The sequence below is a fragment of the Hominisplanchenecus faecis genome (assembly GCF_020687205.1).
GTDB lineage: Bacteria > Bacillota > Clostridia > Lachnospirales > Lachnospiraceae > Hominisplanchenecus > Hominisplanchenecus faecis.
In genome coordinates this window covers 1-57,671 of sequence record NZ_JAJEQE010000011.1, presented here as the reverse complement: position 1 = coordinate 57,671, position 57,671 = coordinate 1, and the positions used below count along the sequence as shown (strand labels likewise).

55 protein-coding genes and 1 pseudogene (1 of these 56 running past the window's edge) are annotated in these 57,671 nt (G+C 45.4%); 2 read left to right on the top strand and 54 right to left on the bottom strand.

Annotation, left to right across the window (positions count from 1 at the left end):
* Positions 1-10 carry the 3' portion of a GTP pyrophosphokinase gene (locus LKD42_RS05205; protein ID WP_022119423.1) on the top strand. It extends 593 nt beyond the left edge of the window, so the window shows 10 of its 603 coding nt (coding positions 594-603); the start codon falls outside the window, past its left edge; its stop codon occupies positions 8-10.
* A 195-nt stretch (positions 11-205) separates the two neighbouring features.
* On the opposite strand, the gene LKD42_RS05200 is transcribed toward LKD42_RS05205, so the two are convergent.
* From LKD42_RS05200 to LKD42_RS05085, 24 genes and pseudogenes are all read right to left on the bottom strand, one after another.
* Entirely contained in the window at positions 206-538 is a 333-nt protein-coding gene (locus LKD42_RS05200) for a cupin domain-containing protein (RefSeq protein ID WP_147631817.1), read from the bottom strand.
* A gap of 114 nt (positions 539-652) precedes the next feature.
* A complete protein-coding gene (locus tag LKD42_RS05195) occupies positions 653-1,186 on the bottom strand; it encodes a nitroreductase family protein (RefSeq protein ID WP_248835011.1) in 534 nt (177 codons plus the stop codon).
* A 5-nt stretch (positions 1,187-1,191) separates the two neighbouring features.
* Positions 1,192-2,049, bottom strand: a complete 858-nt coding sequence (locus tag LKD42_RS05190; protein WP_022119426.1) for a bifunctional 5,10-methylenetetrahydrofolate dehydrogenase/5,10-methenyltetrahydrofolate cyclohydrolase — start codon at positions 2,047-2,049, stop codon at positions 1,192-1,194.
* Between the two features lie 16 nt (positions 2,050-2,065).
* A complete protein-coding gene (locus LKD42_RS15345; protein ID WP_147631816.1) occupies positions 2,066-2,695 on the bottom strand; it encodes a cyclodeaminase/cyclohydrolase family protein in 630 nt (209 codons plus the stop codon).
* 45 nt (positions 2,696-2,740) lie between these two features.
* Positions 2,741-3,346 (bottom strand): annotated as a pseudogene (locus tag LKD42_RS15340) (DUF3786 domain-containing protein); the annotation flags it as partial.
* Positions 3,347-3,404: 58 nt separating this feature from the next.
* Entirely contained in the window at positions 3,405-5,327 is a 1,923-nt protein-coding gene (gene acsV / locus LKD42_RS05175) for a corrinoid activation/regeneration protein AcsV (RefSeq protein WP_248835010.1), read from the bottom strand.
* A gap of 3 nt (positions 5,328-5,330) precedes the next feature.
* Positions 5,331-6,116: a carbon monoxide dehydrogenase/acetyl-CoA synthase methytransferase subunit gene (gene acsE / locus LKD42_RS05170; protein ID WP_022119429.1), complete on the bottom strand. Its 786-nt coding sequence runs from the start codon at positions 6,114-6,116 to the stop codon at positions 5,331-5,333.
* A gap of 32 nt (positions 6,117-6,148) precedes the next feature.
* Positions 6,149-7,492: an acetyl-CoA decarbonylase/synthase complex subunit gamma gene (gene acsC / locus LKD42_RS05165; protein ID WP_248835009.1), complete on the bottom strand. Its 1,344-nt coding sequence runs from the start codon at positions 7,490-7,492 to the stop codon at positions 6,149-6,151.
* Between the two features lie 27 nt (positions 7,493-7,519).
* Positions 7,520-8,461 (bottom strand): acetyl-CoA decarbonylase/synthase complex subunit delta, encoded by a 942-nt coding sequence (gene acsD / locus LKD42_RS05160; protein ID WP_147631698.1) that lies wholly within the window; start codon positions 8,459-8,461, stop codon positions 7,520-7,522.
* A gap of 317 nt (positions 8,462-8,778) precedes the next feature.
* The gene (gene acsB / locus LKD42_RS05155) at positions 8,779-10,902 is read right to left on the bottom strand and encodes an acetyl-CoA decarbonylase/synthase complex subunit alpha/beta (RefSeq protein ID WP_248835008.1); all 2,124 of its coding nucleotides are present in this window, start codon (positions 10,900-10,902) and stop codon (positions 8,779-8,781) included.
* Position 10,903: 1 nt separating this feature from the next.
* Positions 10,904-11,686, bottom strand: a complete 783-nt coding sequence (locus LKD42_RS05150) for an ATP-binding protein (protein ID WP_173865772.1) — start codon at positions 11,684-11,686, stop codon at positions 10,904-10,906.
* A 68-nt stretch (positions 11,687-11,754) separates the two neighbouring features.
* On the bottom strand, positions 11,755-13,647 hold the full coding sequence (cooS, locus tag LKD42_RS05145) for an anaerobic carbon-monoxide dehydrogenase catalytic subunit (RefSeq protein ID WP_248835007.1): 1,893 nt from the start codon (positions 13,645-13,647) through the stop codon (positions 11,755-11,757).
* A gap of 117 nt (positions 13,648-13,764) precedes the next feature.
* Positions 13,765-14,535, bottom strand: coding sequence for an ATP-binding protein (locus LKD42_RS05140; RefSeq protein WP_248835006.1), 771 nt, complete (start codon positions 14,533-14,535; stop codon positions 13,765-13,767).
* A 27-nt stretch (positions 14,536-14,562) separates the two neighbouring features.
* Positions 14,563-15,495 (bottom strand): methylenetetrahydrofolate reductase, encoded by a 933-nt coding sequence (locus tag LKD42_RS05135; protein ID WP_147631693.1) that lies wholly within the window; start codon positions 15,493-15,495, stop codon positions 14,563-14,565.
* A gap of 41 nt (positions 15,496-15,536) precedes the next feature.
* Positions 15,537-15,728, bottom strand: coding sequence for a CooT family nickel-binding protein (locus tag LKD42_RS05130; protein ID WP_248835005.1), 192 nt, complete (start codon positions 15,726-15,728; stop codon positions 15,537-15,539).
* 14 nt (positions 15,729-15,742) lie between these two features.
* The gene (locus LKD42_RS05125) at positions 15,743-16,072 is read right to left on the bottom strand and encodes a DUF8180 domain-containing protein (protein ID WP_248835004.1); all 330 of its coding nucleotides are present in this window, start codon (positions 16,070-16,072) and stop codon (positions 15,743-15,745) included.
* A gap of 152 nt (positions 16,073-16,224) precedes the next feature.
* Entirely contained in the window at positions 16,225-16,614 is a 390-nt protein-coding gene (locus LKD42_RS05120; protein WP_248835003.1) for a hypothetical protein, read from the bottom strand.
* A 95-nt stretch (positions 16,615-16,709) separates the two neighbouring features.
* Entirely contained in the window at positions 16,710-17,504 is a 795-nt protein-coding gene (locus LKD42_RS05115; RefSeq protein WP_248835002.1) for an ABC transporter ATP-binding protein, read from the bottom strand.
* Complete coding sequence (locus LKD42_RS05110) at positions 17,497-18,420, bottom strand: ABC transporter permease (RefSeq protein WP_248835001.1); 924 nt, start codon at positions 18,418-18,420, stop codon at positions 17,497-17,499. Before LKD42_RS05110 ends, LKD42_RS05115 begins: the two co-directional genes overlap by 8 nt.
* 104 nt (positions 18,421-18,524) lie before the next feature.
* Positions 18,525-19,586: an ABC transporter substrate-binding protein gene (locus tag LKD42_RS05105; RefSeq protein ID WP_248835000.1), complete on the bottom strand. Its 1,062-nt coding sequence runs from the start codon at positions 19,584-19,586 to the stop codon at positions 18,525-18,527.
* 140 nt (positions 19,587-19,726) lie between these two features.
* Complete coding sequence (locus LKD42_RS05100) at positions 19,727-20,737, bottom strand: NAD(P)H-dependent glycerol-3-phosphate dehydrogenase (RefSeq protein WP_147631690.1); 1,011 nt, start codon at positions 20,735-20,737, stop codon at positions 19,727-19,729.
* Positions 20,738-20,773: 36 nt separating this feature from the next.
* Positions 20,774-21,424: a glycerol-3-phosphate 1-O-acyltransferase PlsY gene (gene plsY / locus LKD42_RS05095; protein ID WP_248834999.1), complete on the bottom strand. Its 651-nt coding sequence runs from the start codon at positions 21,422-21,424 to the stop codon at positions 20,774-20,776.
* Positions 21,425-21,427: 3 nt separating this feature from the next.
* Positions 21,428-22,756 (bottom strand): ribosome biogenesis GTPase Der, encoded by a 1,329-nt coding sequence (gene der, locus LKD42_RS05090; protein ID WP_147631688.1) that lies wholly within the window; start codon positions 22,754-22,756, stop codon positions 21,428-21,430.
* Positions 22,749-24,113, bottom strand: coding sequence for a DUF512 domain-containing protein (locus tag LKD42_RS05085; RefSeq protein ID WP_248834998.1), 1,365 nt, complete (start codon positions 24,111-24,113; stop codon positions 22,749-22,751). Before LKD42_RS05085 ends, der begins: the two co-directional genes overlap by 8 nt.
* Before the next feature lie 300 nt (positions 24,114-24,413).
* Here LKD42_RS05085 and LKD42_RS05080 point away from each other — a divergent pair, with 300 nt between their 5' ends.
* On the top strand, positions 24,414-25,589 hold the full coding sequence (locus LKD42_RS05080; protein WP_147631686.1) for a ribose-phosphate pyrophosphokinase: 1,176 nt from the start codon (positions 24,414-24,416) through the stop codon (positions 25,587-25,589).
* A gap of 136 nt (positions 25,590-25,725) precedes the next feature.
* Here LKD42_RS05080 and LKD42_RS05075 read toward each other — a convergent pair whose 3' ends face one another.
* The 30 genes from LKD42_RS05075 to LKD42_RS04930 form a co-directional block, all read right to left on the bottom strand.
* Entirely contained in the window at positions 25,726-30,000 is a 4,275-nt protein-coding gene (locus tag LKD42_RS05075) for a glycosyl hydrolase family 95 catalytic domain-containing protein (protein WP_248834997.1), read from the bottom strand.
* A gap of 196 nt (positions 30,001-30,196) precedes the next feature.
* A complete protein-coding gene (locus tag LKD42_RS05070) occupies positions 30,197-32,527 on the bottom strand; it encodes an ABC transporter permease (RefSeq protein WP_248834996.1) in 2,331 nt (776 codons plus the stop codon).
* Positions 32,528-32,539: 12 nt separating this feature from the next.
* Positions 32,540-33,238: an ABC transporter ATP-binding protein gene (locus LKD42_RS05065; RefSeq protein ID WP_173866489.1), complete on the bottom strand. Its 699-nt coding sequence runs from the start codon at positions 33,236-33,238 to the stop codon at positions 32,540-32,542.
* Positions 33,239-33,429: 191 nt separating this feature from the next.
* A complete protein-coding gene (locus tag LKD42_RS05060) occupies positions 33,430-34,404 on the bottom strand; it encodes a TIM barrel protein (RefSeq protein ID WP_147631682.1) in 975 nt (324 codons plus the stop codon).
* A 4-nt stretch (positions 34,405-34,408) separates the two neighbouring features.
* Positions 34,409-35,239 (bottom strand): peptidoglycan editing factor PgeF, encoded by an 831-nt coding sequence (gene pgeF, locus LKD42_RS05055; protein ID WP_248834995.1) that lies wholly within the window; start codon positions 35,237-35,239, stop codon positions 34,409-34,411.
* A 90-nt stretch (positions 35,240-35,329) separates the two neighbouring features.
* The gene (locus tag LKD42_RS05050) at positions 35,330-35,719 is read right to left on the bottom strand and encodes a YraN family protein (RefSeq protein ID WP_147631680.1); all 390 of its coding nucleotides are present in this window, start codon (positions 35,717-35,719) and stop codon (positions 35,330-35,332) included.
* Positions 35,720-35,798: 79 nt separating this feature from the next.
* A complete protein-coding gene (locus tag LKD42_RS05045; protein ID WP_248834994.1) occupies positions 35,799-36,566 on the bottom strand; it encodes a ribonuclease HII in 768 nt (255 codons plus the stop codon).
* 211 nt (positions 36,567-36,777) lie between these two features.
* Positions 36,778-37,311, bottom strand: a complete 534-nt coding sequence (lepB, locus tag LKD42_RS05040; protein WP_248834993.1) for a signal peptidase I — start codon at positions 37,309-37,311, stop codon at positions 36,778-36,780.
* A gap of 14 nt (positions 37,312-37,325) precedes the next feature.
* Complete coding sequence (gene lepB, locus LKD42_RS05035) at positions 37,326-37,841, bottom strand: signal peptidase I (RefSeq protein ID WP_022119353.1); 516 nt, start codon at positions 37,839-37,841, stop codon at positions 37,326-37,328.
* A gap of 23 nt (positions 37,842-37,864) precedes the next feature.
* The gene (gene ylqF / locus LKD42_RS05030; protein ID WP_248834992.1) at positions 37,865-38,728 is read right to left on the bottom strand and encodes a ribosome biogenesis GTPase YlqF; all 864 of its coding nucleotides are present in this window, start codon (positions 38,726-38,728) and stop codon (positions 37,865-37,867) included.
* A gap of 13 nt (positions 38,729-38,741) precedes the next feature.
* Positions 38,742-39,308 (bottom strand): signal peptidase I, encoded by a 567-nt coding sequence (gene lepB, locus LKD42_RS05025; protein WP_226911807.1) that lies wholly within the window; start codon positions 39,306-39,308, stop codon positions 38,742-38,744.
* A 243-nt stretch (positions 39,309-39,551) separates the two neighbouring features.
* Positions 39,552-39,899: a 50S ribosomal protein L19 gene (gene rplS, locus LKD42_RS05020; protein WP_022119350.1), complete on the bottom strand. Its 348-nt coding sequence runs from the start codon at positions 39,897-39,899 to the stop codon at positions 39,552-39,554.
* An 87-nt stretch (positions 39,900-39,986) separates the two neighbouring features.
* Positions 39,987-40,745 carry a tRNA (guanosine(37)-N1)-methyltransferase TrmD gene (gene trmD / locus LKD42_RS05015; protein WP_173895834.1) on the bottom strand — a complete coding sequence of 253 codons (759 nt, stop codon included), beginning with the start codon at positions 40,743-40,745 and terminating at the stop codon, positions 39,987-39,989.
* Between the two features lies 1 nt (position 40,746).
* Positions 40,747-41,253, bottom strand: a complete 507-nt coding sequence (rimM, locus tag LKD42_RS05010) for a ribosome maturation factor RimM (protein WP_248834991.1) — start codon at positions 41,251-41,253, stop codon at positions 40,747-40,749.
* A gap of 81 nt (positions 41,254-41,334) precedes the next feature.
* Positions 41,335-41,562 (bottom strand): KH domain-containing protein, encoded by a 228-nt coding sequence (locus tag LKD42_RS05005; protein ID WP_022119347.1) that lies wholly within the window; start codon positions 41,560-41,562, stop codon positions 41,335-41,337.
* Between the two features lie 11 nt (positions 41,563-41,573).
* Entirely contained in the window at positions 41,574-41,819 is a 246-nt protein-coding gene (rpsP, locus tag LKD42_RS05000) for a 30S ribosomal protein S16 (RefSeq protein WP_147631289.1), read from the bottom strand.
* Between the two features lie 81 nt (positions 41,820-41,900).
* The gene (ffh, locus tag LKD42_RS04995) at positions 41,901-43,247 is read right to left on the bottom strand and encodes a signal recognition particle protein (protein ID WP_022119345.1); all 1,347 of its coding nucleotides are present in this window, start codon (positions 43,245-43,247) and stop codon (positions 41,901-41,903) included.
* Positions 43,248-43,271: 24 nt separating this feature from the next.
* Positions 43,272-43,610: a YlxM family DNA-binding protein gene (gene ylxM, locus LKD42_RS04990; RefSeq protein ID WP_147631288.1), complete on the bottom strand. Its 339-nt coding sequence runs from the start codon at positions 43,608-43,610 to the stop codon at positions 43,272-43,274.
* A 68-nt stretch (positions 43,611-43,678) separates the two neighbouring features.
* The gene (locus LKD42_RS04985; RefSeq protein WP_248834990.1) at positions 43,679-44,692 is read right to left on the bottom strand and encodes a lysylphosphatidylglycerol synthase domain-containing protein; all 1,014 of its coding nucleotides are present in this window, start codon (positions 44,690-44,692) and stop codon (positions 43,679-43,681) included.
* A gap of 40 nt (positions 44,693-44,732) precedes the next feature.
* Entirely contained in the window at positions 44,733-46,577 is a 1,845-nt protein-coding gene (locus LKD42_RS04980; RefSeq protein WP_248834989.1) for a hypothetical protein, read from the bottom strand.
* A gap of 1 nt (position 46,578) precedes the next feature.
* The gene (locus tag LKD42_RS04975; RefSeq protein ID WP_147631332.1) at positions 46,579-47,535 is read right to left on the bottom strand and encodes a glycosyltransferase family 2 protein; all 957 of its coding nucleotides are present in this window, start codon (positions 47,533-47,535) and stop codon (positions 46,579-46,581) included.
* Positions 47,536-47,558: 23 nt separating this feature from the next.
* The gene (locus LKD42_RS04970) at positions 47,559-48,734 is read right to left on the bottom strand and encodes a nucleotide sugar dehydrogenase (protein ID WP_248834988.1); all 1,176 of its coding nucleotides are present in this window, start codon (positions 48,732-48,734) and stop codon (positions 47,559-47,561) included.
* A gap of 15 nt (positions 48,735-48,749) precedes the next feature.
* Positions 48,750-49,961 carry a threonine ammonia-lyase gene (ilvA, locus tag LKD42_RS04965; RefSeq protein WP_173897341.1) on the bottom strand — a complete coding sequence of 404 codons (1,212 nt, stop codon included), beginning with the start codon at positions 49,959-49,961 and terminating at the stop codon, positions 48,750-48,752.
* 4 nt (positions 49,962-49,965) lie between these two features.
* The gene (gene ftsY / locus LKD42_RS04960; protein WP_248834987.1) at positions 49,966-50,910 is read right to left on the bottom strand and encodes a signal recognition particle-docking protein FtsY; all 945 of its coding nucleotides are present in this window, start codon (positions 50,908-50,910) and stop codon (positions 49,966-49,968) included.
* A 13-nt stretch (positions 50,911-50,923) separates the two neighbouring features.
* Positions 50,924-54,484, bottom strand: a complete 3,561-nt coding sequence (gene smc, locus LKD42_RS04955) for a chromosome segregation protein SMC (protein WP_248834986.1) — start codon at positions 54,482-54,484, stop codon at positions 50,924-50,926.
* Between the two features lie 3 nt (positions 54,485-54,487).
* Positions 54,488-55,186 (bottom strand): ribonuclease III, encoded by a 699-nt coding sequence (rnc, locus tag LKD42_RS04950; protein WP_022119334.1) that lies wholly within the window; start codon positions 55,184-55,186, stop codon positions 54,488-54,490.
* An 87-nt stretch (positions 55,187-55,273) separates the two neighbouring features.
* Positions 55,274-55,504 carry an acyl carrier protein gene (acpP, locus tag LKD42_RS04945; RefSeq protein WP_022119333.1) on the bottom strand — a complete coding sequence of 77 codons (231 nt, stop codon included), beginning with the start codon at positions 55,502-55,504 and terminating at the stop codon, positions 55,274-55,276.
* A gap of 15 nt (positions 55,505-55,519) precedes the next feature.
* A complete protein-coding gene (gene plsX / locus LKD42_RS04940; RefSeq protein WP_022119332.1) occupies positions 55,520-56,539 on the bottom strand; it encodes a phosphate acyltransferase PlsX in 1,020 nt (339 codons plus the stop codon).
* Between the two features lie 142 nt (positions 56,540-56,681).
* Positions 56,682-56,864, bottom strand: a complete 183-nt coding sequence (gene rpmF / locus LKD42_RS04935; protein WP_022119331.1) for a 50S ribosomal protein L32 — start codon at positions 56,862-56,864, stop codon at positions 56,682-56,684.
* Between the two features lie 3 nt (positions 56,865-56,867).
* Entirely contained in the window at positions 56,868-57,395 is a 528-nt protein-coding gene (locus LKD42_RS04930) for a YceD family protein (protein WP_022119330.1), read from the bottom strand.
* Positions 57,396-57,671: the final 276 nt, after the last annotated feature.

Sequence of the window (57,671 nt, the reverse complement as noted above, 5' to 3'; positions counted from 1 at the left end):
ACTTTCCTGAATTTATCAGCAGATCGGAATTTTTCCATTCAAGAATGTTTCTGATGTACGTCGTATGCTGCATTTCCTCCGTTTCTATAACAAAAAACAGACAGCGAAATCGAACCCGAAATCACTGTCTGTTTTTTCATTTTTACATCTCAGCGAAGCGGACAAGAATCACATAATAAATCTTATCTACATTCGCCTTTGTTTTTTAATCAAGAATGATCAGTGCCATAAATACCAGATCGGTATCTCCGGTATTGGTCAGTGCATGACCGTGGTTATCCGGTGTGTAAGTCACATCTCCTGCCTTAACCGGGCGTACGGTTCCATTATCATCATAATCACCCTGACCTGCTAAGATGAAATAAGTTTCACTCTCATTGTGATGTTCATGATAGCCAAGAGAACATCCCGGTTCAATCGTTACTTTTGCATATAATCTGCATTTTCCGTTGAGTTCTTTTTCACCGAGGATACGGTCAATGATTACATGTCCTTTTCCACCACACATTTTTTCAACTACTTCTCTCTTTGTTGTCATCATTACGCCAACTCCTTTTAAAAATGATAAAATTGATTTTATAATAACGATTCAGACATACACTTATAACCGAACCATTATCTTCTGCTGGCACCTGACCAACAACCCGATCGGTTAAAAGAATTTTGCAATCTCTTCTACTGATTTTCTTGTCGGTCTGTCCGGATCTGCATCGCTGTATCCCACACTGATCACACTGACAATGGACTCTTCTTTTGGGATGTCAAATGCTTCACGCAATTTATCTGCATCACGCAGTCCCATAACCAGCGTAGATAAGCCCTGATCTGCCGCCTCCAGCAGAAGATTCATATCGTGCAGACCGCAGTCATAATAGCCCCAGCCGTTTCCAAGCTCGTTATCTGCAGTGCCGTCTTTCTGAAAACCGGCACGGTTTAAAATAACGGCAGATATCAGGAAAACCGGAGCATTCTGCGTTTTTTTGCGATTGCCTTCAGCCAGGGCATCCAGTACTGCCTGTCTTTTTTCTTCGGAAACCGCCACATAATAACGGATCTCCTGAGCATTTTTCCAGGTCGGTGCAAGGATTGCTGCCTCGATCATAGCTTTTACTTTTTCTTCTTCTACCGGAGTCGTCAGATACTGACGGATACTTTTTCGTTTCTGCATGACTTCCCGAAGTTCCATTTGTCTTACCTCCTTGCAGCTGCTTTCTCTGCTGCATCCACTACATGTCCGATCAGGACAGATGTGGTAACACTTCCGACACCGCCCGGTACCGGTGTGATCGCATCTACGATCGGCTCTACTTTATCGTAAGCTACGTCACCGCAGAGTTTGCCTTCTGCATTGACATTGATGCCGACATCGATGATCACCTGTCCAGCTCTTACATAGCTGTCATCTACCACGCCCGCACGACCTGCTGCAACGATCACGATATCTGCCTCTTTTACAACTGACGGCATATCAACGGTTCTGGTATGGCATACGGTAACGGTTGCATTTTTTTTGATCAGCATCATAGCTGCCGGCTTCCCTACTACCAGAGAACGGCCTACTACAACTGCTTTTTTACCTGTGCAGTCGATTCCGTAATGATCCAGGATCTCCATGCAGGCCTGCGGTGTACAAGGAGGATATCCCAGATCTTTGCCTGTAAACACACCAGCCATGGAACCGTTGGTCATACAGTCAACGTCTTTTGCCGGATCTAATGCCTGTTCGATCTCGTCCTGATTTAAATGTTTTGGAAGCGGACGGAATAACAGAACACCATGAATACTGTCATCTTTGTTTACTTCATCGATCACTGCCAGAACCTGCTCCTGTGTCGCATCTGCCGGCAGCAGATATTTTTTATATTCCACACCCAGTTTTTCGCAGCGTTTTGTTGCTCCTCTTTCATAAGAAAGGTCGCTTTCATTTTCGCCTACACGTACAATTCCAAGTGTCGGTGTAACACCATTTGCTTTTAATGCTTCTGCTTTTGCGATAATACGCTCGTTTAAAGCTGCAACAACTTCTTTTCCTAATAACTGTTTTGCCATAATGCTTATCCTCCGCCTATTTCAGTCTTCCAAGAACACTTGCAAAGATCTCATCTGCCATCGGCGGGTATTTTGCCAGCATAGCATCTGCTTTTGCGTTCAGTTCTTCTGCATATTCTCTGTTTTTCATGGATTTTGTGTTGATATACACATTCAGGGAAGCTCCTTCCAGTGCTGCTTTACAGAATACGGCACCTACGCCTGCATCACTGATCGCAAGGGCTGAACCTTTTGCCGCAAATTCTTTGATCAGTTCAATCGCTTCACAGCATTTCTCCATGATCTCCATCGGTACGGAGCAGGCATCTTTCAGCACAATCTCCATAACGCGTGCTTTCTCCGCCTTCTCTTCTTCTGTCTCTCTTGGCATGCCATACGCCTTGGAGAGCGGCTCAAATACTTCCGCATCTTTCTCTACCAGAGTCAGCAGTTCTTTCTGAAGAACATCGCATTTTGCTTTTAACTCCTGCATTTCTTCTTCTACATCCGCATATTTTTTCTTTCCGACTGTCAGGCTTCCGACCATATTTCCAAGAGCTGTGCCGATTGCACCAACCAGTGCAGATGCACCGCCGCCGCCCGGAACCGGTGCTTTGGAAGCCAGAACTTCTACAAATTCATTACATGGTACCGTTGAAAATCCCATTGTAAAATCCTCCTTCATTTTCTTTAATGTCCCGATCGCAATATCCCCGACAACTGCCAGGTCTTCTGCTTCAAAGGACAGCGGGAAATTGTCTGAAAACAGAATTTGGGAGGATGGTGGAAATTCCTCATCTCCTGCCCACAGCAAAAACTGTACGCGATGCCCGTTGATAAATTCAAACTCGTATCCGGCATCACCGTGTCCGCAATTTACTGCCCCCAGTGCTTCCATTTTGTTTTTAAATTCCTGCAATTTATTTCCATAAGAAAAAGCAAGCCGCATCATACATCTTCCGTTAAACTGACGGTAATAAACTTCTCCATGCGGCACTTCCCGATAAGTCAGAAACTTTCCGGTGCCTTCTGAGTACACACCCCTTGTTAAAAATCGGATTGCCATGATCTTTGGCGGAACGCCATCCTCCATGGCTCCATATCCTTCATCAAATGGATTTGCCTTTCGGATGGTACATTCCGGCCATTTTACAAGAAATGCTTTCTGCATCATTCGCACTTCAAATTCCTGTGTCTCTTCATGCCAGGGTACTCCCACCCTGGCTGCGGCCTCTTTTGGATCGATTGCTGCAAATTCCTCCAGATAATGTTCAAAAGGAATTCTTTCTTTATTATCTTTTTCGTATCTTACCTGCATAAAATTCTCCTTTTGATGCCGCATTTATCTTCCGTCTCACATACGTTCGACTTGAATTTTACCGATTCGGAAACAGGGATGCATCTGTATGCGGCAGGAAACATGCCCCTACAAATTCATCCATATACTGCGGAATCGTACTGAGTTCAATATATGTCATATTAGCGGCAAGTTCATATACTTTTCGCTCGGATTCGGTAGAACAGAGCATCGCATACGCACCTGCCAGTGATGTATTTCCTACATAATGATACATTTCAACCGGAATATCCGGGAACATTCCGATATTGATCGCATTTGCCATGTTGATACCGCTTCCGATACCACCTGCAACATAGACATTCTCGATCATAGAAATATCAAAGTCACAGTAAGAAAGCATGGTGCGGATTGCAGAGAAAATAGCTCCTTTCGCACGGATAAAGCTGTCGATATCCACTTCTGTGATTTCTACATCTTTGCTCGATCCTGCTTCTTCGCCTTCAAATGCCAGCACATAGCTGCCCATTCCGTCTGCATCGCGTTTCACGCGGCGGCCTTCTCTGACAAATTTTCCTTTTGGATTGATGATCTTGCAGCGGAACAGCTCACTGATAATATCAATGATACCGGAACCGCAGATACCAACCGGTTTTGTGCCTTCATTGCCAACGATCGTCAGCTTCGGCTCCATCGTTTCTGCATCTATCGTACATGCCTCGATCGCACCGTCGGTCGCTCGCATACCGCAGCTGATATCTCCGCCCTCAAAGGCTGGTCCTGCAGAACATGCACAGCTGAACATAAAGTCTGAATTGCCAAATACAATCTCACCGTTGGTACCAAGGTCGATAAACAGAGAGAATGGCTCCTGATTCCACAGCATCGTTACAAATGCTCCGGCTGTGATATCTCCGCCGACATAACTGCCGATATTCGGTGCAAGAATGATATGTGCATCCGGATTTACTTTGATACCAATATCTCCTGCAAAAATCGAATTGGTCTTAAAGAAGGTCGGAATGTACGGTTCCATGCGAACCGGATCCGCATTAACTCCAATCAGAAGATGGTTCATCGTGGTGTTCGCTGCGACCGACATACGGTAAATGTTCATCGGGCTGATCTTTGCCTGACGGCACATCGTCTGTACCAATGGATTAATCGTCTCTTCAATGATCGCTTTCTGAAGTTTGTCCTGACCGCCCGGTTTGCGGGATTCGATAATACGGTTGATAACATCCGCACCGTAGCGGATCTGACCGTTACCGCTTGATCCTTTTGCAAGGATCTTTCCATCTGTCATATCTATGATGATCGCAGATACGGTTGTGGTACCAATATCGATTGCAAGTCCTGCAATGACCGGTGCTTCGTCCGCACCGCAGATGTCATAGACAAAAATGTCTTTTTCTGTTTTTCGGATCACAACGTTTACATCAAAATTGTGTTCACGCAGTACCTGTGCCATTTTATGGATCACAGAATATGGAAGCTTCACACGCTGCATTCCGGTAATTTCACGGATGGCTCTTGTCAGACGTTCGTTATCCGGCATAGTGTCATCCAGAGTTGGTACATCCATTTTAACATGAATGCTTTCAAGATTATTTTTGAGTTCGATACCTGCTTCTGTAATCGATTGCTTAATATTATCAAAGATTTTTAATTCATCCGGTGATGACAGATCCGCAACCTTCATACGGCTACGATATGCGGAAGCAATATCTGGCACCATTACAGCAACATCCGCATTTATTTTGCTGCAGCATGCCAGACGCCATCCCTGTGCATATTCTTCATCACTGATGTGTCTCGTCTGTTTGGAATCCAATTCTCCCTCTACGAGTTTTACTCTGCATTTTCCGCAAGATGCATTTCCTGAACAAGGTGCATCGATAGCTACATTTGTTTTTCTCGCTACCTCAAGAAGGCTCTCACCGAAAGCAGCGAAGACTGTGACATCTTCGCTGTTTTCAAACTTAAAAGTAACCTTATACATTTATTAGATCTCCAGATAGGAGTCAGCATACAGAGTATTGCCTTTGAATACATCACAGGATTTGATGGTTTCCATCAGACGCAGGTCGTTCGGGTTAACGATTGCAGAAGTCAGACCCTGCATCATAGCCATTGCAACCAGGGCGGAATCCATGATCGGACGGATTGCTTTTGGCATACCGTTGGAGTTATTGGACAGACCACCTGTAGAATTCAGTCCCATATCAGAGAACATTTTGATACATTCCAGAACCTGCATCTGTTTGTCCTGCATACCTTTTACTACCAGGAAGAGCGGATCGAACCACAGATCTTCTGCTTCCATACCATGTTCCAGACCTCTTTCCAGAAGCATCTGGCAGTAACCCATACGCTCATCGTTGTCTTTTGCAATACCTTCGCCGTTACACAGTGCAATAACGATTGCATCGTTTGCAGCTGCAAGGTCGATGTTTTCGATTCTTCCTGCAGCATCTGCAGAGTTTACGATCGGTTTTCCTTTAGAACGGTTGTATACAGCGATACCGGCTTCGATGGCTGCTTTATTGGATGTATCCAGTGCCAGAGGTACGTTGTCAAATTCACCCTGCAGCAATTCAACTGCCCATTTCATCAGATCCGGGCCATATCCTTCTGCCGGTCCGATGTTTACGTCCAGATATGTAGCTCCTGCATCCAGCTGCTGTTTTGCTCTTTTTAAGATCGGTTCCGGATCTCTTTCCAGAAACGCTTTATTTACTGCTGGAGCTGTTGTTGAAAGTCTTTCTCCGATTGTAACGAATTTTCCCATTATTTTGTTCTCCTTTTGCTTGTATATTTAGTTTATGCAAAGTCTTTCATGAACTTAACAAGCTGAACTGCTTCGTTTGGAGCAATGATGATCTCCCAGCCCGGCATTTTTGCTTCCAGCTCGCCCTTCAGGACAGCTACTTTACCAGGGATGATCAGTTTTCTGCTCTTAATCTTTCCTTCGATATCCTGTTCCTGGAAGAACTTGGCGATAGAAGAAGAAGAGAATTTACCAGCAGCCCATGATGTCAGTACGGAAAGACCGCCAGCATCATTGATAATCAGGTTTACCGGTACACCGGAACGTTCCAGCTCTCCGGAAACCAGGAAGTAAGTCAGTGCGAAGTCTACGGTTGTCAGGCATACAGAGTTTTCATCTGCTCCGTTCAGAGGATAGATGCCCGGTTCCACTTTCATTGGCTTCTGAGGATCGGTGAACAGGTTCTGACGCAGACCATACAGAGGCAGAGCTTCTGCATAACCGATATGTTCTGCAACGATTACGGAACCATATTTCATTGTGAACAGGGACAGCAGTGCTGCCTGTTTGTGAAGATCACCTGCTGCAATTTTGTGCAGATTTACAATAGAAGGATATCCGAATGTTCTGTCACCGTCTTTGATTGCTGCCTTACGGATCTGAACTGCATTTTTGAATGTCTCTTTTACGTCTGCTCCGGTTACATCGATCACCAGATTCTTGTTTCCAAGACCTTCCAGCTTTTCTACTGTATCGTGGATTTCAGACAGATCTGCTCCGCTTACGCCAAGTACAACACCTGCTGCTGTGGCAACAGCGTTCATTGCTTCGTAGTTGGAAGCATCTGCACCATTCAGGATCGGTTTTCCATCTTTGCATACTTCCAGTGCTGCTTTTGCAATTTCTGCATCCTTACAGTCAAGGATCAGGATACGTCCTGTCTCTGCTGCTTTTTTCACCAGCTCAACATAATCCTGTTTGCCATCTGCACTGTAATTTACATATACCATCTCAACGAACATACGCTCGCCGATACGTTCATAATCAACTTTTTTAATGTCCTCAAGTTTCTGTGCAACCGTCTCATCATCCATGCATGTGCAAAGAGACATTGCATATCTTGTTCTGCTTACGAATGTTTTTTCATGACGGAACAGAACGGTTTCGCCACCCAAAGACAGCTCTGCATCGCCTGCACCAACTTTGATTGTTTTCATTGGCGGCTCGGTAGCTGCTGAAAGTTTAGCCAGTGCTTCCGGTGCGAAATACGGACAAGCAGCGATATCAACTGCACCCTGTGCAACCTTCATAGAGAATGCCATACATGTCGGGCATCCACATTCTTTACAGTTTTTCTTTGGTGATAATTTAAAAATATCAAGACCTTTAAGTGCCATAATTACATCTCCTCCTTAACGCAACTCTTAGACTAATTCTTTCATCAGACCAGAAATGATCTTGATGGATTCCGGATGTTTCAGGATTACCGCATTGGAACCGGCAGCGATAACTGCCATTGCAGTTTCTACTTCCATATCGATTCCACGTTCTTCCTGTGAGCCCCATTCAGGAGCATCTGTTTCAGAAGCCATAGCTTCTTTTACACCCCAAGCCTCAGATGCTACCGGAGTAATGATCGGCATCTGCAGATTTGCATCGCCCTGCTGCAGAGCTGCTGCTTTTACACGATCCATAGTAGAGATAACATACTCAAAACCGTATCCAACTGCTGCAGTACCTACGTTCATAACGACACTCTTGCTGTCAACACCAAGCTGAGAGATCAGTACGTTAAGCTGTTTAGCCAGGTTGATATCAACAGCTGATTCAGCACCTACTACCTGTTTGTAAGCCAGGCCTGCTGCTGCACCTACTGTCTTGTAATTTTCTTCTTTTGCTGAGAGGATGACTGCATTTTTACCGTTCAGGGCTTCTGCCGCTTTTGAGAACAGTTCTGCATCTTTCTCAACATTTTTACATCCGCATACTACAAGTGGAAGATCAACTGCATCTGCGATTTCTTTCAGTTCACCGATCAGTTCTTCTGTAGATTTGTTTGCTCCGTTTGGATCTCCGCCTTCCATACGGAAACTTAAAAAGTCTACACCTTCCATAGAAGCTGCTTTTCTGGCCATATCTGCCAGAGTAGCACAACCTTCATAATATTTTTTGATGCACTCCGGCTCATGTTCCATACCGAAATCTGTGATCTCGATACCTACCTTCGGTGCATTTTCGATTGCAGCATCAAAAGAATACAGCGGGAATACATTCTCGCCTCCGATTTTCACTGCTTTATCGCCAGTACCAAACTCAACAGCGTTGATGCTGGCATTGAATTTTCCTGATTTTGCTGTAAATGGCATTTCTAAAAATCCTCCTTCATGCTTTTTAGACTGTTATAAAAACATTACTTCTATTTTACAACAGCAGCCTGTAAAAATCAATTATTTAACAATAAATTATAAAATTCGGCTTTCCGGACGATCCGCATAAAGCCAGAAAGCCGATATTTGTTACAAATGTCTGCTCCGCAGTCGCTTGTTTTCTTTCCTCTCGTCCTTTCGGACATCTCCAGAATCACAGCTTCGCTGTTTCGCACTTCGTGCTCCTGATTCTGTCGCTAATACCTCGGGTGAAATCAAATGCCTGCTTCGCAGTCGCTTGATTTCTTTCCTCGGTATTACATCATCGGTTCCATGGTCAGAGCCGGATGTCCTTTTTCTTCGAGGTAGGCCAGCAGTGTTTCCGGATCTTCTGCGATAGTTTCATCTGCGATCATATCACAGAAGTTATCAATGCCGTACAGTTCTTTTGCTGTTGCGTTCAGTCTTTCTGCTACCTGTTCTTTCAGTTCTTTCGGCATCCATACGATACGTGCTACTCCGCCTTCTGCTTTCATGAATTTTTTGGAAGCAATGAAATGTTTTCCATGTCCCATAAATCCAGGAGTCTGTACTCCACCACCTGTCATGGAAGCCAGTTCTGAGAATGTCATACCGATCGGAGTCATACCTGCATATTCACGGTTTGCGATGCAGACACCGTTTGACAGCGGCTCGATACCACAGATACACTCGAAGCATCCACAGGATGTCATTGGTTTTTCAATGATAGAATACAGGGATACGTCTTCCAGGGCACCCTGGGAGAATTTCTGAACTGCTTCGTTTACGTCTTCGTATTCACCGATACGTTCATCGATCGGTCTTTCTTTTGTGATAACCTGGCATGGTCCCTGAGGATCCAGCTCGTTGGTTGCTTTTGCATCCAGCCATGAAACAGCTCCGCAAAGTCCCAGTCTTTCCGGTGTAACCACGCATACGTGGGATGGGGAGAATGCCTGGCACATGATACAGCTGTAATATACATCAACGCCTTCGTCTGTCAGTGTATTCAGACGCTCATCACGTTTGTCAAACAGCGGCATAGCTACTTCATGACGGACTCTGGTACATTCTGCAGAGTCTGTGTAGATTGTTACCTGACATTTATCTACAACGGCTGCGAATTCGCTTTTTACTTTTGCATACAGAACTTCACCGATATGTTTTGCACGGAAGCCTGCTTCAAATGTCTCTTTGCTTACACGGATACGGATCATATCACGCTGACCGGTATGCATCATACCTTCTACACAGTTCAGGTATGAGTGGAATTTACGCTCGAATACCGGTTCAAAGTCGGACTGCATACTCTTTCCTGCTACTTCTACTACATAACAGATGCTCTGTTTGCTTCCTACCGGCATTTCGTCGATGTCCGGTCCTACCAGTGTGATCTTGTGATCTTCGATCTCAGATGCATCCTTTGTCATAACCAGCTCGCAGCAGTCTACACGGGAGCCGTCGAATTCAACCTGCATATCGCCGCGGCGGATGATCTCACCTTCAAATGCAGATGCGAATGCAACCGGAATGTCGATGTTTGTGATCTTGATCTTGATATCTCTTGCTTCCAGAGAAGTTGCGTTGAATTTGGAAACGTCTGGCTGAACGATCAGGCTCTTTGGAACTTTGAAAGTATCTTCGTTTGTGATTACTGGGAAACCAAGTGCGATCGCACCTGCTCCACATGCAACGATAACCGGATCAAGCGGTGCAAATGCATTTACAAATGCCGGTACACGTTCCATGGTGTATTTCATCAGGCCTGCTGCATCACCCGGCTGAATGTTACCGAAGATCAGAGCTGCTCTTACTGCAACGGATACAACATGTATTACACTTGTAACATCTTTGCCCAGAGGGATCACACGTACGTTTGCACCTGTTTTGTAGCCAAGTTCTTCACACTGATCAATGATACCGCCAACCAGTGTAACCAGGATACCCTGTGACTGATAGCTCTTTACCAGGTCAACGCCTTCCTGTGCAGTCGGTGCAGCACCAAGGATAACTGCAACACCCGGGATATCACCTGTTACCAGCGGTACACCAAGTTCACGGATCACTGCATCTGCCAGATGTCCGTAGCACGGAGCTTCGTATGGTGCAGCTCCGTCAATATATTTCAGTACTTCGATAAATTCTGCACACAGAGCGGTTGCAATACCGGACATAAATGCATCATTTAATTTCTGCTCTCTTGTCATCAGGGTTTTTACAACGCCCAGAGCTTCTTTTAACTGTCCAAGTGTAGCAACCTTTGTACCGGTTACTGCATAATAACATGGCAGGCTGTAAGCCGTATCCGGGAAAGCAATCGCTTTATCTGCACCATGTTTTTCGATCGCAGCATCGATTGCACCCTCTGTCAGGCCATATACGGTATCATTTCCACTGAATACAACATCAAATAATGTCACTTTATTTACCTCCTTTGGACAGATCTGCGTCTATCCTGCTTTTTATTATTGAAATCTCTGCTTTTGCGTTCGGGCTTACATCAAACGGTGATCTTCCCTGACGGTCTGCATCGATTATTTCTGAATTGTAATGAATAAATCCAAGCAAATCTTCCTGTGGTATTTTGGAACGGATAAATGCTTCATCATCCTCGTTCCTTACTTTGTTGGCAACCACGCGTACCTGGCGAACTCCAAGTTCCGCTGCAAGTCTCTTTACATTTTTATAAGTCTGGATACTTCTTGCCCCTGGTTCGATCACAACAATGAACTGGTCCATGCCTTCTGTCGTTCCACGGCCAAGATGCTCAAGCCCAGCCTCCATATCAAGAATTACAACATCGTTGCTCCTTAACACCAGATGATTGATGATGCGCTTCAACATCACATGCTCCGGACACACACAGCCGCTTCCTGCTGTTTCAACGGTACCAAGAACCAGAAGTTTTACGCCATTACAGGTTTTTGAATAAGCATCTGGTATATCATCCACTTTCGGATTCAGCTTGTAAAACTGATTCTGATCATTCGCACCTGTACGTTCCTGAATCAGCTTTCGCATCCTGGTGATCGGCACGATTGAATCCAGATCTTCTTCTGAAAATCCAAGTGCCAGTCCAAGATTTGCATCCGGATCTACGTCTGCAGCAAGAACATGCTTGCCTTCCTGTGCATACAATCTGGCAAGTGTGGCTGCAAATGTTGTTTTTCCGACACCGCCTTTTCCGGTAACTGCAATTTTCATATCACTATCCGCCTTCTATTTTTCTTTGCAGGGCGGATAAAACCGCCCTGCGTTTGTTTTCATAAAGATTAGATTCCCAGTGCAGTTCTCTTCTCTTCGATTCTTGCGATCATAGCATCGCCCAGTTTATCGATATCTTTCTCTACGGTGTATGCGGCTTCTACCCAGTCACGTACGCCTTCTGTCAGCAGCTGTGCGATCTGGTCAGAACCGGATACATACGGATCAACGCCCAGGAACGTATCGATACCGGTAGCTACTACATAGTTACCGATGGATACTGCTTTTTCGGACATCCATTCCGGTGCACATCCGACAACCGGAAGCTGAGAAATGTTCAGTCCGGAATCTTTTGCCAGCTCTGCTGCCAGGATCATCATACGGGAAATATCTACACAGGATCCCATATGCAGTACCGGTGGGATATCCGCCAGTTCACATACTCTCTTCAGACCTGCTCCGCAGAGTTCTTTTGCTTCTTTGTCCATCAGACCTGCTCTTGCAGCAGCCTGTGCAGAACATCCGGAAGCAATGATAATGATATCGTTTGCGATCATTTTCTTCATCAGCTCGATATGGGCTGTATCCGGTCTTACTTTCGGGTTGTTACATCCAACCATGGCAACTGCACCGCGGATAACACCGGATGTGATACACTCCAGAAGCGGTTTTGTTGTTCCCATCTCATCAACCTGAGAGTTTGCAACGCCATCCAGAGTTTTTACGATTGCTTCTACAGAATATCCAACAGTTGCTTTCTGTTTCATATCCGGAATATGTACCAGTTCCGGTTTTCTGTTCTTGAAGTTTTCGATCGCCATCTTAACGATCGCTTTTGCATTTTCTCCTGCTGTCTCTGCATTGAAACGAATGTACTCAGCATCCGGCATCTGTGCGATCGGAGAAGTGGTCACAAACTTAGTATGGAAACATTTACTCAGAGGGCCAAGTGCCGGGAAGATACACTGAACGTCTACAACGATTGCTTCACATGCACCGGTCAATACTACGTTTTCCTGCTGCAGGAAGTTACCTGCCATCGGAATACCACGACGCATTGCAACTTCGTTTGAAGTACAGCACACACCGGATACGGTGATCCCCTTTGCTCCCATTTCTTTTGCATAAGCGATCATTTCCGGATCATCTGCATATTCACAGATCATCTCAGACAGTGACGGATCATGTCCATGAACAACAATATTTACGTTTTCAGCAACCATAACACCCAGGTTTGCTTCGGTTTCGATCGGTTTCGGTGTTCCGAACAGAACGTCTGAGAACTCCGTACCTGCCATGGAACCGCCCCAGCCATCAGACAGACCGGCTCTTAAGGACTGACGGATCAGTGCCTCAGGAAGGGAAGAACATCCCATGTGGCTCATATGTAAAGAACATGATACTTCGCGGTCGATTGCTCTTGGTGCGATTTCTTCTCTCTCCCAGATCTCCTGTGTATGCTGAGGAGCTCTCTTTAAGAAGTTCTGTGTACCGAATACTTTACCGTACTCGCTCATTCCCAGATATGCCATCTCGTGTGCCAGATCATAAATATCTTTTCCTTCTGTCTCAACACCCCATTCTTTTGCGATGCGAATCAGCTTCTCAGGATCTTTTACCTTGTAAGGTCCTTCTGGTTTTGCACAGTACAGTGTGTGGCAGATCTCACGTCCGTGATCGGAATGCGTTGCTGCTCCGCCTGCTGTAAATTTCAGGTAGTTACGTCCTACGATACCGTGTACGTCACATCCGCAGATACCTCTTGGTGCCTTCGGTGTGATACGGCAAGGTCCCATTGCACAGATACGGCAGCAGACACCCTGCTCACCAAATTTACAATGTGGAGTCTGTTTTGCTGCACGATACTGCCATGCGTCTGCTCCTACTTTTTTTCCTGTCTCCAGAAGTTTCTCTGTAGCCGCTTCGAATTCTTCAACGGTTGTCAATTTAAAGTTTCCCATCATCTACCTCCTTGTTTATGGGTTCCTGCCCCACAGGTTTCTCATATCCTATCCGCCCCCATGGGATACAGGTTTTTGAAATAAATCCCCTCACGGCTTCCCGCAAGGGGATGTGCTTTATAAGCTGATAGAGTCCAGTATTTTATACAGTGCCGTCTTGACTGCTGCATTTTCCGGAAGCTCTGTCATTGGCTTTCCGTCACAGTCATACTCATAGACTTCCTGATCCTGCGGAACGACACCAAAAAGTGTAAGACCCTGTCTCTCAATCTCTTCTTTTGTTCCGTCGTTCAGTTTGCCTTCCGGTGCACGGTTTACGATCAGTCCGATCTGTTTTGGATTAAGTCCGCACTCTTTCACCAGTCCGGCAATACGTCCAACTGCCTGAACACCTCGTCTGGAGCAGTCGCTCACAAGAATGATCGTATCAACTTTTGGCAAAATGCCACGGCTGATATGCTCCATTCCTGCTTCATTGTCTACGACCATGTATTTGTAGTTCGGTGTCAGTTTCTGTACCTGTGCCTGAAGCAGACCATTTACAAAACAGTAGCATCCTTTGCCCTGTGTCCTGCCCATGACGAGCATATCATAGTCATCTTCTTCGACCAGGCAGCGATTCATCATGATCTCTGCATAGTCTGCTTTTGACATACTTGGCGGGATCGGGCTTTTTGCACTGTTCGCTGCATTTTCAATCTGCTCACGAACTTCACCGAGTGTCATCTCCACTTCAACGCCAAGTACTTCGTTTAAGTTGGAATTGGCATCTGCATCTACTGCAAGAACCGGTGTTTTCCCCTTCTCACAAAGATACTGTATCAAAAGCCCGCACAGCGTTGTCTTTCCCACGCCGCCTTTTCCTGCAACGGCTATTACCTGTGCCATAAATATTTCCTCCTGTTGCCTGTCTCTTTATACCAGTGTACGCAGGCCGGAACGATTGATGATTTCAGAAACATCTTTCCATTTGTTCAGAGCATACAGATGGATGCCCTCAACGCCCAGTGCACGGTATGTATCGATCTGTCTGATCGTGTATTCGATACCTTCTTCTTTGAATTCTGCGATTTTCTTATCATAGAATAAATCAAAAGGTTTGCCCTCTGCATCTTTTGCTGCAAATGGATTTGGGAACAGCCAGTGTCTGGAGATCAGTCTGGAAAGTTCACGGTCCATTACACAGCCGTTACGTGACAGTGCCATATTGATCGTAGCTGCCTGATCCAGAATTGGCATAACTCCTACGTCTACCGGCATGGTAACACCTGCTTTTCGGATTGCATCCAGCCAGTATTTGAACTGTTCCATATCCCAGCAGAGCTGTGTCATGATGTAGTCTGCACCATTGTCCTGTTTCTGTTTCAGAACAGCGATATCTGCTTCCAGGCTTCTGCAGGAAATGTGGCCTTCCGGTGAACCTGCTACTGCGATTTCGAATTTATCGCCGTACTGGTCACGGACAAATTTCACCAGGTCGGTAGCGTAATCGAAATCTCCCATGGTGCTTGTCTCACCCATCGGGAAGTCGCCGCGCAGTGCCAGCATATGGTCAACCCCTTCTTCCAGGTACTGATCCAGCTGTTCTCTGATACCTTCTTTTGTATTTTTGATTACGGTGAAATGTGTTACAGGGATGGAACCTGCTTTCTTGATCATCTGACATACTTCACGGTTTGCTCCAACGTTTCCGCCGCCAGCTCCGTAAGTACAGGAAATGTATTCCGGTTTGAACTCCATCAGATGTTCGATCGTTCCTGGCAGATTTGCCATACCTTTCTCTGTTTTTGGTGGGAATAATTCAAAAGAGAGAAGCTGTTTCTCTTTCATCTTTTCCGATAATTTCATAGTAACATACCTCCATTTTATTTTAATTTATTTGATAACTGCTAAGATTCCGTGCAGTTGATCTTCACAATGCTGTTTGCAAGGTCTACCATTACGATAGTACCTTCCAGAACTTTCTGCTCGCCCATTACATCCGTAAGGGTGATTGTCTCTTTGTCAACATCGATCCTGCTTACAAATTCAAACAGTTTTGTCTCCGGATCCTGAGCTTTGTATACTGCTGCAAGACACATAATTTCGCCTCCTGTTAATTTTCTTTTACAGTGGCAAGTGCTACACTCAGATACAGGTTGCCTTTCTGGAATTCATCAACCGCTTTCCGTATCTGTTCCGCCGCTGTATCCATTCCGGCTTTCCGCAATTTGTCTGCCATCTGATCCAGTTCTGCTGCATGATGTTCATTGTGCTGCAGCATATATGTTAAAAGTGCAATGTTTTCTTTTTTCGGATCATGTGGCTCACAGCCGCTGCAGCCTTCCTGGCATACACCGTCGTGTGTATGTGCATGTCCGTGCTCATGACTGTGTTCATGACCATGAGGGCAAACATTGCCATTCTCATCTTTTATGATATGCACTGATATCTACTCCTTTCTGTACCTGCAAAATTACGCAAATACCCTTATATTGACAACATTATAACACAGCGTTTATGAATTCTCAACAAGAGATGATGTATTTTTTTTAATAATATCAGGGATATCGACGAAAGTATATCCTCTTCTAAAATTTACATCATATTTTCAAAAATCTGAAATAATATAGCTATAATCGCCACAATCAGGCAAATAATGATACGTACTCTGCTGTTTGCAGCATCTTTTTTTGTTTCCATATTTTCCTTTGCTTTTCTTTCCAGATAATCTGAAAAGTGTCCGGCATTATTTTTTGCCGTTTTTTTCTTTTTATGCGGCTTTTTATCACTGTCGTATTTTTTATGCAGTTCCATGTGGATTCCTTCCATCTGCGGAAGCACATAGTTTTCCGCCTGAAACCGTTTATCATCTTCAAAAAGATCTACTTCTTCCATTCCGGGCGGTCTGTTGAAATAAGCACACTGCGGACAGATCCCATCGTATTTATCATATTTGAAAAAAGTTTTACAACGTTTGCACTGCATCTGCATCCCTCCGTTTCCACTCAGGCAAAAAGAAAAAGCCTGTTGATTCCATGATAAGACATTATCGTGAAATCAGCAAGCTTTTTGCGTTTTTCTTACGCAAGCATCATTCTGTCATTTGCAAATTCTCCGCCGCTTGCCTGTTCAAACTTGGCAAGCAGATCGCTGACCTGAAGGTTTTTCTTTTCTTCTCCGGCCACATCATATATTATCCGGCCTTCATGCATCATGATCAGACGGTTTCCGAGACGGATCGCATCTTTCATGTTATGTGTTACCATCATGGCTGTCAGATGATGCTCCGCAATGATCTTTTCGGTAAGTGCCAGTACTTTTGCAGCCGTTTTCGGATCCAGTGCTGCGGTATGCTCATCCAGCAGAAGCAGCTGCGGTTTCTGAAGAGAAGCCATCAGAAGTGTCAGTGCCTGACGCTGACCGCCGGAAAGCAGACCGACTTTGCTTGTCATACGGTCTTCCAGCCCAAGATCCAGGGCTTTTAACTGTTCTTTATAAAATACCTGCTCATCTTTTCCGATCGCCCATTTCAATCCACGTTTTCTGCCGCGGCGATATGCAAGTGCCAGATTTTCCTGGATTTCCATACCTGCTGCTGTTCCCTTCATCGGATCTTGAAATACTCTTCCCAGATATTTTGCCCTGGCATATTCCGGTTTTCTTGAGATATCGGTTCCATCCAGAATGATCTTCCCTTCATCAATCGGATATACGCCTGCGATCATATTCAGCATCGTTGATTTTCCGGCACCGTTGCCGCCGATGATCGTCACAAAATCCTCTGACTGAAGTGTCAGCTCCAGCCCCTGCAGGGCTTTTTTCTCGTTGATCGTTCCTTTATTAAAGGTCTTTTTTACGTTATGAAGTTCAAGCATTGTCACTTCCTCCTTCCTTATAGGCACTTCTGATCTTCCATTTGTTGATGGCAACCGGAACGCAAAGTGCAAGTGCAACGATCACGGCAGAAAGGAGTTTCATATCGTTTGCATCCATACCAAGCTGGAGTACGATCGCACGGATCAGGAAATACACCACAGATCCGACAACTGCGGATATCAGACGGCTTCCGAAAGAACGCAGTCTTCCAAGAAGTACTTCACCGATCACAATGGAAGCCAGACCGATTACGATGGCACCGGTTCCCATATTGATGTCACCGAACTTCTGACTCTGACATACCAGTGCCCCGGATACGGCCACCAGACCGTTACTGAGCATCAGTGCGATCATTTTTGTTTTTCTGGTATCAACGCCGAGAGCACGGATCATTGCTTCATTGTTGCCGGTCGCACGCAGTGCCGCACCGATCTCCGTTCCAAACAGCCAGTAGAGGAAAACGATCATCAGTGCCGCTATGATCAGTCCGACGATCAGAGAAACCTGAGACTGTGTCAGTCCGGTAGCTTTTACAACTTCTGAAAAAATAGTCTGTGCTTTTAGAAGCGGAACATTGGATTTTCCGCCCATAATACGCAGGTTGATCGACCACAGTGCAATCTGTGTCAGGATACCGGAAAGGATCGCCGGTATATCAAATACGGTATGTAAAAATCCAGTCACTGCACCGGCTGCAAGTCCTGCAAACAGTGCGATAAGAATTGCCAGAATCGGATTCATGCCTTTGTTTGCGATCATCGCCGCACAAACACATCCGCCAAGTGCAAAACTGCCGTCCACGGTCAGATCGGCAATATCCAATATTTTATAAGTTATATAAACGCCAAGAACCATCAGGCCCCAGAGCACACCCTGAGACACTGCTCCAAGCATTGCAAGTGCTACACCACTCATACTGTCCTCCATATTCACCAAGATAAGGGAAGCCTTTGCCTCCCTTGTCTTTTTTATTGTTATTTATTTGTCTGAATCTGAGATGCTTTTGTAAAGATTCTGTCTTATTCTTCGGTATAAAGTGAATCTGCATCATAAGAAGAGACATCAATGCCAAGTGTATCCGCAGTCTCTTTGTTGATCAGCAGGGAACATTCTTCTGTGGAAAGATATTCAATCGGCATAGAAGCCGGATCAGCACCTTCTGTCAGGATTTTTGCGGCCATCTCACCTGTTTTATAACCAAGCTCATAGTAATTAATTCCATAAGTTGCCAGTCCACCCTCTTTTACCATGCCTTCTTCGCCGCAGATAATCGGGATTTTATTTTCGTTTGCGATCATTGCCACGGTTGCCATACCCGCTGCAATCATGTTATCAGTCGGTGCATAAATAACATCTACTTTTCCGATCATAGATTCTACAACCGTCTGGATTTCATTTGAGCTTGAGACGGTATAATCTGCTGCTTCCAGTCCTGCCGCCTTGCATGCTTCTTTTGCCATATCTGCCTGCAGTACAGAATTCGATTCTGCCGAACAATACAGGACTCCGACTGTCTTTGCATCCGGGATCAGTTTTTTCAGAAGATCGATCTGCTCCTTTACCGGAGTCATATCAGAAGTACCAGTTACATTTCCGCCCGGTGCATCGTTTGACTCTACCAGACCGGATTCTGCCGGATCTGTTACGGCTGTCAGCAGGATCGGAATATCTGAGGTAGCACCTGCTACAGACTGTGCTGCCGGTGTTGCGATTGTAAAGATCAGATCATCTCCGTCATTTACAAGAGTCTCAGAAATTGTCTGACAGGAAGAAGCCTCACCTGCAGCATTCTGCTGATCGGCGTCATATTTTATCCCCAGGTCATCCAGTGCTGCGAAAAATCCTTCGTTGGAAGCATCCAGTGCATCGTGCTGCACATACTGAAGAACGCCGATCTTATATGTTTTGTCGGATGTCGTAGTTGCTGCTGCGTCATCGTCTGCTGTACTCTTTTCTGTACCGGCAGCAGATTCTGTCTGTGCATCGGTTGCCGCAGTTGTCTCGTTTGTCTTGCTTCCGCATCCTGCGAGCATGGAGACAGTCAATCCCAGTGATAATAAAAATGCCAGTGTTTTTTTCATATTTTTCCTCTCCTGTTTCTGTTCATTTTTTAACATTTTACCGGTTTAACGCTTTTATGCTTTCACGCTTTCACCTGATAAAGTGTTTGCTTATGAATAATACTATACACCCAGGAGAGCTCTTCGTCAATGTTTTTCTTTTACTTCCAGGCTCCGGCATCCGATTCTGTCTTCGGGTCACGCAGCATCAGATCATTTAAGGCATCAGCCGCCTTTTTGTCCTCAAACAGGATCTTGTTTACCTGCTCGATGATTGGAAGTTCTACCTGATATTTCTGTGCAAGGCGGATCGCTGCTTTTGCAGAATAAACTCCTTCTACGATCATGCCGACTTCATCCATTGCTTCCTGCATGCTTTTGCCCTGTCCGATCAGATATCCGGCTTTGCGGTTGCGGCTGTGGACGCTTGCACAGGTCACGATCAGGTCACCGATACCGGTCAGTCCGTAAAAGGTTTCCGGTATACCGCCCATCTTGATCCCCAGGCGTGCGATCTCAGCAATTCCTCTGGTAATCAGTGCCGCTTTCGTGTTGTCACCGTATCCCAGTCCGTCTGCCATACCGGCAGCCAGTGCGATCACATTTTTCAATGCACCGCCCAGTTCCATACCAAGCATATCCGGTGTTGTGTATACACGGAAGACCTTGCTCATGAAAATATTCTGCAGATATTCTGCCGTTTCTCTGCTGTGAGCCCCCACAACGCAGGTTGTCGGAATACATTTTCCAACTTCTTCTGCATGGCTCGGGCCGGAAAGCACTGCCACGTCTGCCTGCGGAATCTCTTCTTCAATGATCTGAGACAATGTCATCAATGTCTTTTCTTCGACCCCTTTTGCCACATCCACGATCTTCTGTCCTTCTTTGCAGAAAGCACGCATACTGTGTGCCGTGCTTCTTGTGAATGGGGAAGGAACCGCCAAGACCAGAATATCTTTGTCTGTCATGGCATCTTCAAGATCACCGGTGACATCAATATTCGGTGCCAAAATAACACCCGGCAGTTTTTTCTCATGCTGTCTTTTTGTGCGGAGCATTTCTACTTCTTCCGGGATAATAGACCAGATCGTCACTTCATGACCATTGTTGTTCAGCAACACTGCAAGTGCTGTCCCCCATGTTCCGGCTCCGATAATACCAATTTTTGCCATAAGAAAACCCCCTCTGTTTTTATTTTGCTTTTCTTTTTATTTCTTTTTATTTTTTGATGAAAGATATGTTTTACGCTCTGTTCCGGATAACAGTCTCTTGATATTTTCACGATGTTTCCAGAATGCCAGCACAGCAAGAAAAATAGCAACTGCATACAGTTCATACAGGTGCGGCTGTGTCATATGGAAAAAGCCGTTCTGTCCAAGTATGATCACTTCGATCACAATTCCGACGTAGACAAGGAGTGAGCCAAGAGAAACGTAGTGTGTCATAAAAAAAGTAGTAAAAAAAGTGATGATGCCGCAGATCGCCATGATCCAGTTCACTGACAGGACAAGACCGGCTGTGGCTGCAATCCCTTTGCCGCCACGAAATCCAAGATAAAACGGATAATTATGTCCCAGGATTGTCCCTGCCGCCGCATAAAACTCAAGCAATGGCAGAATATCCGCATGTGTTTTTCCAAATATGACTCTCACCAGCACCACGGCCAGAATACACTTGCTACAATCCCCGGCAAAAGTCAGAAGACCTGCTTTGAGTCCCATGGTACGCAGCATATTGGTTGTACCGGCATTGTGGCTTCCGTATTCCCGGATATCGATCCCATGTACTCTTCCTAAAATATAGCTTGTCTGGAACAATCCGAACAGATATCCGATTGCAAGGCATAACAGACGTATCATATTTTATTTCTCCTTTTCTCCACGTTCTCTGATAATAAATTTCAGCGGAGTTCCGCGGAACCCGAATGCTTCCCTGATCTTGTTTTCCAGATATCTTGTATAAGAAAAATGCATCAGTTCTTTGTCATTGACAAAAATCACGAATGTAGGTGGTTTTACCGCTACCTGTGTAATGTAATACAGACGCAGACGTTTGCCTTTATCTGAAGGCGGCTGCTGCATGGCCACTGCCTCTGTCATGATCTCGTTGAGCACACCGGTCTGTACACGCATGGTCTGATTTTCAATGATCGTATCGACCATGTCAAACAGTTTTACCAGTCTCTGTCCGGTCAGTGCGGAGACAAACATAATTTCCGCATATGGCATATAAGAAAGTGTATTTCTTACTTCGTTCGTATATTTATAAATTGTTTTATCATTTTTCTCGATTGCATCCCATTTATTGACTACGATCACAATGCCCTTGCCTCTGTCATGGGCAATACCGGCAATCTTGGCATCCTGCTCTGTGATCCCCTCTACAGCATCGATCACCATGACAACAACATCGGCACGTTCCACAGCTGTGACCGTGCGGATGATGCTGTAGCGTTCCAGTTCTTCTTTGATCTTGCTTTTTCTTCGCAGTCCTGCAGTGTCGATAAAGACATATTCTTTGCCGTTCCAGGTAACAGCCGTATCGATCGCATCACGTGTCGTTCCGGCAATATCGGATACGATACAGCGATTCTCCCCCAGCAGTCTGTTTATGATTGAAGACTTGCCGACATTTGGCTTGCCGACAACGGCGATACGCGGTCTGTCATCTTCTTCCTCCTCGGTATCATGTTCCGGGAAATGGCGGATCACTTCATCAAGCATATCGCCGATCCCCAGTTTGGAAGATGCCGAGATCGGGATCGGATCTCCGATACCGAGATTGTAAAACTCATAAGTATCTGCCATAAATTTCTGGAAACTGTCCACTTTATTTACGACAAGGATCACCGGCTTTTTCGCACGGCGGAGCATATCTGCGACACGTGCATCTGCATCTACGAGTCCCTGCCTTACATCCGTCATAAAAATGATCACATCTGCGGTATCGATCGCAATCTGTGCCTGTTCACGCATCTGTGACAGAATGATATCGCTGCTGTCCGGCTCGATACCGCCGGTATCGATCATGGTAAAATTTTTGCCAAGCCACTCTACGTCCGCATAAATACGGTCACGTGTCACGCCCGGTGTATCCTTGACGATAGAAATATTTTCTCCGGCAAGAATATTAAAGAGTGTGGATTTTCCTACGTTTGGCCGCCCCACAATAGCTACGATTGGTTTACTCATATTTATTCACCTCATCTGTATAGGAATGTTCGATTGTCTCTGTTTCCAATAAAAGGGCCTCGATCAGTGCCCGACCGCTTGATTTTACAATATTAATGTTCACTTGTAAAGATTTTTCCAGTTCCCCCACCGTCACATCATCCAGAAAAACATCGTATCCGGTACGGAGAATATTGCACGGAAGCAGCAGCTGCTTTCCAAGTTCTTTGCCGGTAAGCTGTTTTTTCAGATCCTGTCCGGTCAGAAGTCCGGAGACCGTGATCTTTTCACCGAAAAATTCGTTGACGATCGGATAGATGTGGATGGTTACGTTCGGATATTTTTCGCAGAGCTGATCTGCAATCTGCTGTATGACAGGTGCTGCCAGCAGTCCGGTTGCAAGGGAAACGGTATGTTTCCGGTCGTCGCCTGTCCGGTTTTCTATCTCTTCTTTTACTTCATCAAGAAGCAGCCGCATCATGCCGACGCCATTCTCCAGCTGAAGATAGCCATCATACTGTTCGGCCGGTGGAAACGGCTGTTCGGCCAAAATATACCATTCATCCGATGCATGGACAAAATGGATGCCGTATTCCTGATAAGCCTTCTTCTGCCATCCATGGATCAGATCCAGTACTTTCTTTGCATCTTCTTTCTCAAAAGGTTCCAGCGGAAAAAGCCCGTCCCGATACTTTGACAGCCCAACCGGAACGACAGAAACACTTTGCAGGTACGGAAGGTATTTTATCAGCTCACGTATGCTGAAATCCAGCTCTGCTCCATCATTAACGCCTTTGCACAGAACGATCTGGCCGTTCATATGAATTCCCGCCTCATAGAAACGGTCCACTTTTTTCAGAGCCTCCCCGGCAAATCGATTGTGCAGCATTTTGCATCGAAGATCCGGGTTCATCGTCTGAAACGAAATATTCATTGGTTCCATATGATAATATACAATGCGATCAATGTCATGATCCGACATGTTTGTCAGTGTGACATAATTTCCCTGCAAAAAAGAAAGTCTGGAATCATCATCTTTAAAATAAAGTGTATCACGCATACCTTTTGGCATCTGATCAATAAAGCAGAAAATACATTTGTTATGGCAGGAACGATAGTTATCCATCAGACCATTTTCAAACTCAATCCCGATATCATCTTCATATTCTTTTTCTATCTCAAGCTCCCATTCTTCCCCGTTCGGTTTACGTATCAGAAGTTCCACATATTCATCATTCATCAGATAATGATAGTCCAGAATATCTTCGATCTCTTTCCCGCTTACAGAAACCAGTTCGTCTCCCGGTTCAATTTCCAGTTCTTCCGCAATGCTTCCCGGCAGTACTTTTGATACGATATGTTTGCCTGTTTTTCTCATACTTTTTTCCTTTTCTCTCTGTCAGAAGTATCTTTTCTGCACTTTCTAGATACAAACCACTTTTATGGTCTGAGCTTTGGATGATGCCTGTAAACACCATCCGCATATTATCAAGTATACAAGAGTCATCAAATACAAGCAAGCGAAATTTTTCTTTACATAGTTTTTACAAAATCCTACAATTTTCTTGACGCACCAATTCCGAAATGTTATAACTAACATGATAAGGATGCACAAAATGCAAAGCATCCATGGGTTAAATTTTAAGATATGCGGCAATTGCAGCATTAGGAGGTAAATATGGCAAACTTAGAACCGCTCATTCAGTCGATTCCTGTTGCTCCTTTGAAACTGGCTTCACTGGAAGGATGCAGAACTCTTGCAGATCAGGTCAACAACTATCTGGTATCCTTCCGTCACGAATCTCCGACCAATGTAGGACAGGCTGACAGTCTGCAGGGTTACTGTGCAGATTCTTATCTGCTGGAGTGTGAATGCCCACGTTTCGGAAGCGGCGAAGGAAAAGGCGTTCTGAAAGAATCTGTACGTGGCTGCGACCTTTTTATTATGGTAGATGTTACAAACTACAGCCTGACTTATCGTGTAAATGGCTATGAAAATCATATGTCTCCGGACAATCACTATCAGGATCTGAAACGTATCATTTCCGCTGCTGACGGAAAGGCAAGACGTATCAATGTCATCATGCCATTTTTATACGAGGGAAGACAGCATAAACGTTCCAAAAGAGAGTCTCTTGACTGTGCTCTGATGCTCCAGGAACTGGTTGACATGGGTGTCAGCAATATTCTGACGTTTGATGCACACGATCCTCGTGTATCCAACAGCATTCCTCTGCATGGTTTTGATTCTTTCATGCCTACCTATCAGTTCTTAAAAGCACTGGTAAATTCCGTACCGGACTTTGTGATCGATAACGATCATCTGATGATCATCAGCCCGGATGAAGGAGCTATGGGACGTGCTGTTTATTTTTCCAATATTCTCGGCGTTGACATGGGTATGTTCTACAAGAGACGTGATTACTCTACCGTTGTCAACGGAAAGAACCCGATCGTTGCCCATGAATTTCTCGGCGATGATGTAAAAGGAAAAGATGTGATCATTATTGATGACATGATCTCTTCCGGTGAAAGTATGCTGGATGTTGCCAAGCAGTTAAAAGAGCGTGAGGCAGGTCGTGTTTTTGTCTGCACAACGTTTGGTCTTTTCACCGACGGGCTGGCGAAATTCGATGAATATTACGAAAAAGGCTACATCAGCAAAGTCGTAACTACAAATCTGAATTATCGTCCGCAGGAACTGCTGACCCGCCCTTATTATCAGGAAGCAGATATGAGCAAATTCCTGGCATCCATCATCGATGCCCTGAACCACAATGTATCCATTTCCAGTGTACAGTCTCCAACGGATAAGATTCACAAGCTTCTGGAAAAATATAAAAATGAGCGGTAAATTTGCCTGATTTTTAAGATTCCGTAAAACAGAAACTTTTTCTGTTCTGCGGAATTTTTTTATTATAAGCGTAAAGAAAAGACAAAAGAGATGCAGCTGAAGCTGCATCTCTTTTACACATTATAGTTTTTAGTATTTATTTCTTTTTATAAACCGTTTTTTTGCTGATACCTGCTTTTTTCAGATTTCTCTTCAGAGTATTCAGGGTCTTTTTAGACATTTTCTTCGGTATAACGACTTTCATCTTCGCAGATGTTCCTTTAAATGCCTTGCTTCCGACTTTCACTGCTTTTGTTCCTTTGAAAGTCACATTTGCCAGTTTTTTGCTGTTTGCAAAGCTGTTTGCTCCGATGGAAGTTACATTCTTACCGATCACAACGCTTGTCATATTCTTATTTTTCTTAGCTACATTCTTTTTGATGGAAGTTACCTTAAAGGTCACACCGTCAATTTTCACAGTTGCTGCGATCGTGATCTTCTTGCCTTTTCCGGTCACTTTGACTGCCTGTGCAGTTCCGCCCTTTGCTGCGGACTTGGTTACTGCATATTTTACACCTTTTACAGTAGTTGTAGCTCCAACAGCCGGTACTTTTGTTTCCGGTGTCGGTGTCGGTTTTTCCGTATCCGGTGTAGTATCTTTTTTCAGAGCTTTCTTTGCCGCATCCAGTTTTGCCAGGGCATTTTCAATCTGCTCTTTTGTTGCGTTTTCATCTTTCAGCACTTTCTGTGCTTCATCCAGTGCTTTCTTAAATGCATCTACACTCTCTTTTGTATAACCGTTCAGGTCTGTTTTAGCAGCTGCATCCACCGCCGTATTCAGATTACCTTTGTCTGGTTTTGCCTCCAGCTTGTTCTCTGCATCTTTCAGTTCAGCAAGTGCTTTGTTTACATCCTCCTGGGCTGCATCATCTTCCAGGGCAAGTTTTGCCTTTGCTGCTGTGATTGCTGCCTGGTAAGCCTGTACACTGGCATCGGTATATACACTTAAGTCTTTTTTCTGTGCAGCCAGAACTGCATCCCAGAGTGCATCCGTATCCGTCATGACCGGTGTATTTGCAACGTATTTGTATGCATTAAATTCTGCTGCTGTCACGTGCTGATTCTTGGTTGCGGTATCATCCAGTGTTGCCAGTGCACGGATCTGGATTCTTCGCATTTCGGTCGGTGCAAACGTTGCCGTCTTAACCGTCTTGTCTGCATCCCACTCACCGCTTGTCAGTTCTTTGAAATCATTTCCGGATTCTGTAGTACTGTATAACAGTTTGTATTTTGTAATAATACCATTTACAGAAGTTCCGGATGAACGAGGTACATACTCAAATTTGTTGATCGTTACATTCTGACCAAAATCAATCGTAAATTCATTATTCTGATCATTTGCGATATCCGGATGTGTTCCGCCACTGGACCATCTTGAGTGCCAGATTGTACCGGTGTTTCCATCAATTGCCCAGGAAGCCGGTCCATCTGGATCGGATCCTTCTTCACTTCCTGCGGTTGCCTTCCATCCTCCATGTGCCAGTTTTTCACTTGACTGTGTCAGGTCTTTGACTGCTGCCACTTTGGAGTCGCCGCTTTCTTTGTCACCGTAAACAGCTGTTACTTTATAGCTGACTGCTGAAACATCTGTAAATGCTGTTTTGTCTACAAAAGAAGTTCTTTCTGTCTTTTCGGCAACCTTTTCAAACGTTGTTCCGTCTGTGCTGCGGTATACATTGTAAGAAGTTGCACCTTCTGCTGCAGCCCAGCTTACTTTTGTGCCGCTCTCTCCGTAGTAATTTGCTTTTACATTCTTCGGAGATTCCGGAACTTTAATCGTATAAGTTTTTCCTTCTTCTGTATTAAAGGAAACACGGTTTGTTTTTCCGTTTACTTTTGTTGCTTCTACAACTTTTCCATCGGAATCTGTGATGGAAGCATTTGCAATATTATCATACTGTACCTGGCATTCTCCGCCCTTGTTGGAAAGGATCTGTGCCTGGTTCAGTTTTCCGTCGCTCCAGTTATAGGAAAGTTCGAAGTTTCCTCTTGCTACCAGACCTTCTACAGAACCATCGCTCCATGCATCCGGAAGTGCCGGAAGCAGATTGATGTAACCCATATTACTCTGAACCAGCATCTCAGCCACACCGGAAGTCATTCCGAAGTTACCGTCGATCTGGTATGGTGAGTGCGTATCCCACAGGTTGGTAAGAATACCGCCGTCAAACAGGTCTGTGATCAGTTTGTACGCATGGTTTCCATCGCCAAGTCTTGCCCAGGTATTGATTCGCTGGCCCATGCCCCAGCCGGTTGATTTATCTACACGGTTTTCCATGGAAACTCTTGCTGCTGCCAGCCATTTTGGTGTATCTACAGAAATCAGGTCGCCCGGGAACAGTCCCAGCATATGAGAAAGATGTCTGTGGTTGTAGCCCTGTCCGAGACTGTTTACGGTTGTCTCGGTATACCATTCTTTGATCTGACCGCTGTCACCGATCGCAATAGGTCCTTTCAGATCGCTCTGATTTTTCTTCCATGTATCTACTTTCTTTGTATCACTCTCACCAACGATACCTGCTGCTTCAATGGTGTCCTGATAAAGCTGCCATACCAGTGTCTGCTCGTATGTATTACCGCTTGTCTTTGGTCCATGCTCCGGTGAATAACTCGGGGAAGATACCAGTTTGCCGTCTGCATCCTTGATCAGGATCTGATCATACAGAGTAGCTTCCTCTTTCATCATCGGATAGATTTTCTCTTTCAGATAATCGGCATTTCTGGTAAAGTCATAGTATTCCCAGCAGTTCTGCAGGATCCACGGAACCGCTGCCGGTGACCATCCCCAGTCAAAATTCCATCCCGGACAGGTCCATCCAAACGGGTTGTTCTGTGTATGTGCCATGAAACCGTTCTCTTCGCCGTCTTTGCTCTCAACACCTGCATAGATCTTCGCTGTCACACGACCAGGTGCACGCAGTGCATCAATGTAGTTGATCAGTGGCTCTGCACATTCTGCCATATTGGTGACATAGGTCGGCCAGTAGTTCATCTGAAGATTTACGTTCATGTGGTAGTCAGCATGCCATGCGGAGTTGTTCGCACCAACCCAGATACCCTGAAGGTTGGACGGAAGTGTCTCACGGTATGGATCATCTTCCGGTGTCTCACGGGAAGATTCGATCGTCAGATAACGACCATACTGGAACAGCATGACTTCCAGATAGCGGCGTTCTGCTTCCGTTGCAGTACCTGCCTTGTATGCTGAAAGCAGTGCATCCGTTGTCTTGTCAGAAGGAATCTGGCCAAGATCCAGATCTACACGTTCGAAGATGTTCTGATAATCTTTAACATGATTCGCTTTCAGTGTATCGTAATCTTTTGCTGCTGCCTCGTCTACATACCCGCCGACTCTGGTATCCAGTGCTTCTGCACTTTCACCGGTACGGTATTTTGGATATTCATCTTTATAATCGGTTGCAATGGAAGTGATGATCGTAACGCTTGTTGCATTTGCAACCGTTACTTTATCGGTTCCGTCTGTGGTGGTTCCGTCTGCGATCACTTTTGTCTGGGAATTGAATTTCATCTGGTTATCTTTCAGAGTTCCGGCAACCGTGATCTCACCGCCGTTTACTTTTGTATTCCAGTCTCTCTGATAAGAATTTGCTCCAGGGTTGTTGCTTCCGCCGCCCTTTTCGTTGTCCGGATTGACCTTGACATCGAAGTTCAGTTTGCCGCTTCCGCCGGTTGCTGTCAGTTTTGTCACCAGCACATTGTCCGGATAGCTGACGAAGTTTTCTCTTACATAGTGTGTGCCATTGTAATCATACTCTACGCTTGCAACAGCTGTGTGAAGATCCAGTGCTCTTTTGTAGTTGCTGACAGAGCTTTCTGTGATACCTTTGAAATCCAGGTACATATTTCCATAGCTCAGGTAATAACCATAACCATTCGTACCTGCATCATCACTGACGCCGACCAGCTTTGCACAGAGAGATTCTGCCGTGCTGGTGTTGCCGGATGCAAATGCCTCCTGGATCTGCTTTACTACCTTACTCATTTTGGTCTGTACACCGTTTACATTTGTTGTCTCGATATTTCCGCCATTGTAGTTCGTTCTAGAAGCGGACGGACCGCCGGACCAGAGTGATTTTTCATTTAACTGGATACGCTCCTGGGTAATGCCACCAAACACGCTGGCACCGATGCCGCTGTTTCCAAGCGGAAGGGACCATTTTTCCCATCCATCGTAGCTGTCCGGAGCTTTCTCGTCATACCACAGCTTCAGTTCGTCTTCATCTGCTGCTTTTGTCTGCACATCCGCCGTTCTGGCAGGCACTGCTGCAAATGCTGCCGAAGGAACGGAAGCAGCCAGCATAACTGCTGACAATGCCGCAGACATGGCTTTCCAAAGTTTTCTCTTTTTCATACTTTTTGCTTTTCTCCTCTCTTATTGTTACTCTCTTTTTTAACATTTGCTGAATCAGAAGAAGTTTCATCAAAAAAATGCACGCCATGTCTGCATGACGTGCAATCTTTTCCCATCTGCTGAAACATTACTTAGATTTTACCATTATTTTTACTATATAGCAATGTATTTTTTAGCAGATTTTATTTACTTTTCTCTATTCGATATTTTTCAGTGCCGTTTCCATCGGTATTTTGCTGATTCTAAAGAACTGTAGCAAAGCAACCAATGCATAAACTGCCATGCCCATCAGAAACATCTTCCAGTATATTGCAGGCTCAATATACAGAGAAAGCCAGCCTGAAAACTCCGCCATCATATAGACATAGATCACCTTGATCGTCCAGGTGGCGATCCACAGACTCAGCAATACGGAAACGGCAACCACCCAACTTGTGGAAACCAGATACAGGCGGACGATCTCATCATTTTCATAGCCAAGAATCTTAACCATGGAAATAGAATGTTCATTCTTTTCAATGATCAGTTTTGTCAGAAGATAGATCAGAAGGGCAAACAGAACAACCGCAAATATATTGATCAGCTGAAACATATTTCCCATAGAGACATCCAGCTGTCTGGAAATCTTGGTCAGGTCGTCCTGTGTGATCGTGGAAGCAATGTACGCTTCTTCGATATCGGTGATCTTTTCGTTTGAGAAATAGCCATTAAAATACGTGTCGGATTTCTCAAACACACAGCAGAACTGCGGCATTGACATAAACACGGAAAGTCCGGACGGATAGACATAGATTCCTTTTACCGCAAAAGAGTATGTTTTATCCCCGTAAGTCTCTTTCAGCCAAATGGTATCTCCTGTTTTTATATTGTATTTTTCCGCATATCCATCTGAAATATACACGCCCTCATCCGGAAAATCCGCCTTCATGTAATGACTTCCCTGCTGTGTTCCGTAGACGGTGACGCTCTCACTGTCCCGTTTGCCCGGAACGGTTTCCAGTGATTCCATGCAAAATTTTTCTGCCTTTTTGTTTTCTGTTTCCAGTGACGGAGTCAGGAAGCGGCTCAGTGCCCCATACAGGGTGTAAGTGTCATCCTCATCAATCTCATCCGGTACGTTCAGAATGTACTGATAATCTGCGATCATATTGTCAACGGTCTGTTCCTGGTAATGATCCAGAAGCGGTGCCATCATCATGCCGAACAGCAGCAGAATATTGGCAAATACGATTCCCACAAACAACGTGATGTAACTGGATTTGTTCTGCAGGATGATACGCAGACGGAACCGGTCAAAAAAGCGAATATCCGGCAGTTTCACTGCTTTTTGTTTTTTTGATGTGCTTAAGTCTCTTCTTAGAAACTTCAGCGGAGTGAGTTTTAATCTTTTCGAGATCAGGACCAGATTGACCAGCAGCATGATCACAAACGGCACAATGGTCGTCAGGACGAATGCATCCATATTCCATCTCGTTTCGTAGGTCGGAAGACTGTAACTTCCATAATACATACCGGCACAGATATTTTTAAAGATGGTATAACCCAGAACATTTCCGATCACCGCTGCTATAACCGTGACCAGAAGCGGCAGTGTCATGTAATGTACCAGAAGTTCTTTTCTTGTATAACCGGAAGCCCGCAGGGTTCCGATCACCGCAGCCTCTTTGACAATCGTATTGTTTGTTGTCACCGCAAAAACAAAGGCCATGATTGCAATCAGGATATACAAAAGCACGACCATCATCGAACGGTCACTGCCCATATCGTCTCCGGTGAAATGGATCGCCTGATTTGCATAGCGTGGGATATAGCCTGTCACCGATGTGTAATCTGCCAGTATCTCAAGAAAGTCATCGGAACGTTCTTTCTCTGCTTTTTCTCCCTGTGGCGGATCATCATATGTCCAGGAATAACGATATTTAAGGTGCGTTTCTTCCAGATTGTCAAAGGCTTCATCTGTAACAATGGCAACACCGAACTTAACTGCATCAAACATCATATCCGAATTATTGGAAAACAGTGCACTGTAATCAGACAGTGCCACATAGCCTGTCACCGTTTTTTCTTCTTTTCCGACTTTTATGATGTCACTGATCTGTATCTTGTTATTTTCTGCATACATACGGTCGATGGCAATCTCATCTTCCTTCTTGGGAAGCTCTCCTTTCATCAGGGATACGAGATCGATCTGGCTGCGGTTTTTGTAAACGCGGACTGTACTGTCCTTTTTCCCGTCGAGATCAGTATCCGCATCTTCTTCGACATAGTAATTTTCATAAATCTGAACGCCTTCTTTTTCCAGTCTTTTGATCTGACTGTCCGTTGCCTTTTTCTCCAATGTAAAGTTTCCATCTTCGATGTGATATTTCTCAAAGCTTTCCTGATAAGCTGCCAGCATACTGTCATCTGCCACCAGGAAACCGGAAACAAATCCGATCGTCGCTGTCATAAAAAGAAAAACTGCAAGGTATTTTCCAATGTCACCGATCAGTTCTCTTGGAAGACGTTTGAGCAATGGATTTTTCATATTCTCACCGCCTTACCATTCCAGATCAGCTGCTGCGATCTTGGTTTCATTGACATAATTTTTCCGGATCTGTCCGTCCCTGAGCTTTACGACACGGTCTGCCATATTTTTGATGGCATCATTGTGCGTTACCATGATCACCGTGTTGCCGTATTTCTGGTTGATCTGCTCAATCAGGCAGAGGATTTCTTTGGAAGTCTTGTAATCCAGTGCACCCGTCGGCTCATCACACAGAAGAATGTCCGGATTTTTGATGATTGCACGCCCGATTGCCGTCCTCTGCTGCTGTCCGCCGGAAAGCTGGTTCGGCAGCTTGTTGCGATGTTCATACAGCCCAAGTGTTTTCAGAAGCTCATCCAGTTCCAGCGGTCTGTCGCTTAAATAAGCCCCCACTTCAATATTTTCTCTGACACTGAGATTTGGTATCAGATTGTACATCTGAAATACATATCCCAGATGTCGGCGGCGGTATTGCGTCAGTCTTTTTTCTTTCATATCCGCCGTTTTCTCACCATTGATGGAGACATACCCTTCGTCCGCCTGGTCAATCCCGCCGATAATATTCAGAAGCGTAGATTTTCCGGAACCGGATGGTCCAAGCAGCACACAGATCTGTCCTTTTTCAACAGAAAAGTCAATTCCTTTCAGCACTTCCGTCCTGTTTTCTGCTGTGCCAAATGATTTTTTCAAGTCTTTGATCTCTAAAAACATATTTTTCCTCTCCCAAAAAATAGTCTGTAACTTGTCGCTCACTGTCTGCAAAGGCGGTAGTCACTTTATATTTGATGTTAGAATCAACTAACTTATGGTCATTATAGCACAGTTATCTCGCTTTTTTCTGATTTGTATTTGATAATTTTTCTCGTTTTAAAAAGCTGTCACGGGCAAAGCCTGAATGGTTATTATAGATTTTTCCCCTTCAAAGCTGCACGCTGCATCACCAGCTTGATCTCATGCTCGCTTCTTCCGTAGGACATCAGCTCATGTGTCAGATATTCCGGTTTTATGGTTTCTACCAGTTTCTGAACTTTCGGTGTGGTAAAAGGCAGATGCTGGTCGATCTGGAAGACGTGTTCATAGCAGGCTTTGGAACATGCTTCGTAATCCGATGGCATGGCATCCTTTTTGGTGATCAGCGTTTTCACATACGCACCCGTGATGCTCTGATTTAAATGCATGCCTTTGATATAAGAAGCCAGATTTCCATGCTCTGCAACTTTTTCCAGGATGTAATCGACCGCCTCATCCTGCGTTTTCAGTTCCAGATTCATGTGCATCAGATGCCCGGTATCCAGCATAATGCCTTTCTTTTGATAATGGACCTGCGAGAGCAGACGCTTCGTCATCTCCGGCCTTGTCATGGTAAGACCCGGCCACCAGAGATTTTCCATGAGGAAATCAAACGTGTAATTTTCTCCATCCAGCAAAAGATTGATCAGTTCTGCCGCCGCATCGATCACTTCTTCGTCTGTGTGCCGGCACTGATAGGTAAACAGCTCCCTGGCACTGACATCGCTTACATGAAAGACCACATAGCGGGCTTTCAGCTTTCTGGCACGCTCCAGGTCTTCCCGAAAACGTTTCAGGATACAGCTGCGATCGAGTCCTCCGAAAATCTCTTTCACTTTTTCAAAGGATCCGTATTCTTTGCTCAACATCTCCAGTTTTCCATTCCAGAAATCCAGCCAGGAATCAAAATATCGCAGATGTACGCCAACCACGGATCGTTCTGTAAAGAAATCATCTCTTCCTCCCTCACACGGCAGCAGTTCAAATCCATCCATACCAAGATTTCCTGCAAACGAAATAGCATCTGCCTCATCCCGATAGCGTTCCACATCAAACGCATAATCCGTTGTGTTGATCATCTGTTTCATAAAATCATTCGCTCCTCTTCAGTCCGAGAAATGCTGCCAGATTGCCACGTTTGCCTTTTGAGGCACGGTGTGAATACAAAAGTTCCGGATTGCAGCAGGTACACCACTGGGTCGTATGGATGTTTTCCGGCAAGATTCCGGCCTCCTCCATCACAATCTCATTTGCCCTCCATAAATTCAGCTGATACTTTCCGTTTTCTTTCCGGTAATACAATTCGCTCTGACAGTCTTCACGATAATATTTCTGAAATTCCAGAATGACATCCTCGCTGACTTCATAACAGTCCTGACAGATCGATGGCCCGATTATTGCTACGATATCTTCCGGTCTGCTTCCATATTGATCCGCCATCGCCTGAACCGTTATCTTGCCGATCTTATGAACCGTTCCACGCCAGCCGGAATGTGAAAGCCCGACTGCTTTTCTGATGAGATCTACAAAATACAGCGGCACACAGTCTGCATAAAACGTTGCCAGCACCAGTCCCGGAACGTCTGTGATCAGTCCGTCCACATCCGTATAATCCAGCGGTTTTGTAAATCCTTTGCCGCGGTCTGCTTCTGTCACCACACGGATGTTGGTCGTATGCGTCTGATCTGAAAAGACCAGATCTTCCGGTGTGAAACCGATCGCATCTGCAATTCTTCTGAAATTTTCACGTACATTTTCTTCCTGATCGCCACGCGAAAAACTCAGGTTCATGCTCGACAGATGCTCTGTGCTCACTCCGCCAAGCCGCGTTGAAAATCCCTGCACGATCCCTTCCATCTTTTCAAACGGCGTAGCGGAAAGCCATGTCACACCGTTTTTTTCTCTTTTTTCAAAAGTACCCATCTATCTTCCTCCTGTAAACTCCTAAAATGCCAGTGTCAAAAGTTCTTTTGACCCCAATAGATGCCTGCAAATTGCTCTGCTAAATACCGATCAAAACCGGACATTTCCGGCATAGGCAAACGCATCCCGGATCAGTTCCATCTCTTCTCCGTCAAATGCCACGACATCAAACCGGACACTCTGGTCTGCACAGATCCCGTGAACTTTCATATAATAATCTGCCACGCGGCTGATCGTTTTCTGCTTTGCTGTGGATACGGCCGCTGCCGCACCGCCCTTCTTGTTGTTTTTGCGGTATTTGACCTCCACAAATACCAGATACGCCCCGTCGCAGGCGACCAGATCGATCTCCCCGATCCGGCAGCGATAATTTTTCTCTATGATATGATAACCACATTTTTCCAGATGGACGGCTGCCAGTAATTCATATCTTGCCCCAGTTTTGCGTGTGTTTCCCCCTCTTGTCATTGATACCCCCATTTTCTTTTGTATTATGAGTTATATGCGATTTTTCATGTTTCGCACTTTCAAACAGTTTTGACCTGTTTCTCCCCCCGACTCATATGATGTTTTTGATAAAGCTCTGTCGGTGGATCGGGGATGATCCGAATTTGCGTATTGCCTCCATATGTGCGGCACTTCCATAGCCTTTGTGTTTCGCAAATCCATATTCCGGCATCAGTTTGTCATAATCTTTCATCAGGCGGTCCCTGGTCACTTTTGCGATCACACTCGCCGCTGCGATCGACAGGCTTTTTGCATCTCCTTTAATGATCGGTACCTGCGAAATCTCCACCTGTGGGATCTTCACAGCATCATTTAAGAGAACCTGCGGCCGGATCTTCAGTCCGGCGATTGCCTCACGCATCGCCTCATAAGTTGCCTGCAGGATATTGATTTCATCGATCCTTGCCGGTGATGCCATGCCAACGGACACTGCCAGTGCTTTTTCCATGATCTCATCGTACAGAGCTTCCCTCTTCTTTTCTGAAAGCTGTTTGGAATCATTCAACCACAGGATCTCACAGTCTTCTGGCAAGATCACGGCACCGGCGACAACCGGTCCTGCCAGCGGACCGCGTCCTGCCTCATCAATTCCACACACATAGCCATATCTTTCGTACCGATGTTCGTAACTTCTCATTTCTTCCAGGCGAACCCGCTCTTTTGCCAGCTTTTCCTGTTTTTTTCGGTAACTGTTTAAAACTGCCTTCACACCGCTTCTCTCATCCATAGCATACTGTGCAAACAGTTCTTCTAGGGAACCTTCTTTTGCCTCTGCAAATTCTTTTTTGATCTGTGCGATGCTTTTTCTGTCTGTGCTCATATATTTTCTCCTTTATTCCAACCCACAGTCGGTAATCATATTTTAGTGGGGGAATGCTTCTCTGCGGTAAAGCGGACATTCACAATCCGCTTCGCTACTTGCTCATGAACGCATATCCTGTCTAAAAAGTCCGACTGATCATTTCGTTCGTATTTAAAAAAGTGCCACACAAAGTGGCACTTCTTATTCTAACGCATTTTTCTTTTTTCGTCTACCGGTGTCTGACTACGCAGATACGATCAAGCGGCCAGATACGCACCCAGGCACGACCGACAATCTTTTCTCTTTTGAGATTTTCGACATTCTCATAGCGGCTGTCATCGCTTCGGTTGCGGTTATCTCCCAGCACGAAGTACTCATCATCGCCAAGCGTGATCGGCTCTGCCGCACGTCCGGCATCATTCATCACTTCTGCACCGTAATTTTCATCCAGTTTTTCACCGTTGATGTAAACATAGCCATCTATGATCTGTACGGTTTCTCCCGGCAGACCGATCACACGTTTGATATAGTACTCTTCTTTTCCGTCACGCACAACCGGAAAGACTACAATATCAAACCTCTCCGGATCATGGATACGATAAGATAATTTATCCATCATCAGCTGATCCTTGTTGTGCAGATACGGATACATAGAATCTCCGCTGACCATGGTCCTCTGTACAACAAATGTATTGATCACGAATACAACTGCTAACAGGCATACAAAATATACAACCCAGTTAATAATCTCTTTTGCTTTCATCAAAAACTCCTTTTCTACAAAGATCCCGCCCGTTCAAATGGCCAGATGCGTACCCAGGCACGCCCGATGATCTCTTTGCGTCTGACATTCCCGACATCTGGAAAACGACTGTCTTCACTGGCATTGCGATTGTCTCCGAGCACAAAATATTCATCGTCTCCAAGTGTGATCGGGTCGGATGCAAGTGCTGCGTTCTGGATTTTTTCATCACAGAAATGTTCGTCCAGTTTTTTACCGTCTATGTACACATACCCGTCCAAGATCTGCACCGTCTCACCCGGCAGACCAATGATCCGTTTAATAAAATACATATCCTTATAGCGATACGGAAAAACAATGATATCATAACGTCTGGGATCAGAGAAACGATAACTGACCTTATCAACGATCAGATTGTCATCGTCATGCAGCGTCGGATACATCGACTCTCCATTTACCCGCGTACGCTGACCGACATAAGTTGTCAGCAAAAAGCTGACACCAAACACCAGTACGATATAAAACAGCACCTCGATAAGTCCCTTTTTCATACTCTCCTCCCACAAAATACTGTCTACTGCTCTTCCGTTTCTCCCTTCGGAAGTTCCAGCGTGATCCTGCCAATTTTTCCGCTTCGGAAATCATCCAGCAGAAGCATACCTGTCTTGGTATAATCCAGTTCCTGACCTTTTTTGATGCAGCCACGCCGTCTTGCGATCTCCTCGTAAACTGTGAGTGCTTCCTGAGCGGTTTCTTCGCAGCCATAACGTTCCGTTAATCTCCCCGGATAATGTTCCATCAGGAAACGGATCAGATTGAGTGCAAGCTCATCCGTATTGAGGATCTCGTCTTTGATGGAACCGATCATTGCCAGTCGCATACCGACACTCTGGTCTTCAAATTTCGGCCAGAGAATACCCGGTGTATCCAGCAGTTCCAGACCCTTATTTAAGCGGATCCACTGTTTTCCCTTCGTAACACCCGGCTTATTTCCGGTCTTTGCACATGCTTTTCCGGCATAGGCATTGATAAACGTAGATTTTCCGACATTCGGAATCCCGACAACCATTGCCCGCACCGGACGGTTCTTGATTCCTTTGCGTTTGTCTCGCTCGATCTTTTCATGGCATGCTTCCAGAACGGCTGCATTGATGGATTTAAGTCCTGCTCCACTTCTGGAATTGATCTTTCTGACGCAATACCCTTTCGCTTCGAAAAAAGCAACCCACGCTTCATTGCTCTTTTCATCCGCAAGATCCGATTTGTTCAGAAGGATCAGGCGGGCTTTGTCCCTGCCCATCTTATCGATATCCGGATTGCGGCTGGAAAACGGTACACGTGCATCCAGCAGTTCGATGACAAGATCGATCAGTTTGATGTCTTCCTGCATCATACGCCTTGCCTTGGTCATATGACCAGGATACCACTGATAATTCATATTTTTTACCTTTCTACTTAACAAGTCCCCGGTGATCCGAAGGAGATAAAACAGCCCAGACTTTCCCTTCAATATCTTCCAGCTTTACATTTCCCATATCTGCAAAACGGCTGTCTTCACTCTGATTGCGGTTATCACCAAGCACAAAATATTCATCTTCACCAAGTGTGATCTCCTGTGCTGCCATTCCGGCATTTTCCATCTGTGGAAATCCCTGCGTCTCCAGGTAGACACTTCCATTAATATAGATCATACCATCGATGATCTGGATCGTCTCACCCGGCAGTCCGATCACACGTCTTATATAAGAATGCGTGTCCTCGCTTCCATTCAGTTTAAACGAGATTACATCCTCCCTGGATGGTCCTGAAAAGCGATAGGACAGCTCATTTAACAGAACAACATCTCCGCCGGACAAAGTACTGTTCATCGCCTGTCCGATGTTCGTTCTGGACTGACCGAAAAAGAAAACAGCAATATATGCAAACAGGATCACCACAATGATCTGAAACAGCCATCCAAGACCGGCTTTGATCGGATTCTTTCTGACCTTTTCCCGTTCTTTTTTCTGTTTCCTCATTTCCCTTCTGCTGTGTTTTTCCTGTATTGCCTGTTCCTGTGAAATCCGATCTTTGTTTCTTCGATCCCTTTCTCTGCGATTTCTTCCTGTGCGGCTCATGTATCCTCCCCTTTTGCCTTTTGAAATTCACAGTCGGTTATACAGAAACAGGGACAATTACCTAAGTACTTGTCCCTGGTCTGTCTGGCTGACCCGAACAAGCAGTGCTTGTTGCGGAATCATTCGGTACGCTGCTGCGTCCTATTATTTAACCAACTCTTTTACTTTTGCTTTTTTACCAACACGGTCTCTCAGGTAATTCAGTTTCGCTCTTCTTACTTTACCTCTTCTGATAACCTCGATCTTTTCTACGTTCGGGGAGTGCAACGGCCATGTTTTTTCAACGCCGATTCCGTTGGAGTTCTTTCTTACTGTGAAAGTTGCTCTGTTGCTTCCACCCTGTTTCTTCAGAACAGTTCCTTCGAAGATCTGGATACGTTCGCGGTTACCCTCTTTGATCTTTGCGTAAACTTTTACAGTATCACCTACGTTAAATACAGGTACTTCCGCTTTCAGTTCAGCTGCTTCAATGTTCTTAATGATTTCGTTCATCTTGTTGTTCCTCCTTATATTTTCAGATGTTCTTAATACCGCCCAGGTAGCAGAGGACCATCTCTTCTCACAACGTGAATAATTTTATCATACCTCTTGCGTAAAAGCAAGCTTTTTTTCAGCCAGACAGCGATCTGCCAGAGCTTTTTCTTTTGCTGACAGATCCGCTTTTTCCAGCAGATCCGGTCTTCTTTCTGCCGTCCGGATGACTGACTGTTCTCTTCTCCATTTTTCAATGTTGGCATGATGTCCGGATAACAGCACTTCCGGAACCCGCTTTTCATGCCAGACTTCCGGTCTGCTGTAATGCGGATGCTCCAAAAGATTTCCCTGGAAAGATTCGAATTCGGCAGATGCCTCATTGTGAAGCACACCCGGAACCAGTCTGGAGATCGCATCCATCATCACCATTGCCGGAAGTTCCCCTCCGGTCAGAACATAGTCCCCGATGGAGACGTAGTCTGTCACGATCTCTTCCAGGACACGCTCATCGATCCCTTCATAATGTCCGCACAGAAAGACCAGATCCTGCTCTTTTGCAAATTCTTCCGCCATAGGCTGTGAAAAAGTACTTCCCTGCGGTGTCAGATAGATCACTCTCGGCCGGTAACCGATCTGTTCTTTTACTGCCTCATAGGCTCCATAGACCGGTGCTGCCTGCATGACCATGCCAGCTCCGCCTCCGTACGGTGTATCATCCACCTTATTATGCTTATTCGCAGCATAGTCGCGGATGTCCGTTGCTTTCAGAGAAATATATCCCCGTTCGATCGCCCTGCCCATGATACTGGTATTCATTCCCTGCTCGATCATTTCCGGAAACAGTGTCAGTACGTGAAAATGCATGCTACACCAGCCCTTCCAGAAGATGCACTTTCATGCGCCCTTCTTTCACATCTACTTCCAGAATACACTGACGGATCGCCGGGATCAGGATCTCTTTTCCTTCTTCCGTCACTACCTGATAGACATCGTTTGCTCCGGTCTGGATCACATCATCCAGTGTGCCAAGAAATGCATCATCCTCGGTATAGACCTTAAGTCCGATCAGATCTGCGATAAAATACTCATTTTTCTTAAGTTTTACTGCATGCTCGCGTGTCACAAGCAGCGGACACTTTCTGTATTTTTCAATCTGATTGATATCATTATATTCTTTAAACTTCAGGATAACCATATTTTTGAAAAACTTGACACCTTCCACTTCCAGTTCCAGTTTTTCTCTTCCGGTATCCAGAAGCACTTTTTTCAGTTTTTTAAAACGTTTCGGATCGTCGGTTGTCGGAAATACTTTGACTTCCCCGTGAATACCATGTGTTGCCGTAATCACTCCGACCTGTAAAAATTCTTCCATGTTTCTCCTCCGGGTAAAATTGAATAAAACAAAAACCTCGTCTGCACGAGGTTTTCAACGCAGCATCCTGCAGCTTTTCAGCTACAGAATGTCCACTACAACTTTCTTGTCTTCCTTTGAGGCTGCAGCCTTTACAACTGCACGGATCGCTTTCGCGATTCTGCCCTGTTTACCGATTACTTTTCCCATATCGGATGGGGCAACTTTCAGTTCAACAACCGTTGTCTTTCCAGACTGCCTTTCCGTAACGGTAACTTCTTCCGGATTTTCTACAAGTGACTTAGCGATTACTTCTACTAATTCTTTCATCCTGCCACCTCTTATTTTTCAATACCGGCGATTTTGAAGAGCTTTCCTACTACCTCTGTCGGCTGTGCACCATTTGCCAGCCATTTCTTTGCCAGCTCCTCATCTACCTTGAATTCACTCGGTTCGATGTTCGGATTGTAGGTACCGATCTCCTCGATGAATCTTCCATCTCTCGGGGAACGAGAATCAGCTACAACGATTCTATAGAAAGGATTTTTCTTTTCTCCCATTCTTCTTAATCTGATCTTTACTGCCATTACTTTCACCTCCTCAGTATTTTTATATCTTTGATATCTATGAAAACCTGCCTTTGGCAGCTTCTCTGCATTCTTTATGTGCTAAAACGGAAGCTTGAACCTGCCGCGTTTTGCACCCTTGCCTCCCATCATACCAGGGAACTGTTTCATCATCTTGCGTGTCTGTTCGAACTGTTTGACCAGTTTGTTGACTTCGCTGATGTCCACACCTGCACCTTTTGCGATACGTTTCTTTCTGGACGGATTTAACAGATCCGGATTGGAACGCTCTTTCGGTGTCATGGAGAGGATGATCGCCTCGATGCGTGCCATCTTGGACTCATCCACCGCAGCCTCGATATCTGCTGCTTTATTGCCAATACCCGGCATCATACTTAAGATACTGGATATGCCTCCCATATTTTTAACCTGAGCCATGCTCTCCAGATAATCATCGAAACCAAACTGTGCTTTTTTCAGTTTCTGTTCCATTTCTCTGGCTTTGTCTTCGTCGATATTGGCCTGTGCTTTCTCGATGAGCGTCATCACATCGCCCATGCCTAAAATCCTGGATGCCATACGCTCCGGATAGAACTGTTCCAGATCGGATAACTTCTCGCCCATACCAACATAGAGGATCGGTTTGCCGCAGGTTGCCTTGATCGAGAGTGCCGCACCGCCTCTGGTGTCTCCATCCAGCTTTGTAAGGATGACACCGTCAAGCTCAAGTTTCTGATTGAAGCTGTCTGCCACATTGACCGCATCCTGTCCGGTCATTGCATCCACCACCAGGATCGTCTGATCAACATGAACGGCTTCTTTGATGTTCTGTAACTCCTCCATCATCGCTTCATCGACATGAAGGCGTCCTGCTGTATCAAGGATCACGACATTAAATCCGTGACTCTTTGCATGTTCTACAGCTGCTTTGGCGATATTGACCGGGTTCTGTTTGTCTCCCATGGAGAAAACTTCCACACCCTGCTTCTCACCATTTATCTGAAGCTGCGTGATAGCTGCCGGACGATACACGTCACACGCTACCAGAAGCGGCTTTCTGCCTTTTGATTTGAATTTGCCTGCAAGTTTCGCAGTTGTTGTTGTCTTTCCGGCTCCCTGAAGACCTGCCATCATGATCACAGTAACTTCACTTGCCGGACGCAGTGCAATCTCCGTCGTCTCAGATCCCATCAGGTTTACCAGCTCGTCATTTACGATCTTGATCACCATCTGTCCCGGATTCAGTCCGTTCATCACGTCCTGACCGATTGCACGCTCCTGAACCGCTTTTATAAACTGCTTCACGACTTTAAAGCTGACGTCCGCTTCCAGAAGAGCAAGCTTTACTTCTTTCAGTGCTGTCTTGACATCTGCCTCTGTCAGTCTTCCTTTGCCGCGAAGGTTTTTAAATATATTCTGCAGTTTATCCGATAAACTTTCAAATGCCATCGTAACCTCCACCGTCAGTCGGTTTTATAATTCTTTCAGCAGCTCATCCGAAATCTTCCTTACTTCTTCCGGATCATCTGCCGCCATCCTTATGGCTTCCACCTTTTCTTTCAGACTTACAAATCTCTCAACCAGATGCAGTTTTGTCTCGTAATCATCCAGGATATGTTCGCACCGTTTGATCAGATCGTGCACACCCTGTCTGCTGATTCCCTGATTCTCTGCAACTTCGCTGCAGGAAATATCGTTGAATACTACATCCTCGTATATTTTCTGTTGATGCTCTGTAAGCAGTTCACCATAAAAATCATACAATAATGTCTGCTCTAAAATCTTTTCCACTGCAATCACCTTGGTTATCATACACGAAAGAAGCCACCGTGTCAAGTATTTTTTCTTGACAGGATGGCTTTTTCTTTTTTTATTTCAGATCAAACTTTTTCCTTCTTTTTCTTGTAAAATTTCATGCCTCTGTTGATCACGATCGCGATCCCGATCAGCATAAATTCAGCAACCGTCTGCCACAGTCTGGTCACAAGAGAAATGATCACAGCATATTCTTTCGGCATGATCAGTCCAAGTCCCAGCAAAATGATACCTTCCCTTACTCCAAGACCGGACGGTGTAAACACCGCCAGGATACCGATGATACAGGAGAGTCCGTCAATTCCGGCCACATAGAGAAACTGAGAAACCGGAACCGGATAAATAGAGCATACCAGCATGTAGAACCCGACACCGACAACCAGCCAGTTGCAGATGAACAGCAGTACAACTTTGATCATCTGCGGGTAGGTGATCGGGATTGAAAGATCTTTCTTAATAAATCGCTCCAGGATCTTCAGGAAAAAATTGATGATCTTCGGATTGATGCAGATAAAAAACAGGATCACAAGGCCGATCGTCATCCATTTATAATCGTTGAGCAGGTCATTCGGGAAAAAGAACAGCGAGATCAGAAACAAAAAGGCTGCACCCAGAAGCGTACAGATATTCTCAAGGAAAAAGCAGACCGTCACTTTTCGGATCGGCACTCCGCCTTCTTCATACAGCGGCACACGTGCCAGCAGCATAAAAACCTTTCCCGGAATATATTTCCCCGGTATCGAATACAGATACGCTGTGATCGCCTTGAAATATTGAATGGAACACTTGTTCAATTTCGTGATGTAATGCCATAAAGAGGCCAGCGTCACCTGATAAATGAAATAAAACAGCAGTGCCCCGGCAAATACCGGCCAGTTGATCTCAATATCCAGATTCTTGTAGGAATCATAATTTTTATAAAAATAGCGAATTAGAAAAACGGCAACCAGCAGCAGAAATCCGATCCTGACATATTTCTTCCATTTCTTTTCTCCGTTTTGCTGTGCGTTTTCCAGTATTTCCGCTTCTTCTTTTTTTACCTGTGTGTTTTCTTCCATAACCGATTCTTCTCCTACCATGTTATCTATGATTTCAGAAACCATGTTTTTCTGCCGTCTGTCATCCGGTATAAGCAGTCAGCGAAACGCCTCGCTCTTCCAGTGCTTCTTTCAGTTTTGTTCCTTTGACATAGACAAAATCTTCTTTTTTGTTGTCGTACGCTTCACCGTCGATCAGATAATATGCACCGCTTTTTAATTCCTTTTCATTCGGCAGCTTTTTTGCGATCACAAACACATTGTCTGTATCGTTAAAGCTCTGATACTCTTCTCCGATCAGGTGATAATCCATCAGACGTACCTGGTAAGACTTGATCGGTGCTGCCGTCTCTTCGGCCCATACATAAGAATAATCTTTATAAATATCACCAAACGACAGAATCAGACTGGATGCAGAAGAAATCCTTGCCTCTCTTGTATTATTTTCTGAAATGGTAATGTTCTTTACATTATAGCCAAACAACAGTACAGAGACAAACAATATCAGAGTGCACGCCTGACAGCCTTTCTTTTTCTGGCACAAAAGCAGAACCAGTAAAAACAAAAGCAGTGCCACAACGCCAAACAGGATCACTCCTCCGGAAACATGTTTCCCTTCAAAGGTCAGTTTTCCGGCATGGGTTTTCACAAATGTGCAGAGCATACCCATATATTTCCGCACAAAGCTCTGGTTGTTCAGATACGGAGCCGTGATCTTCGAAAACAGCACAAGCGTAAGGCCGCATCCTGCCACCGAAAGCATTTTCGCCCGAATCCCAAACAGATCCCTTTTCCAGATCAGCACATAAAGTGCCACCATACAGAGAATACCGAAGGCACAGCAGATATAGCGGTCATATACAATACGGTCCACACGAATTTTGGAAGTACCGTAAAAGTTCTTTTTCACACTTTTCAGGAAAAATACAGTTCCAAGGACAAAACTTCCTGCATAAGATAAAAATCCAAACAATGCCAGTGTACCTTCCTGCGATGTCACCTTCTTCGAACGGCGGATCATCAGAAAAACAATGATCACACAGGCGATCAGTCCCACGCAGACCAGTCCAAGCGTTGAACTGAAAGAATTATACAGCCAGCCGATTGCCATCCGAATATAGGATTTGATCCCCGTTCCCTTTCTCAGCAGTTTCAGCGTTCCTTTCGGGATGCCGGTCGCATGAGCTGCAGCGTTTCCCCAGATAGCATGCCTGAAATACTTCACCAGGATCTTGTCGATCACAAGAAAGACTGCCATACTGCCAAAGAAACTGATATACGGAATCCTTCTTTCCCTTTCCTTTGTAAAAAACGGGATCAGCAGTACAGTCATCGCAGAGGCAATCACCATAACGATTCCCCTGCTGTGGCAGGCATAGGCGTACACTGCACAGAAACTCAGCAATATCGTGTAGATCTGACGCTCTTTTTTTGTTTTTGCATACATGGCATTTAAAATAAAAAGTGCACAAACCCAGTTGAGTACGATCAGCATCATATCTCCACGCAGATAGATTGCCTGGAACATCACACTGCTGATGATCGCAGAACCTGCCGCCAGAAGAGCCGCATCTTTTTCTTTTTCGAGCTTCAGATAGCGTCTGCCAATATAGTAAGCCATCACCGGTGTCGTTGCCATAAACAAGGCATTGACAAAAGACGCCGCTTTGTAAACGATGATCGGATCTTTAAAAATCAGAAACGGCAGAAGCCACACAAAAGCCATTCCATAACGGTAATAATATCCACCATTACTTAAAATCCCTGTTCCCCAGTTTCTCCCGGTCAAAAGGGCTGTGTTAGTCAGAGTACCAAGTTCATCCACAACGGTGTTCGTACTCAGACATAATGCCGGCACTCCCATAAGCACCAGCATTACCGCAAACAGTGAGATCATACAAATCCTGTCCTGTTTCGTCATTGTCATTTTATTTTTCCTCTTTCTCTCTGTCATAATCCAGTTTACGTGCATGATACTGTACATCTTCCAAAATCTTGCGATTTGCCGCAATGATGTCTGCCAGCAGTCCGATCACGCCGGTCTGGAAGCCCATCAGCATCAGGATACTTGCAAGGATCAGGGACTGCACATGTCCGTTTCCGGCTCCGGTCGCATAGTAAACCAGAAAACGCACGCCAAGCAGTGCCCCGCAAAGAAAGAGCACACTGCCGATCCCGAGGAAAAATCGCAATGGCTTATACATCATAAAGGAACGGACGATCGTCACCATGGAACGCTTCACATAACCAAACATACTGGAAAACAGTCTGGATTTACGAAGCTCCGGATTGGTACGGATCGGCACCGACTCCATTGCCATTCTGGTGCGTCCTGCCTGGATGATCGTCTCCAGGGTGTAGGTATATTCATTTGTTACATTCAGACGCATCGCTGCGTCACGGCTATAAGCACGGAAACCGCTCGGTGCGTCAGGAATATCGGATTTGGATGCCACACGCACGGTCCAGCTTCCGAAATGCTGAAGCTTTTTCTTGAGCGGTGAAAAATGCTCCGTATCATCGATCGGGCGTTCACCGATCACAATATCTGCCTTTTCCTCCAGGATCGGACGCACCAGTTTTTCGATGTCATCTCCGCAGTACTGATCATCAGCATCGGTATTGACAATGATATCCGCACCGTTTCGCAGGCAGGCATCCAGCCCTGCCATGAACCCCTTTGCCAGTCCGCGGTTCGTCCGGAAATTGACTACATAGTTCACGCCCCAGTTTTTCGCAACTTTAACGGTATCGTCACGGCTTCCGTCGTTGATGATCAGATACTCGATCTCATCGATCCCGTCGATATGTTTTGGCAGATGATTCAGTGCAATTTCCAGCGTCTGTGCCTCGTTATAACATGGCACCTGTATAATTAATTTCATTATTTATCTCTCCTTATTTTTCCTTAGTCCCTGAAATACAGATCTCTTGTATAGACTTTATCCATGACATCCGCAATCTCATCACTACAGCGGTTGGCAAGGATCACATCACTCATTTCTTTAAATTCCTTAAGATCACGGATCACACGGGAGTGAAAGAACGTTTCTTCTTTCATTGCCGGCTCATATACAACCACTTCGATCCCCTTCGCCTTGATCCGCTTCATAACCCCCTGGATCGAGCTCTGGCGGAAGTTGTCTGAATTGGTTTTCATCGTCAGGCGGTATACGCCTACAATCTTTGGATTTTTTTCAATAATGCGCTCTGCAATAAAATCTTTTCTGGTACGGTTTGCTTCTACAATCGCTGCCACAATATTGTTTGGGACATCATGATAGTTTGCAAGCAGCTGTTTGGTGTCCTTTGGAAGACAATATCCGCCATATCCAAAAGACGGATTATTATAATGCGTGCCGATACGAGGATCCAGTCCTACTCCTTCAATGATCTGTTTACTGTCAAGCCCTCTTACCTCTGCATAAGTATCCAGTTCATTGAAAAATGCAACACGCATGGCAAGGTAGGTGTTTGCAAACAATTTGACTGCCTCAGCTTCCGTAAGATCGGTAAAGAGTGTCGGGATCTCCTGCTTGATCGCCCCTTCCTGAAGAAGTGCGGCAAATGCATGTGCCTTGTCACGCTGATTCTCCGGCGATCCGACAATAATACGGGAAGGATACAGATTATCATACAGTGCATGTCCTTCTCTTAAAAATTCCGGTGAGAACAGAATATGGTCTGTATGGTATTTTTCACGGATTCCTTTTGTATAGCCGACCGGAACCGTTGATTTAATCACCATCACGGTATCCGGATTCACCTTCTGTATCAGTTCGATCACCGTTTCGATCGAAGATGTGTCGAAATAATTTTTCTTCGGATCGTAGTTCGTCGGGGTTGCAATGATAACAAAATCAGCATCCTTATAAGCTTTTTCTGCATCTGTCGTTGCTGTCAGGTGCAGATCCTCTCTTGCCAGAAATTCTTCGATTTCTCTGTCTACGATCGGTGACTTCCCTTTATTAATCAAATCAATCTTGCTTTGCAGGATATCGACTGCCCACACATCATTGTGCTGGGAGAGCAGCAGGGCATTGGAAAGCCCTACATATCCCGTTCCCGCTACTGCTATTTTCATATTGCTCCCCTCCTTTTAAAGATTCGGGCGAATCACTTTCGGATTATAGCCATGCTCTTTGAGGGCATTGACGATGCGCTCTTTGTGATCCGTTCCAAATGCTTCCAGTGTGATCTTCAGCTCTACGGCTGCATTGCGGTTCGTGCTTACAAACTGATTGTGATCCAGTTTGATGACATTTCCCTGTTCATTTGCAATAACGGTTGCCACACGAACCAGCTCTCCTGCTTTGTCCGGAAGCAGAACAGATACGGTAAAGATACGGTCTCTCTGGATCAGACCTAACTGTACAACAGAAGACATGGTGATCACATCCATGTTTCCGCCGCTTAAGATCGATACCACTTTTTTGTCTTTTACATCCAGATATTTCAGGGCTGCCACGGTCAGAAGTCCGGAGTTTTCTACGATCATCTTGTGGTTTTCAACCATATCAAGGAAGGCAACGATCAGATCATCGTCCTCAATGGTGATGATATCATCGAGGTTTTTCTGCAGATACGGGAACACATTTTTGCCAGGTGTCTTAACAGCCGTGCCGTCTGCGATCGTATTGACATTTGGCAGTGTCACAACTTCTCCTGCCTGAAGGGAAGCTTTCATGCAGGCTGCCCCTGCCGGTTCCACACCGATCACGCGGATGTTCGGGTTGAGCATCTTAGCCAGTGTGGAGACACCGGTTGCCAGTCCGCCTCCTCCGATCGGAACAAGGATATAATCAACCAGCGGCAGTTCTTTGATGATCTCCATGGCGATCGTTCCCTGACCGGTTGCAACAGCCGGATCATCGAACGGATGGATAAAGGTATAGCCTTCTTTTTCTGCCAGTTCCAGTGCATAGGCACAGGCCTCATCATAGACATCTCCATAGAGAACCACTTCTGCACCGTAGCTCTTGGTGCGGTTTACTTTGATCAGCGGTGTGGTCGTCGGCATAACGATCACTGCCTTTGCACCAAACTCTTTTGCCGCATAGGCAACGCCCTGTGCATGGTTTCCTGCGGAGGCTGTGATCAGACCTTTCTGTCTCTCTTCTTCGCTCAGTGTGCTGATTTTATAGTAAGCACCTCTTACTTTATAAGCACCGGTTGTCTGCATATTTTCCGGTTTCAGATAAACTTTGTTTCCTGTCTGCTCACTGAAATATTTGCTGTAGATCAGCTTTGTCTCCTGAGTAGCTTTTTTTACGATTTCTGAAGCTTCTTCAAATTTGTCTAACGTAAGCATGTCTTTACTCCTCTTCTTCTGAATCTTTCACATCAAAAAGTGCATTTACGAACTCGTCTGCATCGAATTTCTGCAGATCGTCAATACTCTCTCCCACGCCAATATATTTCACCGGGATACCAAGTTCGGAATGGATGGCAACGGCGATACCGCCTTTGGCTGTTCCATCCAATTTGGTAAGAATGATTCCGGTAATATCAGCAATCTCAGAAAATTGTCTTGCCTGTGCAAGTGCATTCTGACCGGTTGTACCGTCCAGCACAACCAGTGTCTCACGGTAAGCTTCCGGATATTCCCGGTCGATCACACGGTTGATTTTTCCAAGCTCTGCCATAAGATTCTTTTTATTATGAAGTCGTCCTGCCGTATCGCAGAGCAATACATCTGCATTACGTGCTTTGGATGCCTGGATCGCATCGTATACAACGGCTGCCGGATCCGATCCTTCCTGTCCGGAAATGATCTCCACTCCTGCACGGTGTGCCCATTCGGTCAGCTGTTCTCCGGCTGCCGCACGGAACGTATCGGCTGCCGCCAGAATTACTTTCTTTCCCTGGTCTTTTAATTTTCCTGCCAGTTTTCCGATGCTGGTTGTCTTACCGACACCGTTGACTCCGATCACCAGGACAACAGACTGACGGTTTTCAAACTCATACGCCGTCTCGCCGACATTCATCTGAGCTTTGATGCTGTCGATCAGCAGTTGTTTGCAGGCAGAAGGCTCTTTGATGTGCTGCTCTTTCACCTTCTGTTTCAGATCTTCTATGATCGCGGTTGTCGCATTGATCCCGAGATCTCCCATGATCAGGATTTCCTCGATCTCCTCATAAAAATCCTCATCTATTGCGGAAAATCCGCTGAAAATAGAATCAATACCGGAAACGATATTGTTTCTTGTCTTGGTCAGTCCTTCTACCAGGCGCTTAAAAAATCCTTTTTTCTCACCCATCTTCTTTCCTTTCTCACTGATCCAGTGCCTCTTCGATCAGATTTACCGATACCAGTGCAGAGATTCCTTTTTCCTGCATCGTGATGCCATACAGCCGGTCGGCCGCTGCCATCGTTCCGCGTCTGTGTGTAATAATAATAAATTGTGTATTTTTTGTCAACTTGTGCAGATAATTTGCATAGCGACTGACATTCGCCTCATCCAGTGCCGCCTCGATCTCATCCAAAAGACAGAACGGGGACGGTTTGAGGTGCTGGATAGCAAAAAGCAGGGCGATCGCCGTTAAGGCCTTCTCGCCTCCGGAGAGCTGCATCATATTCTGCAGTTTTTTGCCCGGCGGCTGAGAGATGATCCGGATGCCTGCCTCCAGAATATCTTCATCATCCACAAGCTCCAGCGTTCCTTTGCCGCCTCCGAACAATTCACGAAAAGCTTTGTCAAATTCCACCTGGATCCTGGCAAAATTCTCCCGGAACTGCTTGCGCATCCCTTCATCCAGCTCCAGAATGATCTCTTCTAAAGCTTTCTCTGCTTTGATGAGATCATCGTGCTGATTCTGAAGAAATCCATGCCGCTGTGACATCTCTTTGTAATCTTCGATCGCATTGACGTTGATGTTGCCCATCTGGCGGATCGCTGCTTTGATCTCCTCGATCCGTTTTCTGGTCTGCTTCTGATCCATGCCGTTTTCATTCCGGAACGCAGCAGCTTCCGAAGGTGTCACCTGATATTCATCCCAGATCTGACTGATCCGCTCTTCTTTTTGACTTTCAAGCTTTTCCTGCATGGATGCAAGCCGGAAGTTTTCTTTGTCCAGATCTGCGATCTGCCCGGAAAGCTCCTCCCGCCTTGTAAAAAAGGTTTTCTGTGCCGCACTTTTCTCTTCTTTTTGTGCCTGAAGCTTCTGCAGCTGCCTGCCATGATCGCGTCCATGGTCTTTCGTACCTGCAATGCGGCTTTCAATCTGCCGGATCTGTGCTTCTTTTTCTGCAATGACATCCAGACTTTCCCGCTTTTTCTGCCCGATCTCTTTTTCTTCTTCCCTTAGATTTCGGATTTCTTTTTCGATACGTTTGAGATTCTGCCCTGCAAATTCTTCTTTTTGTCCGGCATTTGCAAGCTCCAGATGCAGCTTTTCAATACGGGCGTTCTGCTGCTCCAGCTCCGCCCTCTGGACTTCCTGTTCTTTCTGCCATCCCAGGATCTGTTCCTGCAGCTGTGCTTCTCTTTTTTCAGACTCTTTCACAGCTTCTTCGATCTGTTCTTTTTCCCGGCTGATCTGCTTTAATTCGCCGTCTAACTGGGCAGATTCTTCCTGAAGCCTTGTCAGCTCTTCTTTGGATTCTTCCCGTTTTTCTTCCATCTGGCGGATCTCCATGCGTGCCGTATTCTGAGAAACATAGGCTTTCTGAAGCTTTTCATTCAGAATTACAACTGTTTCGCGATGTTCATTCCTTTTTTTTCGGTTTTCATCGACTTCCAGCTGCAATTCTTTCCATTCTTTTTCCAGTGCCTGTACTTTCTTTTGCAGCTCTTCAACTTCTCTTCTGCGTCCCAGAAGATTGCTGCTGTTGCGGTAGGCACCACCTGTCATGGAACCGCCCGGACTTAAAGACTCTCCTTCCAGCGTAACGATCCGCAGAGAATGGTGATATTTCCTGGCAGCTGCGATCGCATGATCCATATTGTCTGCGACAAGTGTCCTGCCAAGAAGGTATTCCACCAGTGCACGGTATTTCTCTTCTGTCCGGACCAGAGTGCTCGCAACGCCCAAAATCCCCGGTTCTTTCACGGCATCTTTGTTTCCTGCATTTCCTTTTCTTCCGATGGCAGTCAGCGGAAGGAAGGTAGCCCGGCCATATTTGCCACGTTTCAGAAATTCAATCATGCGTTTTGCGGTCTCTTCCCTGTCCGTCACAATATTCTGTATACTGCCGCCAAGTGCCGTCTCGATTGCCGTCTCATAAGAAGATTCTACTTTGATCAGATCGGCTACAACGCCGAGGATCCCCGGATTTTTGTCTTTTTGCTCCATCACCTTCCGGATACTGTTTCCGTATCCATCATAGCGTTCTGTTAAATTGCTCAGTGTCTCAAGCCTTGATTTCTCCCGGTGATAGAAAGACTGTTTCTGTTCCAGTTCCCGGTTCTGCCCTGCCAGTTTCTGCTGGAGCTGTTCAATCTTATCTTCCTGCTCTTTGCTCTTCCGGAGCTGTTTTTCAATCTCTTCCGACACCGTTTCGTAGGCAGTCTGATATTCCTGAAGCGTCTCCTGCCATCTGGCATCTTCGCTGCCGATCCGAAGGAGCTTTCCGGTTACTTCTGCTTTTCGGATCTGCATCTGTTCCTGCATGGTATCGTATCGCTGAACATTTCCTTTCACCGAAGCACGCTGATTCAAAAGTGAAATGATTTCATTTTTCCCGTCCTCGATCTGCATTTCCAGATGGGAGAGCATCGCCGTTGTCGCATCCGCTTCCAGGCGATAGTCCGCTTCCGTCAAAGAAACCTGCTCCTGTTTTTCCTTTGCAAGCAAAAACGCCTGCTCTTCCGCTTTTCTCTGTTTTTCTTTTCTGGAAAGTTCGCTCTCGATCACGCTCTTTCGCTCTTTTAAGCGGACTTCCTGATCCTCCTGTGCCCGGATCTGCTCTTTCAGGACTTCGATCTGACCGGTGAGCTGCTGGTGGAGCAACTGACTTTGCCGCTCCTGTTCCCGGATCTGCTCGATCCGCTCTTCCAGCTCCTCGATCGCTTTTTCTTCTGTTTCATAATGGATGCGGATCGTCTCGTATTCTTTCTTTATATCAGAAAGCTGCTCTTCGGCAATCTTTCGTTTTTCATCCAGATTCGCAAGTTCTGCTTTCCGCTGCTCCATTTCCAGCAGAAATAGATGCAGATCGATCTTTTTTAATTCTTCTTTTTTCTTCAGGTAGATCTTTGCCTGTTCTGCCTGATGCTGAAGCGGAACCAGCTGACGCTGAAGTTCCGAGAGAATATCGTTTACGCGGACAAGGTTCGCTCTTTCATCCTCCAGCTTTTTCACGGCTGCCGCTTTTCTTCGTTTGAACTTGACAATCCCGGCTGCCTCATCAAACAATTCTCTTCGATCTTCCGGTCTGCCGCTTAAGATCTTTTCAATCTGTCCCTGGCCGATGATGGAGTAACCCTCTTTTCCGATACCGGTGTCGTAGAAAATCTCCTGAATATCTTTCAGACGGCAGGAAGTTCCGTTTAAACGATATTCGCTCTCGCCGGAGCGGTAGACGCGGCGGCTGACCGTCACTTCCTCATAATCCACCGGCAGTTTGTGGTCGGCGTTGTCCAGTGTGATCGAAACCGACGCAAAGCCGAGCGGTTTTCGATTTTCCGTACCGGAAAAAATCACATCCTGCATGTTGCTTCCTCGCAGCTGTCTGGCACTCTGCTCACCAAGTACCCAGCGAACCGCATCTCCTACGTTGCTCTTTCCGCTTCCGTTTGGCCCTACGATCCCGGTAATACCATTATGAAATTTAAAATCAATCTTGTTTGCAAATGATTTGAATCCCTGGATCTCAAGGCTCTTTAAATACATGTCTCAGGCATTTCCTTTCAGTTTGATAATGGCACGGTAAGCGGCTTCCTGCTCTGCGGCTTTCTTGGTCCTTCCCGTTCCTTCGCCCAGTGTCTTGTCTCCCACTACCAGACTTACTACAAATTTCTTGTCATGATCCGGTCCGATCTCTCCTGTCAGCACATACTCGATCTCTTTGCCTTTATAGTCACTCTGCACGATCTCCTGCAGAATAGTCTTGCTATCATAAAAGAGTTTTTTATGTTCGATATCCTTTAGAATAAATTTATGGATAAACTCCTTTGCACTAGCAAAACCACCATCCAGATAGATAGCTCCTATTACACTCTCCATAGCATCAGATACGATAGAATCCCGGTTTCTTCCGCCTGTCCGTTCTTCTCCCTTGCCAAGGAAAAGATAGCTTCCGAGGCTGATCTCGTGCGTACACAGTGCCAGCGTCGGTTCACATACAATGCTGGCACGGAGTTTTGTCATTTCGCCCTCAGCCATATCCGGGTAATTGTAAAATAAATACTCACTGCTGATGATCTCCAGAACCGCATCGCCAAGAAACTCCAGACGTTCATTGTCTTTGAGTCCTTCGTGCCTGTGTTCGTTTGCATAAGAACTGTGTGTGAGAGCCTGCTTAAACAAGGTCTTATCTTTGAAGGTATAGCCAATCTTTCCTTCCAGCTCTTTTAAATCTTTTGTCTGTTTCATCTTGTTCCTCGCTTTCTGTTTCAGTCGGATATACAGAAGGTGCTGACTTGCAGCACCTTCCCATCTGTCGTTATCGTCAGACCCCTTTTAATTTAATGCACTTTTGATTGCTTCTACTGCATCACCGACAGAAACGATCTTTTCTGCTTCTTCATTTGGAATCTCGATATCGAATTCTTCTTCAATCCCCATGATAATCTGGAAAACATCCAGGGAATCTGCACCAAGTTCATCTACAAAGGTGGTATCCAGCGTAATTTCGTTTGCATCTACGTTTAACACTTCTGCGATGATTTTTGCTAACTTTTCAAATTCCATAATAAAATACCTCTCTTATCCTTTTTGGTCTTCTTTTATAATATTTTCTCTGATTTTCTGATTGATCTCCTGTTTTGTGAACTGGACACACTGAAGGATGGAATTTTTCACTTCCACTGCCTTTGAACTTCCGTGTGTCTTTACGACCAGTCCGTTCAAACCTAAAAGCGGTGCTCCGCCATACTGGCTGGCATCAAAAGATTTGAGCGTTTCTTTCAATGCAGGTTTTACTAGTAATGCACCGATTTTGGAACGCAGGCTTGTCATCATGCCCTGCTTGACTTTACTGATCAGAGTTGCACCGACACCTTCGTAAAGTTTCAGGATCACGTTTCCCACGAACGCCTCACAGACGATCACATCGCACACTCCCTGTGGAATGTCGCGTGCCTCCACACTTCCGATAAAATTGAGCTCTTTGCATTCTTTGAGCAATGGAAACGTCTCTTTTACAAGTGCATTGCCCTTTTCCTCTTCCGCACCGATGTTGACCAGCCCGACTCTCGGATTTTTGACTCCCATAACATTTTCCATGTAGATGGAACCGATCTTTGCAAACTGCACCAGATGGGAAGGTCTGGCATCCACGTTTGCCCCACAGTCGATCAGGAGAGAAACTCCGTTCTTTGTCGGAATAAGCGGTGCCAGCGGCGGTCTTTCAATTCCTTTGATCCTGCCAACGATCACCTGACCTCCTACAAGGATCGCTCCGCTGCTTCCTGCAGAAACAAACGCATCTGCTTCTTTCTGCTTGACCATATTCATACCTTTTACGATCGAAGAATCTTTTTTCCTGCGAATTGCCATGACAGGCGGTTCGGCCGTTTCGATCACTTCTTCGGTATGCACGATCTCCAGCCTTTCTTTTGGAAAGGTGTATTTTGAAAGCTCGGCTTCGATCACCGGCTTTCTTCCCGTCAGGTAGATAAAAATATCTTCTCTGGCGTTCAGTGCTTCTACGGCACCTTTGACGATTTCTCCGGGTGCGTTGTCTCCGCCCATGGCATCTACAACCACCCTGACCATATCCTGCATAGTTTTTCCTCCTGTTGCAATTCCTAATATACTAGAGTGCGATATAAAAATCAACCTAAAATTTTTGCAGATCCTTTCATAAAAAATCAGGGACCAAACAACATCAAATTGTTCAATCCCTGATTCTATAGCATTTATGCAATTAGTCTTCAACTGCAACGATTTCTTTTTTGTTATATGTTCCGCAGTTTTTGCAAACTCTGTGAGACATCATCAGTTCACCACATTTGCTGCATTTTACCAGATTCGGAGCAGTCATTTTCCAGTTTGCTCTTCTCTTGTCTCTTCTTCCTTTGGAAGATTTATTCTTTGGACAGATTGACATGGCTTACACCTCCTTAAATTTATTGAAGATATCACGGATCTGTGCCATTCTGGGATCTAAATCTGTATGATCACAGTCGCAGGTCCCATGATTCAGATTCTTACCGCATATACTGCAGATTCCTTTACAGTCCTCTTTGCACAGCACACGAAGCGGCCAGTTCACCAGAATCTCGCTGTAGACCAGCTCATCCACATCCAGGTCATATCCATGTATATACGCACATTCATCGAGCGCTTCCCGTCGTTCTTCTTCGGTAAGATTCATGTCGATTTTCTTCTCAAAATCGAGTTCAAACTCTACCGGAACTTCCTCCAGGCAACGTCCGCAGGGAATCAGAATCGTAAGATCCATCCTGCCCTGTATTAACAGATTCCGCTTTCCTTTGTTCGTGAGAACCAGTGAAACCGGAGTCTTTCGGGTAATCGGATACTTGCCGAGCTTCATCTCAAATGTATCCGGACCGAAGTCTGCATCTACCCGCAGTATCTTTCCATCGTCTTTCAGTACATCGTTTAAAGCAATCTGCATAATATCCTCCTATCCACGCCTAAACTATTATATCCGTGCATCTGGCATTTGTCAACCCATTTTTTTGTTTCAGGTCGAACGCATGCAAGATCCGGCACGCGATCCTGTCAGTCCAGGCAATAAGAAACTGCCGCAAATCTCTTTGCAGCAGTTTCTTCTATTAAAAATATAAAATGATGCCAGGGTCAAAAGGTCTAAATCCACATGAGCTTGCTCATAGGTGGATGAAAGACCTTGGGACCCGCCCCGATATGAGCATAAAAGTGGGATGATAAT

What these genes read in the sequence shown, in the direction of transcription:
- acsC (WP_248835009.1), bottom strand. Translation starts at nt 7,492, where the DNA reads ATGGCACTTAAAGGTCTTGATATTTTTAAATTATCACCAAAGAAAAAC.
- LKD42_RS04975 (WP_147631332.1), bottom strand. Translation starts at nt 47,535, where the DNA reads ATGAAATTAATTATACAGGTGCCATGTTATAACGAGGCACAGACGCTG.
- smc (WP_248834986.1), bottom strand. Translation starts at nt 54,484, where the DNA reads ATGTATTTAAAGAGCCTTGAGATCCAGGGATTCAAATCATTTGCAAAC.
- LKD42_RS05115 (WP_248835002.1), bottom strand. Translation starts at nt 17,504, where the DNA reads ATGCTTGAACTTCATAACGTAAAAAAGACCTTTAATAAAGGAACGATC.
- LKD42_RS04980 (WP_248834989.1), bottom strand. Translation starts at nt 46,577, where the DNA reads ATGACAATGACGAAACAGGACAGGATTTGTATGATCTCACTGTTTGCG.
- acsE (WP_022119429.1), bottom strand. Translation starts at nt 6,116, where the DNA reads ATGGGAAAATTCGTTACAATCGGAGAAAGACTTTCAACAACAGCTCCA.
- der (WP_147631688.1), bottom strand. Translation starts at nt 22,756, where the DNA reads ATGAGTAAACCAATCGTAGCTATTGTGGGGCGGCCAAACGTAGGAAAA.
- ftsY (WP_248834987.1), bottom strand. Translation starts at nt 50,910, where the DNA reads ATGGGTGAGAAAAAAGGATTTTTTAAGCGCCTGGTAGAAGGACTGACC.
- acsV (WP_248835010.1), bottom strand. Translation starts at nt 5,327, where the DNA reads ATGTATAAGGTTACTTTTAAGTTTGAAAACAGCGAAGATGTCACAGTC.
- rpmF (WP_022119331.1), bottom strand. Translation starts at nt 56,864, where the DNA reads ATGTCAATCTGTCCAAAGAATAAATCTTCCAAAGGAAGAAGAGACAAG.
- LKD42_RS05135 (WP_147631693.1), bottom strand. Translation starts at nt 15,495, where the DNA reads ATGAAATTATCGGAAAAGATGAAAGAGAAACAGCTTCTCTCTTTTGAA.
- LKD42_RS05100 (WP_147631690.1), bottom strand. Translation starts at nt 20,737, where the DNA reads ATGGCAAAAATTGGTATTATCGGAGCCGGAACATGGGGGACAGCACTT.
- LKD42_RS05140 (WP_248835006.1), bottom strand. Translation starts at nt 14,535, where the DNA reads ATGGCACAGGTAATAGCCGTTGCAGGAAAAGGCGGCGTGGGAAAGACA.
- rpsP (WP_147631289.1), bottom strand. Translation starts at nt 41,819, where the DNA reads ATGGCAGTAAAGATCAGATTAAGAAGAATGGGAGAAAAGAAAAATCCT.
- LKD42_RS04985 (WP_248834990.1), bottom strand. Translation starts at nt 44,692, where the DNA reads ATGGTAGGAGAAGAATCGGTTATGGAAGAAAACACACAGGTAAAAAAA.
- LKD42_RS15345 (WP_147631816.1), bottom strand. Translation starts at nt 2,695, where the DNA reads ATGGGATTTTCAACGGTACCATGTAATGAATTTGTAGAAGTTCTGGCT.
- rplS (WP_022119350.1), bottom strand. Translation starts at nt 39,899, where the DNA reads ATGAACGAAATCATTAAGAACATTGAAGCAGCTGAACTGAAAGCGGAA.
- pgeF (WP_248834995.1), bottom strand. Translation starts at nt 35,239, where the DNA reads ATGGGTACTTTTGAAAAAAGAGAAAAAAACGGTGTGACATGGCTTTCC.
- rnc (WP_022119334.1), bottom strand. Translation starts at nt 55,186, where the DNA reads ATGAAACAGACAAAAGATTTAAAAGAGCTGGAAGGAAAGATTGGCTAT.
- LKD42_RS05150 (WP_173865772.1), bottom strand. Translation starts at nt 11,686, where the DNA reads ATGAAAATTGCAGTTACCGGAAAAGGCGGTGTCGGAAAAACAACATTT.
- LKD42_RS05045 (WP_248834994.1), bottom strand. Translation starts at nt 36,566, where the DNA reads ATGAGCACAGACAGAAAAAGCATCGCACAGATCAAAAAAGAATTTGCA.
- LKD42_RS05110 (WP_248835001.1), bottom strand. Translation starts at nt 18,420, where the DNA reads ATGAGTGGTGTAGCACTTGCAATGCTTGGAGCAGTGTCTCAGGGTGTG.
- LKD42_RS05060 (WP_147631682.1), bottom strand. Translation starts at nt 34,404, where the DNA reads ATGAAACAGATGATCAACACAACGGATTATGCGTTTGATGTGGAACGC.
- LKD42_RS05080 (WP_147631686.1), top strand. Translation starts at nt 24,414, where the DNA reads ATGGCAAACTTAGAACCGCTCATTCAGTCGATTCCTGTTGCTCCTTTG.
- trmD (WP_173895834.1), bottom strand. Translation starts at nt 40,745, where the DNA reads ATGCATTTTCACGTACTGACACTGTTTCCGGAAATGATCGAGCAGGGA.
- LKD42_RS05130 (WP_248835005.1), bottom strand. Translation starts at nt 15,728, where the DNA reads ATGTGTCTTGCAGCAGTATACAAAGCTCAGGATCCGGAGACAAAACTG.
- LKD42_RS05120 (WP_248835003.1), bottom strand. Translation starts at nt 16,614, where the DNA reads ATGCAGTGCAAACGTTGTAAAACTTTTTTCAAATATGATAAATACGAT.
- ffh (WP_022119345.1), bottom strand. Translation starts at nt 43,247, where the DNA reads ATGGCATTTGAAAGTTTATCGGATAAACTGCAGAATATATTTAAAAAC.
- LKD42_RS04930 (WP_022119330.1), bottom strand. Translation starts at nt 57,395, where the DNA reads ATGCAGATTGCTTTAAACGATGTACTGAAAGACGATGGAAAGATACTG.
- LKD42_RS05070 (WP_248834996.1), bottom strand. Translation starts at nt 32,527, where the DNA reads ATGAAAAATCCATTGCTCAAACGTCTTCCAAGAGAACTGATCGGTGAC.
- lepB (WP_226911807.1), bottom strand. Translation starts at nt 39,308, where the DNA reads ATGAGGAAACAGAAAAAAGAACGGGAAAAGGTCAGAAAGAATCCGATC.
- acpP (WP_022119333.1), bottom strand. Translation starts at nt 55,504, where the DNA reads ATGGAATTTGAAAAGTTAGCAAAAATCATCGCAGAAGTGTTAAACGTA.
- LKD42_RS05065 (WP_173866489.1), bottom strand. Translation starts at nt 33,238, where the DNA reads ATGTTTTTAGAGATCAAAGACTTGAAAAAATCATTTGGCACAGCAGAA.
- plsY (WP_248834999.1), bottom strand. Translation starts at nt 21,424, where the DNA reads ATGATACGTCTGTTATGCCTTGCAATCGGATATCTGTTCGGATTGTTC.
- ilvA (WP_173897341.1), bottom strand. Translation starts at nt 49,961, where the DNA reads ATGCTTACGTTAGACAAATTTGAAGAAGCTTCAGAAATCGTAAAAAAA.
- lepB (WP_248834993.1), bottom strand. Translation starts at nt 37,311, where the DNA reads ATGAAAGCAAAAGAGATTATTAACTGGGTTGTATATTTTGTATGCCTG.
- LKD42_RS05075 (WP_248834997.1), bottom strand. Translation starts at nt 30,000, where the DNA reads ATGAAAAAGAGAAAACTTTGGAAAGCCATGTCTGCGGCATTGTCAGCA.
- rimM (WP_248834991.1), bottom strand. Translation starts at nt 41,253, where the DNA reads ATGGAAGAATTTTTACAGGTCGGAGTGATTACGGCAACACATGGTATT.
- LKD42_RS05105 (WP_248835000.1), bottom strand. Translation starts at nt 19,586, where the DNA reads ATGAAAAAAACACTGGCATTTTTATTATCACTGGGATTGACTGTCTCC.
- lepB (WP_022119353.1), bottom strand. Translation starts at nt 37,841, where the DNA reads ATGAAAAAGGGACTTATCGAGGTGCTGTTTTATATCGTACTGGTGTTT.
- acsD (WP_147631698.1), bottom strand. Translation starts at nt 8,461, where the DNA reads ATGCCATTTACAGCAAAATCAGGAAAATTCAATGCCAGCATCAACGCT.
- plsX (WP_022119332.1), bottom strand. Translation starts at nt 56,539, where the DNA reads ATGCAGGATATGGTCAGGGTGGTTGTAGATGCCATGGGCGGAGACAAC.
- cooS (WP_248835007.1), bottom strand. Translation starts at nt 13,647, where the DNA reads ATGGGAAACTTTAAATTGACAACCGTTGAAGAATTCGAAGCGGCTACA.
- LKD42_RS04970 (WP_248834988.1), bottom strand. Translation starts at nt 48,734, where the DNA reads ATGAAAATAGCAGTAGCGGGAACGGGATATGTAGGGCTTTCCAATGCC.
- LKD42_RS05200 (WP_147631817.1), bottom strand. Translation starts at nt 538, where the DNA reads ATGACAACAAAGAGAGAAGTAGTTGAAAAAATGTGTGGTGGAAAAGGA.
- LKD42_RS05005 (WP_022119347.1), bottom strand. Translation starts at nt 41,562, where the DNA reads ATGAAAGAATTAGTAGAAGTAATCGCTAAGTCACTTGTAGAAAATCCG.
- ylqF (WP_248834992.1), bottom strand. Translation starts at nt 38,728, where the DNA reads ATGAATTATCAGTGGTATCCTGGTCATATGACCAAGGCAAGGCGTATG.
- LKD42_RS05085 (WP_248834998.1), bottom strand. Translation starts at nt 24,113, where the DNA reads ATGAGAAAAACAGGCAAACATATCGTATCAAAAGTACTGCCGGGAAGC.
- LKD42_RS05190 (WP_022119426.1), bottom strand. Translation starts at nt 2,049, where the DNA reads ATGGCAAAACAGTTATTAGGAAAAGAAGTTGTTGCAGCTTTAAACGAG.
- LKD42_RS05050 (WP_147631680.1), bottom strand. Translation starts at nt 35,719, where the DNA reads ATGGGGGTATCAATGACAAGAGGGGGAAACACACGCAAAACTGGGGCA.
- LKD42_RS05195 (WP_248835011.1), bottom strand. Translation starts at nt 1,186, where the DNA reads ATGGAACTTCGGGAAGTCATGCAGAAACGAAAAAGTATCCGTCAGTAT.
- ylxM (WP_147631288.1), bottom strand. Translation starts at nt 43,610, where the DNA reads ATGATAACCAAGGTGATTGCAGTGGAAAAGATTTTAGAGCAGACATTA.